The sequence below is a fragment of the Streptomyces kryoterrae genome (assembly GCF_054072135.1).
This window is the reverse complement of sequence record NZ_CM133358.1, coordinates 7,368,042-7,425,712: the sequence shown is the minus strand read 5'-3', so window position 1 is coordinate 7,425,712 and position 57,671 is coordinate 7,368,042. Positions and strand designations below refer to the sequence as shown.

Here is a 57,671-nt window from a genome sequence, read left to right as displayed (position 1 = left end):
GCTGCGGCTCCTCAGCCGTCATCCGACCGTCCTGATCAAGTTCTCATACGTGACGCGCGGCGAGGCGAGCGAGGTGCATCCCAAGGTCCAGGCGAAGGCCAAGATCCTGGAGGCGCAGTTCTCCAACGCCTTCGCCGTCTCCACCGGCGAGGTCGAGTTCCTGGGCCCCTCGGAACTCTGGAAGCGGGCCAGCACCCTCCCCTCGTACACCCTGGAGCTTCCCTACCGGGAGAGCATCACCCACGGAACCAGCCACATCGCACTCGTCTCGCTCGGCGAGTACATCGACTTCCTCAGCGACGAGACCGGGGCGATCAAGTCCCACATCTTCGACTGGAACGTCCGCGACTACCAGGGAAACGTCGAGGTGAACCGGGAGATCACAGCGTCCCTCCAGAACCCCGAGGCACCCGAATTCTGGTGGCTCAACAACGGCATCACCATCGTGTGCTCACAGGCGACCTCGGTCGGGAAGCGCCTCAGCCTCTCCGACGTGCAGATAGTCAACGGTCTCCAGACGTCGTACACGCTCCACGAGACGCTCAACGACCTCTATGCCAGTGATCCCACCGACGCCGTCTTCGACAGGCTGGTGCAGGTGCGCATCCTCGTCACCGTGGACCAGGCGGCCCGTGACTCCGTCATCCGCGCCACCAACCGGCAGACGAGCGTGCCGGTCGCCTCACTCCGGGCCACGGACGACATCCAGCGGCAGATCGAGTCGTACTTCCTCGAACACGACTGGTTCTACGACCGACGCAAGAACTTCTACCGGAACCAGGGCAAGTCGGCCAACCGTATCGTCAGCATCCCCCTGCTCGCACAGTCCGTGATGGCCATGGCTCTGGGACAGCCCGACTACGCGCGCGCCCGCCCCTCGAGCCTGCTGAAATCGGACTCGGACTACCGCCGCGTCTTCTCCGACAAGACGGAACTCCCTGTCTATCTGTGGCTGGCCAGAGTGCAACGCCAGGTCGACGAGTTTCTGCAGTCGACATCGGATCCCGCCGTCCGTTCACTGCAGACCAACCTCCGCTTCCACCTCGCCATGCTCGGTGCCGTAGACCTCGTGGGCCGTGTGTTCAGCAAGCCGGAGGCCCTGAACAACGCCGCCCGGGAGGACGTCTTCCCGACCTCTACGCGTCTCGAATCGCTGTGGACGTCACTCCAGGAGCAGTTCGACGCATTCCAGCGAGAGAGCCGGTCGGGGCCCGACAGGACCGCGAAGAGCAGCGAGTTCGTCACCTACCTCACGACCAACCTCGGATACGGCAGCCTCCGCCGCAAGTGATCTCGGAGCACGATCCGCCGGGCGGTGCGGATGGGACAATGAGCCGGTGACCGGTCCTCGCCCTTCTCCCGTCTCCGCCGCCCGGCGGCGTACCGCCCTCGACGCCCTCCGGCGCGGTGCGGTGCCCGAGAGCGGCCTGGATCTCCTCGCCACCGGCCTCGACCGTTTCGAGTCCGCGCTCGACGCGGAACTCGACGCGGTCGCCTCCGGTGCCTCGGTCTTCAAGGCCGTGCGGGGTGAGTACGGTTCCGGCAAGACGTTCTTCACCCGGTGGCTCGGGGAGCGCGCCAAGCAGCGCAACTTCGCGGTCTCCGAGATCCAGGTCTCGGAGACGGAGACCCCGCTGCACAAGCTGGAGACCGTCTACCGGCGCCTCACCGAGCGGCTGTCCACCACCAGCTTCCCACCGAGCGCTCTCCGCCCCGTGGTGGACGCCTGGTTCTACGCACTGGAGGAGGACGCCCTCGCCGCGGGAGCGGATGAGGACGATCTGAGCGGCGCGGTGGAGGAGTTGCTGGCCGCCCGGCTGACCGAGGTGTCGCGGCACGCCCCGTCCTTCGCTGCCGCACTGCGCGGATACCGGTCCGCGCTGGCCGAGGGCGACGAAGCGACGGCGGCCTCCGTCCTCGCCTGGCTCGGCGGCCAGCCCCACGTGGCGGCGGCGGCCCGGCGATCCGCGGGGGTACGCGGCGACCTGGACCACTTCGGCGCCCTGGGCTTCCTGCAAGGGCTGCTCACCGTCCTGCGGGACTCCGGTCACCGGGGGCTGTTCGTCGTACTGGACGAGGTGGAGACCCTGCAGCGCGTGCGGTCGGACGCCCGCGACAAGGCGCTCAACGCACTGCGGCAACTGATCGACGAAGTCCACTCCGGGCGGTTCCCCGGCCTGTACCTGGTCATCACCGGCACGCCTGCCTTCTACGACGGTCAGCAGGGTGTGCAGCGGCTTCCGCCGCTCGCCCAGCGGATCGCCACCGACTTCACGACCGATCCTCGGTTCGACAACCCCCGGGCGGTCCAGCTGCGTCTGTCCGGGTTCACCCTGGAGTCGCTGACCGGACTCGGGATCACCATCCGCGATCTCTACGCGTCCGGGGCTGACTCCCCCGACCGGATCAAAGCGCTGGCGGACGACGCCTACATCGCCGATCTCGCCCGTGCGGTGGGCGGAGCCCTCGGCGGGAAGGTGGGCGTCGCGCCCCGGCTCTTCCTCAAGAAGCTGGTGGGCGACGTCCTCGACCGTATCGACCAGTTCCCGGACTTCGACCCGCGGCAGCACTACCGGCTCACGGTGGGCAGCAGTGAACTCACCGACGTCGAGCGGAACCTCGCCGCATCGTCGTCGGCAGACGACATCGACCTGGAGCTGTGATGGCGTCGGCCGCGGACCCCGTCGACCGGCTCGATCCCGTCATCCTGCATCACGTGGTCAACACGCTGGGCTGGCCTGACCTGCGGCCTCTGCAACGGGCCTCGATCGATCCGGTGATGGACGGTGAGGACGCCGTGCTGCTCGCGCCCACGGCCGGCGGCAAGACCGAGGCCGCCTGCCTGCCGGTCCTCTCGGCCATGTCCGCCCAGGGCTGGACCGGTACTTCGGTCCTCTACCTGTGCCCGCTCAAGGCTCTCCTCAACAACCTGGTCACCCGCGTCGACGGATACGCGCAGTGGCTCGGACGCAGCGCGGCCCTGTGGCACGGGGACACGAAGGAGTCCCAGCGCCAGCGCATCCGTACCGAGAGACCCGACATCCTTCTGACGACACCCGAGTCGCTGGAGGCGATGCTGATCGGGGTGAAGACGGACCACGCACACCTGCTGGGCGGGATCCGAGCCGTCGTCGTCGACGAGGTCCACGCGTTCGCCGGCGACGACCGGGGCTGGCATCTGCTGGCGGTGCTGGAGCGACTGCAACGGGTCGCGGGGCGCCCGATTCAGCGGATCGGGCTGTCGGCGACGGTCGGGAATCCGAAGGAACTACTCACCTGGCTGCAGGGATCGGGCGCCGGCCGACGCCCGGGACGGGTCGTCGCCACGGACAACACGAGCCACTCGCCCGGCGGGGGCACCGCGAGTGGCGCGACCGGGCCGCCACCAGGAGACGTCGAACTCGACTACGTGGGCTCCCTTTCCAATGCGGCCAAGGTTCTCTCAGTCCTGCACAAGGGCGAGAAGCGACTGGTGTTCTGCGACTCCCGACGGCAGGTTGAGGAACTGGGTGCCGCGCTCCGGGCGCGTGATGTCACGGTGTTCCTGTCCCACGCCTCGCTCTCGGCCGACGAACGGGCCCGGTCCGAGGAGGCCTTCGCCGAGGCACGGGACTGCGTCATCGTCGCCACCTCCACCCTGGAACTGGGCATCGACGTCGGCGACCTGGACCGCGTCATCCAGATCGATTCTCCTGGCACCGTCGCCTCGTTCCTCCAACGGATCGGCCGCACCGGGCGCCGCACAGGGAGCACCCGCAACTGTCTGTTCCTGGCCACAGACAAGGACTCCCTGCTGCAGGCTGCCGGTCTCCTTCTCCTCTGGAGCCGCGGGTGGGTCGAACCGGTCGTCCCACCGCCCGAGCCGCGCCACCTCGTCGCCCAGCAGTTGCTCGCCGCCACCCTCCAGGAACACAGGCTGGGCGATCAGCTCTGGCCCGAACAGTGGAACGGCCTCGCACCCTTCGATCTTTCGGCCGCTCCCATCCTGCGTCACCTGACGGAGCAGGGCTTCCTGGACACCGACGGCGGCATGCTGTTCATCGGTCCTGAGGCCGAACACCGCTTCGGACGACGGCACTTCATCGAGCTGACCGCCTCTTTCACCGCGCCACCGCAGTTCACCGTGCTGTCCGGGCGCACCGAGATCGGCCGGATGGATCCCTCAGTACTCACCGAGGAACGCCCAGGCCCACGACGGCTGCTACTGGCCGGCCGCAGCTGGCAGGTGACGTTCATCGACTGGGGACGGAAACGGGTCTTCGTCGAGCCGGTCGAGAGCGGCGGGGTCGCCAAGTGGTCGGGTGGCACCCTCGTCGGACTGTCGTACGCGCTGACGCGCGCCATGCGGGATGTCCTCCTGGGCGCGGACCCACCTGTCTCCCTCACCCGGCGAGCCGAGGTCTGCCTCCAGGAATGGCGCGACGAGGATGCGCCGCACTTGGTCCACCCCGGTGGGACGCTGGTGGCTCGGCAGGGCAACGACGTCCGCTGGTGGACATGGGCGGGGTACCGAGCGAATGCGACACTCGGCGCAACGCTGTCGTCGATCGCCGACCCGGTCCAGCGCCCGACTGACTGCTACCTGCGTCTTCGGGAGGATCTGAGCCCGGCGATGTGGCGCGCGGCACTTGATGCCGCGCAGGCCAGCCCCGCATTGGTCCTCCCCGATGTCGACCAGAAGGCCGTACGCGGTCTGAAGTTTTCGGCAGCGCTCCCCCAGCGACTGGCCGTGGCCACTTTGTCTGCAAGGCTCGCCGACTTCGACGGTGCACGGGCTGTGCTGTCGAAACCTACGCGCTTCGCCACGAGATAGGCGTGGCTCCCAGCAAGCCTCTGTCACTCTCCGCGTTCAAAGGCCTGGCGCATGATGCAGACGCTGCAAGCACCGCACCTTTCTACGAACCAAGTCGAGCGGTGGTTCGTACTGCTGACTGGCAAACAGATTCGCCGATCCCCTCGGCGCCGCTGAAGGAGGCACGAGGTCGGTCACCGTCCGCGCGTTCCGTCCAAGTCGGCCCATGCCGACTGCACGTGACGAGCGGTAGGGTGAGTGATCGGTCATGGGGCGTTTGATCGGCGCACGAACGACGCCAAGCGGGAGGGATACGGGGGGCTGACATGGCTCAAGAGCCGGGCGAGCCCGAGAGCCTGCTCGCAGACCTGGCAGACACCTCTGCCAACTTCGGTTTCCTCCTCCCCCACGAACCGTTGCTGATGTTCCATGGCGCCTCGGCCGAGGCCCGCATGTTCGACGCCCCGGCCCAGTCGACGTCGGCGGCGCGCCTGTTCGGCGAGGTTCTTGCCTCCGAGCTCTGCGGTCTCGCCGGTGTACGGCCGCCGTCCACTGGCCAACTGGAGCGCCTGCGAGTCCTGACCCGTACCGGACTGCTCCCCACCCCAGTGCTCGCCGCGTTCAATGATCTACGCCAGATCCCAGACGGCGGGGCCGGTCGGCCCGACGAGTCGGTGGCAACGCATCTCGTCGAGCGATGCTTCGCCTTGGCCGTCTGGTTCTTCCGGCTCCGCACCGGCGACCGCGAGCCGATGCCGTTCGTCCGAACCGACGCCCGCGTGCTCCGAGCCCTGGCGGAACGAGTGGCTTCGGTGGAGCCGGAACTTCCCTTGGTGCAACGGGAGTTCGCGCAGCGAACCCGGCCCACGCAGGTGTCGGCCTCGGAGCGTGAGCGGCTGATCGTCGCCGCTCGCCAGGCGGCGCTCGAGCCGCTGGCGGAAACCAGAATCGCGCCCCAGGTCGAACGCGGTCTCGCCAGAGCGGGATGGACCGTTCTGGAGTCGGGTCATGACGAGGACGTGAACGGTTCACTGGGTTGTGCGGTGCGGAACCCGTACCTCACCGGTGACCGACGCGTCGACTACCTCCTCCTGGTCGGTGGGCAGGTGGTGGGGCTCGTCGAGTGGAAGAGCGCCGTCACGGATCTCGCGGCGGCAATGGACCAGGTGACGACACTGGCGGAAGCAGTCGCGGATGCGTCGCCGTGGCCGGTCTGGCGAGCCCCGCTGCCCTATCGGTATGTCACCGACGGGCAGCGTCTACTCTTCCTCGACGACCACGATCCCGAGCCACGGCCCCGGCTCGTCAGCGGCTTCCACCAGCCGGCCACCGTGGCCCGTTGGCGGCGCGAGGCGGAGGCGGACACCGGGGCGCCGACCTACCGAGCCAGGTTGGCCGCCCGCGTGCCCGACCTCACCACACCGTCGCCGACTGCGGGAGAGCCCCGTCCCGCACAGCTCAGGGCAGTGCGGGCCATCGAGCAAGCGCTCCGGTCCGGGCAGCGGCGAGCCCTGGTGCAGATGGCCACCGGCACGGGCAAGACATTCACCGGGGTCCTCACGGCCTACCGTCAGCTCAAGTACGCCAAGGCCCATCGCATCCTGTTCGTGGCCGATCGAGCAGCACCGGCACAGCAGGCGATCGCACAGTTCCAGCAGTTCGCCGCCCCTGACGGAGGACGGCGTTTCACCGACCTGTACAACGTCGACGAACTGCCCCCGGCAGGACCGGCGCAGTCGACGAAGGTTGCCGTGACGACCGTGCAGAGGCTCTCGGCCATGCTGGCGGGTGTACCCGGCCCGGACGCGGGATCCGATCGCGTCTCGGCGTTCGAGACCGCCGAGCGCGTCCCTCCCTCCGACATCACGCCGATTGACGTCACTTACAGTGCGACCCTTCCTCCCGATGCGTTTGATCTCGTCGTCGTCAACGAATGTCACCAATGGATCTACGGCGAGGGCCGCGCCCTCCTCGAGTACTTCGACGCCCCCGTTCTGGGTTTCACCGCTACTCCGGTCGCGCCGGTCTACGGCTTCTTCCAGGGCAACCTGGTCAGCGCATACCCCTACGAACAGGCCATTGCCGACGGCCTGGTCGTGGACCACTCCGTCTACCAGGCACGGATCGAGTCACCCGGGCGAGCGGTACTCGTCCCGCTGAACGAGCACACCGACCTCAAGGACAAACTCCCTCTGCGCACCCGGTACGAGCTACTGGACGAGGACCTGGCCTATGCCGGGCCGGTCGGGGCGCCACAGATCCTCGAGTCCGACGCCCTGTCAGTCGTTCTGACAGCTCTCCGGGACAGTCTCCCTAGGCTGTTTCCGGGCAGGGGAGCCGGCGCGGGGGCGATTCCCAAGACGGTGGTCTTCGCCCGCGACGACCACCATGCCGAAGAAATCGTGGACAGAGTCCGCACCGTTTTCGGAGCGGGCGCCGCGTTCTGCCAGAAGATCACCCTCCGGAGCGGCGATCCGGACCAGCTCCTGAGGGACTTCAGGACGACGCCGGAGTTCCGGATCGCCGTCGTGGTGGACCTGATCTCCGGCTCGACGGACATGCGGGCGGTCGAATGCTTCCTGCTCCTCCGTGACGTGCGATCCAGCGCCTACTACGAACAGTTGCTGGGGCGAGGAGCTCAGCGCATCGCGTCCGCAGACCTCCGCGCCGTCACTCCAGAGGCGTTCGCCAAGACACAGTTCGTGGTCATCGATGCGGTCGGAGCCACCCGTCACCACCGTCGGCAACTCGTCAACGTGACCGACACGGCCGGCTCCGCCGGCCGGGCCGCCCTGGCCCGCCTGTTCGACCGTACGGCGGAGGGCGCTACGAGCCCGGACGAGACGGCCGAGCTCGGTCTGCGACTTGCCCGGCTCATCCCCGTCCTGACCGAGCCCGACAGCGCCGCAGTCACGACGCTGGCCGGCATGTCCTTGGAAGAGCTCGTGAGCGGGCTCCTCGCCACGGTCGACGCCGATCACTTGGCGCATGTCCGCGCGACAGGTGGCGAGCATGCGGTGGACGCGGCCGCCCGGGAGGCGACAGCCCCACTCGCCGAACTGCCGGAGCTGCGGGGCCTGCTGCTGCGCCTCTATCACGGCCCGACCCCGTCGGGGTCAAAGGCAGTAGGTCGGCACACGCCCGCCGCCGAGGCCGTGTATCGCCGTCTCGACACGTTCAAGAAACACCAGGCCGGACATTTCACTGCGACCCAGTTGTGGTGGATCGAGAACATCGCCGAGTTCGCCGCCACCGGTGCCCGGTTCGATCCAGCGGACCTCGACGGCATGCCCTTCTCCGGACGCGGCGGCACGGACGGCTTTCTCCGCGAGTTCGGGACGGACCGCGCCGTCGGCCTGTTGCACGAACTGGATCGGGAACTCGCTTGAACCGTGAGCTTCCCGCAGGCTGGACGATGGCCCGGCTGGCGGACATTCTGAGCAACCGGCTGGTCAACGGCCGCTCCGTGCGCGCCCGTGAAGGTGGCTTCCCGGTGCTACGGCAGACCGCACTGCGCCCACTGACCGTGGACTTCACCGAGTCGAAGAGCGGTGACTGGACCGCTGAGGAAGCCGCTCACCATCTGGTCGAGCCCGGTGACCTGCTGGTCAGCCGGGCCAGCGGCTCACGTGCACTCGTCGGCGAAGGCGCCCTGGTGGACGATCCCCCGACCCCAACTGCCTTCCCGGACACCATGATCCGGGTCCGCGCGCAACCCTCCGTGGTCGATGCCCGCTACCTCGCCCACCTGTGGAACTCACCTGTCATGCGGCGCCAGATCGACGCCTCCGCCCGCCGGGTCGGCGGAGGAATGTACCGGCTCAATCAGCGCGAGCTGGCGGACTTCGTGCTTCCGCTGCCGGGGATGGCCGAGCAGCTTCGGATCGTAGGGCTACTGGAGGACCGCCTCACTCTGATCGACACCGCAACGGCCCGGACCCGCAAGGCCGTCGACCGGGCTGCCGAGCTGAATCTCCTCATTACGGCCCGGGGCGGCCTCGGCGGCCTCGGCGGCGACACGGTCCTTGCGTCGGCGGAGCTGCCTCCCGCCAGGACATTCGACGGTGCTCTGCCGCCTCTCCCCGCCGGATGGCGCTGGACTCGGCTCGAGGCCGTCGCCGATGTCGCGCGGGGGGCCGCCATGGACAACAGGAAGCAGTGGGATCCGCTGGCCGTGGAGGTGCCCTTCCTACGCGTCTCCAACGTGCAACGCGGCCGCTTGGCACTGGACGAAGTGACCACGGTGCGGTTGCCAGCCGATCGGGCCCAGGCGCTCCAGCTGCAGCAGGGTGACGTGCTGCTCACCGGCGGCGGGGACCTCGACAAGTTGGGCCGGGGCTGGATCTGGGAGGGGCAACTGTCCGACTGTGTGCACCAGAACCACGTCTTCCGAGTCCGGGTCAGGGACCAGTTGCTGCACCCGAAACTGCTCGCCTGGCACGCAAACGGCTTCGGCCGTCAGTGGTGCGAGCGCAACGGGACGCGGAGCACGGGGCTGGCATCCATCGGCCTGGGCGTGATCCGGCTGATGCCGGTCCCCCTTCCCCCGCCTGCCGAGCAACGGGAGTTGGTGACGCTGGTCGAGGACCGCACGGCGGAGCTCGAGAGCGCCGTTGCCTCGGCCGAGCGAGCCCTGGTGCTGGCCGACCGACTTCGGCTCACTGTCCAGGAGCACGCCTTCACCGGTCGGCTGACGCACGCCGACGGACCGCTCAGGCCTCAGGAGTCCCCGCTGTGAACCAACGCGCTTCCTCCTCTCCCGCCGTGCAGGAGCGGGACGATGTCAAGATTTTCTGGGCCTTCTCCAACGTCCTGCGCGACGACGGGGTTTCGGCGCTGGAGTACGTCGAACAGCTCGCGTTCGTGCTCTTCCTCAAACTGGCACACGATCAGCGTCGGCGCCCGCTCAACCCAGTGGACGTGATCGGCTTCGACGCGTGGGAAGAACTCCGCGACGCCAGTGGCCAGGAACAGCTGGGGCGTTATGACCAGATCCTCGACCGCCTCGGGACCCTGCAGGGCACCGTCGGTCTGGTCTTCCGGAAAGCGCAGAACCGGGTACGGGACCCTGCCAAGCTCAGTCGGCTGATCGAGCTGGTCGATGACCACGACTGGTCGGCGGAGGGCGCCCTGGACCGGGGCGCGGTCTTCGAAGCACTACTGACCCGCATGGTGGACGACGTGCGGACAGGAGCCGGGCAGTACTTCAGCCCCCGGCCGTTGATCGACATGATCGTCCAGTGCGTCCGGCCCACTATCGACGACACGATCATCGATCCTGCCTGCGGCACGGGCGGCTTCCTGATCAAGTCGTTCCAGTACCTGATCGACCACTTCCCACGCGGTGTAACAGCGGCGCAGCGTGCGCGGCTCAACGAGGGCACGATCTTCGGCAACGAGCTGGTCGACGCCACCGCACGGCTCGCGACGATGAATCTGGTCCTGCACGGCGTGACCCGGACGGACGGCGCCCACGACCGTATCGCGGTCGGTGACTCGCTGGCCCGCACACCGGCCCGGCGCGCATCGCTGGTGCTGACTACTCCGCCGTTCAACAGAGCGTCCCTGATCACTGTCGTCGATACAGTCGACGCCAAGTCCGTCGGCGACTTCGCGCACTCCCGGCCCGACTTCTGGGCGACAACCTCCAGCAGACAGCTGAACTTCCTCCAGCACGTCCACACTCTGATGGAGACCGACGGCCGGGCAGCCGTCGTGGTCCCCGACAACGTCCTGTTCGAAGGCGGAGCCGGGACGACGATCCGGCGACGGCTGCTGACCTCCTGCGATCTGCACACCCTGCTCAGGCTTCCCACGGGCGTCTTCCCCGCCAGAGGGGTCAAGACCAACGTCCTGTTCTTCGACAAGCCCGCTCCCCGGTCGGACGGCAGCCCTTCGTCCCACCGGCTCTGGGTATACGACATGCGCTCCGGGCACCCGCTCCCCTCGACCGCGCCGTCGATCGACGCAGGCTTCGCCGACTTCGTGGCCGCCTACCTGCCGGGGCGGCCCCGGCATGAGCGGGTCGAGACGAGCGTCTTCCGGTCCTTCGGGGTGGCGGAACTGCTCGGCCGGAACGGCGTCAACCTGGACCTCTTGATCGGTCCTCGGGAGGAGACCGTCGCAGCCGCCGAACCGGAGGTCGACCTGCACACCCTGGCCGAGGAGATCACAAGAGAACTCCGCTCGGCGCTCGCGGACTTCAGCGCTCTCGCCGAGGCGTTGCAGCCGTCCGGCCTGCGCGACGACCGCGCAGGCCGGGACTCTGCGCGATGAACACGTCCACGACTCTTGTGACCGGGGGAATGTCGTGCAGCTGCTGGAACTGAAGCTCTCCTCCTACCGAGGTCTGCGCGATTTCCATCTGGACCTCTCGGACGCGGTAGACGGCGGCCATGCCATCGCCACGCTGATCGGACCCAACGGTGGCGGCAAGTCACGGATCCTGCACGCCCTCGCCGAGATATTCGGTGTCCTCCATCGGCCCGGCCGACGCGCGGCCTTCGCCTTCGAGGTGAGTTACGTGCTGCGTGGCAGGGCAGTCCGCGTCCAGCAGGCCTCCCCCGAGGCATCGCCCGAGCTGACGCTGTTGGAGGCCGGGCGGACGCCGACGACGGTGCGCCAGGGCGACTGGCCGCGTCATCTCCCCGATCATGTCTTCGGCTATCAGGCGCATCCGCGCGCACTCTGGACCTCGGAGTTCGACCGGCACAGGAGCCTGGCCACGCGGCAACTCGGGGACTGGCGGCGGGAATGGCGGGGAGGGCTGGAGGAGTGGCGGGCCGGCCGCGCTCCACACGATCCCTGGCCGGAGCAACTCACCCTACCGATCAGCTGCCGTCTCTACGCCCCCGCCTTCCTCTGCACTCCTGCCCATCTGCCCCTGCTCCTCCTCTCCCAGACCGCTCACTGGTCCGACGCCTTCGGCACCTATCTGCGCGAGCACTCCCACCTCCAGGGCGTGGCCTCTGCAGTCCTTCGCATCAGGGCGCCTCGTGCTGCACGGGAGACCTGGTCCGAGCTGCCGTACTGGGGCCTGGGCGGGCCGGCGCGCACGCTCTTCGCGGCGGCGGCCGAGTCCGGTCGCTTCGGACCGGTGCCCGACGCCGATCCAGATGGGGCCGGAAGCCCTGCCGACGGGTTCGGCTTCGTGCTCGGCAACTCCGAGGACATCAAGGCCTTCCGCAATCTCTTCGACAGCGACCTGTCGATGTTCGCGCTGCTCGCGACTCTGCTCGACGCCGGATACCTCGCCCTCGACGTCCGGCTGCGTTCGACGAACGAGGTGACGCTGGGTCTTGACGACCTGAGTTCGGGAGAGCAGCAGCTTCTCACCATTCTGGGACTGCTCAGGCTGCAGCGGGCCCAGGAGTCGCTCTTCCTGCTCGACGAACCCGACGCGCACTTCCACCCCGAGTGGAGCCGACGCTGGTACAACTCCGTGCGCACCGTCCTGGGAGCCCACCCCGACTCCCAGTTCATCGCGGCGACCCACGAGCCTCTCCTCGTTGCAAATATGACCCGCCGTCAAATTCGGCTCATCGGCACTGATACTGACGGCCGGACTACCGCGGTGACGCCCAGCACCAACCCACGCGGGCAGGGCGCCGGCGGCTTGCTGACGACCGACCTCTTCGGGTTGCGGAGCCAGTTGGACGAGTACACCCAGGGCCTGATCGACCAGCAGTACGAGCTACTCCCCGCCGCGGCGGACGATCCCGCCAAGAGGGCGGAGCTACGAGACGTCACGGCGAAACTCGATGCGCTCGGGTTTTCCACTGCTAACCGTGATCCCCTGGTGTCCGCCTTCCTCGCAGAGTTGCATCGCAGACGCCGTGCCCTCGTCGAGGTGGCCGGCAGCGTCGACCCGCCGTCCCCCGAGCAGTTGGAGGCCCTCGTCGCCCAGCTCTTCGACGAGCGCTTCTCGACGGTGCTCTGACGCCCATGAGACACATCGACATGAGCGGCCTCAGCGCCCCGCAGGAGTGGACCGACAAAACCGCGGCCACCCTCAGCGCGATACGGGCCGCGATGTCCCGCGACGAGGAGCACGAGTTCACGCCGCACTGGACCGATGACGCCGTACGCGAGCCCCTGCTCGGGCTCGTCGGCAGGAAGTGCTGGTACTGCGAGTCCCCCATCCTGCGCGCAGACGTGCACGTCGACCACTTCCGGCCCAAGTCCGAGGTCTCCGGTGAAGCCCACCCCGGTTACTGGTGGCTCGCCTACGACCTCTCGAACTACCGCATCGCGTGCAAGTACTGCAACAGCGGCGGAGCCAGGTTCAACGGCATGCCGGAGGGCCGCGCCAAGAGCAGCCGGTTCCCGCTCCTGGCCGGTACGCGTGCCCGTCGGCCTCAAGACGATCTCGGACTCGAGCACCCCGTGCTCCTGGACCCGGCCACGCCCGGCGACTGCGACTTGATCGGCTTCGACATCCAGGGTTTCGCCCGGCGCAGCAGCGCCGCGTATTCGGATGCCGAGGAACTGAGCGAACTGTGCCGCGCGGAGGAGACCATCCGGATCCTGGCGCTCAATTCCAGTGAGCTCATCGAACAACGACAGGAGGTGATGCGAGGGGTCCGGACACTAGCCGACATAGCGGGCCTGCCCGCTATCGAAATGCTGATAGCGAAGAGTGTCGGCCCCAAGTCGCGATGGAGCACAGCGGCCTCGACCGCTCTCGCGCTACAGCGTGCCTGTGCACCGTCGGCGGCCGACGCCTCCCGGCCTTCAGCGGCACCTTCCGTCCAGCCGGTCACCGCCCCTGCCCGGTCGAAGGTGGACCTGCTCGACCTGCTCAAGTACCTGGACCCAGATGAACTCGCGGCGGGCATTCCACTGACTGGCCGACACAAGAACAAAGTGCGCCGGGGGCTCTTGAAGCGTGAGGGCCAGATCGAGGTGTGGGGCCGGGCATGGAGCACACCGACCTCCGCCGCCCGCAAGGCCACGGGCAGCGACGACGTCAACGGATGGGACTTCTGGCGACTGACCACAGGCGGAGTGGAGCAGTCGCTCGCCGAGTTCCGGGCCGCGCACACGCGCTAACGCCTAACCCTGCGCCCCTACCCCTCCTTCAACCGACGCTCTCTCGAGATACCCAGAAGTTCACCGAGTCGCTATGCACCTAAAACTGCCCGGTCCCCAGATAGCGCCTGGCTGTTCCTCGCTTCCCATCCGCCGAAGTAACCATCGAGCCGCAGGAAAATAGAGACCATGAAGCACGAGCACGAGGCCAAGTTCCTCAACATCTACGTCGACGCGCTCCAAGCCAAGCTCACCGGCCTGGGCGCCACGCAGACCTTCCCCGTACCCGTCTCACCCGGAGGATCTTCGAGAACGACGCCCTCGACGCCGGCCAGTGGATCCGGCTGCATGACGAGGGCACCCGCTCCACGCTCACCCTCAAGCACGTCACCGACGCCACGAGCATCGACGGCACCACCGAGATCGAGACCGAGGTCTCCGACCTGGACGCCATGGCCGGCATTCTGCGTGGCCTCGGGCTGCGAGAGGTCCGCTACCAGGAGAACTACCGTGAGGAATGGCATCTGGGCGAGGTCGCCTTCGACTTCGACACCTGGCCGGACCTGCCCACCTTCGTCGAGATCGAAGGCCCTGACGAAGCGTCGGTCCGTCAAGCGGCCGTCCTGCTCGACCTCGACCACACCGCTGCGCGCTTCGGCAGCGTCGACGAGATCTACAAGAGCGAAGCCGGTCGCGACATCCTGGCCGAAGCCACTCTTCTCTTCGCCGACGCCGACAAGCCCGACGGCTCAGAGGCCTTCGGCGCTGTCTGAGAGGCTTCCGAGGGACTTTCCGCCGCCTGTCGCGGCAAGCCTGCGAAACATCAGAAAGGGCCTCCGGCACAGAGCAGAGCGTCACTGCTCTTCGACATCAGCCGAGACGATCGCGCCATCCCGAACCGTGTACGTGCCGACGAACAGCTGATGCGTCCCGTCCGTCTGCAGCGCGTCGAGCTGCATCGTCACGGTGTCCCCCGAGACGGAGTCGACCGTGACCGTATCCGAGACGGTGTCGGAGAGGCCCTTGACGAAGGAGTCGTAGGTTCCGCCCAGGTTCTTCGCCCCGAGGTCCCAAGCGCGTGCGTAGTCCCCGGCGTTGATGGCGGCGAAGTACTTCTCGACGACCTGTTGGGCAGGCGCGACGGCGGCCGTGGTCGGAGGGGCTGACGTCGGTGTGAGGGTGGGCGTGGGGGTGGGTTGTGCCGGTGCCGGGGGCTCCTCGGCCTTGGTGGAGGGCGGGATTTGTGTGGCCGTCCGGGTGACCGTGGCCCGCGAAGTGACCGTGCTCTGCGAGGTAGCGGGTGCGGACGAGGCAGCGGGTGTGGACGACGTAGCAGGTTGGGACGACGTAGCGACTGCGGACTGCGGGGTGTCTCCCGAGTGGCTGGTCATCACCACCGCTGCGGCGCCGCCGCCCACCAGTGCCACCGCCAGTGCCGCCCCGGCGATCAGCAGCGACCTGCGGCGCCCGGGCCGGCCTCCGCCCGCGCCGTCCGGATGGGCGTCGGCGGAGGCTGCCCGTACCGTCGGCGGAGTAGGCGCGCGGTGCTCGTCGTAGGGCGTCGCGGCAGGCCCGGACGGGTTGGCCGAGCCGTATGCCGGCACCGGTGTGGGCGGTGTCGTCCGGGTCGGTTCCCTGGCGAAGAGCTCCTTGCCGGTGCTGGGGGTCGGCGACGCCAGTTGCGTGGGCGGGTGCTCCGCTGCCCCCGGCGCGGGTGCGCTCACCGGTAGCCCGGCCGCCACATCGGCCAGCATTCGCTGGGCCTGCTCGGCCGTTGCCCGCTCGTTCGGGTCCTTGCGGAGCAGCGCTTCGATGACGGGGGCGAGTGGGCCCGCGTGTCGGGGTTCCGGAAGCTCCTCGGCGACCACCGCCTGCAGGGTGCTCATGGTCGTAGTGCGGCGGAACGGGGACTGGCCCTCCACGGCGGCGTACAGCGTCACGCCGAGTGACCACAGGTCGGACTCCGGGCCCGGGCGGTGGCCCGTGGCGCGCTCGGGGGCGAGGTAGTCGGGCGAACCGACGACGTCGCCGGTGCGGGTCAGGCCGGTGGAGCCGCCCATGACGGCGATGCCGAAATCGGTGAGCACCACCCGGCCGCCGCGCTCAAGCAGCACGTTCGCGGGTTTGACGTCCCGGTGGAGAACCCCGAGCTGGTGGGCCCGGTCCAGTGCCGCCAGCAACTGCGCTCCGAGTCGGGCCGCGTCTCGTGGGAGCAGTGTGCCCTCCGTGGCGATGACGTCGGCGAGTGACTGGCCGTCGATCAGCTCCATCACGATCCACGGTCGGCCGTCCTCTTCCAGCACGTCGAACACGGTGACGACCCCCGGGTGCTTGACCCGCGCCGCGGCCCGCGCCTCCTGCTCCATACGGGCGTGCAGCACCGTGAGTTCTTCGCGCGGCAGGCCGCTGACCGTCAGCTCCTTCACCGCCACCTCACGGCTGAGCACCTGGTCCTGGGCTCGCCACACGGTGCCCATCCCGCCGTGACCGAGCTGCTCGACGAGGAGATACCGGCCGGCCAGCAGCCGTTCTTCGGGGCCGCTCATGATGTTCCGGAGCCCGAGCCGTGATCGGGCAGGTGTGGGCACCGTGCGGAAGGTGTACGCATCGTCATAGCTCCTCACTTCCGCCGTCATGCGGTCGAGGATCCCGCCTCTTTCCATGCTGTGCCGACTGCTCGGTGTTGTCGCGCCGAACCGCGTGGCGTCACCCCACCCCGGGAGCGAGCCAAGCCCCTTTGTGGTGTCGAGGCGGACAGTGGTCGTCCTCCGGTTCCCGCCCTTACTCGTTCGAGTTCGATGGGGTCGGTGGGTTCTGTGGGTTCGGTGCTTCCAGTCCCAGCCAGCCTCGTTCGGCTGCCCGGAGGGCGATCTGGAAGCGTGTTCTGGCGCCCAGTGCGGCGCCTGCCTCGCTCACGTGCTTCTGCACGGTGCGGCGGCTGATGTCGAGTACCCGGGCGATGGCGTCGTCCTTCATCCCGGTCGCCATGAGGTCGAGGATCGCCTGGGTTCGTTCGTCGATCCGCGTCGTCTCCCGGGTCTGGCGGGGGGCGGGCCAGTCCGCCCGACTCTCCAGCGACACCGGCAGCGCCTGCTTCCAGATGGCCTCGAACAGCGCGGCGAGTGCGTCGATGAGGGCGGGCGAGCGGACCTCGAGGGATCCTGCCGAGGGGCGGTCGTCGTGCAGGGGCAAGAGAGCGGCGGTCCGGTCGAACAGGACCAGTTTGACGGGGAGTCGGGAGCTGAGCCGGAACTCGCCGCCGCCGGCGCTGCCCCGCAGCGCCGTCTCCAGTGACACCGTGTCCGTGAAGCCCTCGGTGTCGTAGACCGACCGCAGCCGTAATCCCTCGCGGAACTCCGGCTGTGCGGCGTCCCCGTGACCGGAGTCATCCGCGGGCCCGGTCACATAGGGCGGCTTGGCCAGGTGCAGTACTTCCTGGGTGCTGCCCTTGAGGAGATGCGCATAGCGTGCGGCGACCTCCTCGTTGTCGTCCAGGACCTCCACCAGGTACGGAGCCTGCGGGCGGGCCGCCAGGTCGTAGATCTCGTGAAGCTGCTCCATGTACCGCTCGGCCTGGGCCAGTTCGGCGCGCCTGCGGGCCAACAGGGAGCCCAGGGAAGAACGTGGCGGGCCGGCCTTCCATCGCCGGGGCCGGCCGGCGATGGGGATGACCAGGAGGGCGTCTTCCAGAGACCGCAGTGCCGTCTCGACCTCTTCGAGCGGCGCACCGACCGCGGCCGCCACGGTGCGGGAACCGGCGGCGGCGTGACCCACCAGGTACTCCAGGACCCGGCCGCTGAGCGCGTCCAGGCCGGTGCCGGCCCAGGGGTTGTCCGACGTCACGTCCATGCGGCCTGACACTCCTGCCTGTAGTGCGCATCGGTGTCGAACGTGTCTCTGCCGTGTCGCTGCCGTATCTCTGCGCCGCCATCCGCGGGACACAAGCGCATGTGGGCAGTTGCGCGAATCCGCGACGGCCGGATCTTGTCGCACGTGACGCGGCACCGTCAAGGTGGGAACGCTCCCACCAGTCCCGACGGCGCGACTGGCCCTGCGCGTTCATCCGCCAGTACGCCCATTCAAGTCGAGTCAAGTCGAGTCAAGTCGAGGGAATCCTTTGACACACCACCCGTCCGGAAGACGGCGCCGCCTGTTCGTGGTCCCGGCCGCCCTCCTGGTCATCGCGGCGACCCCGCACGTGGCCTCCTCCGCAGACACCTCGCCGGCCAACAGCCCGGTCGGCACCACCCGCACCGCTGACAACGTTGCCTCACCTGTCGTCACCCTCATCACCGGCGACAAGGTGACCGTGGGCCCCGGAGTGGGCGACCGCCCCGGCACGCTCACCGTTCAGGGTCCCGACGGCGAGCCCACCGGCGCCCGTGTGCTGACCGTGGGCGGCGACACCTACGTCTATCCCGACTCCGCCCGCGTCTACCTGGCGTCCGGCGCCCTGGACGACCAGCTCTTCAACGTCTCCCGTCTCGTGGCCGACGGCTACGACGACGCGGCGCTGGGGCACCTGCCCCTCATCGTCACGTACGGCGGCAAGGAGGCGTCCGCCTCCACCTTGCGGGGGCGTGCCGTCGGCATGCCGGGCGACGTCACGGACGTACGCCCCCTCACCAGCGTCAACGGGGTGGCCCTCGCCGCGGACCGCGAGCACACCGACGACCTGTGGAGCGCGCTCACCGGCACCGAGTCCGGATCCGAGTCCGGAGTCGGATCCAACTCCGCGAAGGCGCCGGACGCCGACGCCGCCTTCCACGGCGGCGTCGCAAAGGTCTGGCTCGACGGCAAGGCCGAGGCCACCCTCAGCGACTCGGTCGCCCAGATCGGCGCCCCCGAGGTCTGGGCGGGCGGCAACACCGGCGACGGCGTCGACGTGGCCGTCCTCGACACCGGCTACGACCCGGGCCACCCCGACCTGAAGGACGCGGTCGAGGACAGCGCCAGCTTCGTCCCCGGTCAGGACGTCACCGACCGCCACGGCCACGGTACGCACGTCGCCTCCACCATCGCCGGCAGCGGCGCCGCCTCCGACGGCAAGGAGAAGGGCGTCGCACCCGGCGTCGACCTGCACGTCGGCAAGGTCCTCTCCAACGAGGGCTACGGCTACGACTCCTGGATCCTGGCGGGCATGGAGTGGGCCGCCCGCGACGTCCACGCCCGGGTCATCAGCATGAGCCTGGGCAGCGGCGAGAACGCCGACGGCGAGACCGTGCTCGCCCGGGCCGTGAACGAGCTGAGCGCCGAGACCGGCGCCCTGTTCACCATCGCCGCCGGCAACGACGGTCCCGGCGCCCAGACGGTCCGGTCGCCCGGCACCGCCGACGCGGCCCTGACCGTCGGCGCGGTCGACTCCTCCGACGCCATCGCCGACTTCTCCAGCCGCGGCCCCCGCTACGGCGACGACGCCCTCAAGCCCGAGATCACCGCCCCCGGCGTCGGCATCCTGGCCGCCCGGTCGCAGTACGCCGGCAACGGCTCCGGCTACTACATGAGCGCCAGCGGTACGTCCATGGCGACCCCGCACGTGGCGGGCGTGGCCGCGCTGGTCGCCGCCGCGCACCCCGACTGGACCGGCAGCCGCATCAAGGACGCCCTGGTCAGCACCGCCAAGCCCACCCCCGGCATCAGCGCGGACGACGGCGGCAACGGCCGGGCGGACGCCGCCACGGCGGCCACGGCGACACTCACCGCCACCGGCAAGATCGACGCCGGCATCCACTCGCCCGGCACGGACAAGGGCCCGGTCCACTCCACCGCGACCTGGACCAACACCGGCGACCGTGCCGTCACCGTGGACCTCGCTGTGGACGCCCCCGGCGTTCCCGACGGCGTCTTCACCGTCTCCCCCGGCCGCGTCGAGGTCCCCGCGCACGGCACCGCGACCGCCACGGTCACCACCGACCTGGACAAGGCGGGCGACCTCCAGCGCTGGACCGGACGGCTGACGGCGTCCGCCGAGGGCACCACGCTGACCCGCACCCTGCTCGGCGTCAGCACCCGCCAGCAGCTGTTCCACGTCCGTACCAAGGTCACCGGCCGCTCCGGCGAGGCCACGGACGGCGTCCTCACCTTCTATCGCAAGGGCGACGAGTACGCGGGCACCTACCTCTACAACGGCGGTCAGTCCGACGAACTGCTGCCGCCGGGCCTCTACACCGTCTACGCCGACTTCCGGGTGGAGGGCACGCACGGCGCCGCCTCGGCCGGATACGCCCGCATGGTCATCCCGCAGGTGCGGGTGACCGGCGCCACCGACCTCGTACTGGACGGCACGAAGCTCAATGAGGTCAGGACCGTCACGCCGAAGAAGACCGAGACCTTCTCCCGGCACCTGGACTACTACCGCGAGTTCAAGGGCGGCTCCTCGGTCGCCGACACCTCGCTGATCGGCGACGGCTACGACAGCATCTGGACGGCGCCCACGCGCGCGCCCAGTGACGGCGAGCAGTACCTCACCGCCCGCTGGCGCAACCAGGAGCCGCTGCTGTCGGTGACCGCCGGCGGGCAGGAGTTCGACGATCTGTGGATCATGCCCGGCTCGACGAAGCTGCCCGAGGACGACTACACCCTCGACGTGATCCACCCGGGCGACGGTCTCAAGGAGGACTACAAGGGCATCGACGCCGCCGGCAAGGCCGCCGTGGTGCGCTGGGACTCCGACGACGAGGACACGGCGGACGACCAGATCAGGGCCGCGCAGGCCGCGGGCGTGAAGCTGCTGCTGTTCGTCAACGACCTCGACGGTCGACTGCGCGAGCCCATCATCAGGTCCTCCATCGAGGTGGTGGGCCTGTCCCGCACGAACGGCGACAGGCTCATGGCGCGCGTGGACGCGAGCACGACCGGCAGCGTGCCGCTTCGGGCCGTCTCCCGCCCCGACACGGACTACCTGTACGACCTGGTCCGCACCTGGAAGGGCCGCGTCCCCGCCAACACCGTCTACGCGCCCACGACCGGGCAACTGGCCCGGGTCGAGACCTCCTTCCGCAACCCCACCGGCCGTGAGGTGTACGAGAACCGCTACGACGTCCATCCCTGGACCACGTACCAGGTCGGCACCAACCGGCTGAGCACGGCCGGCGCGCACCGCACCGACTACGTCAGCACCGACAGCACGTTCTCGTGGACCGAGGAGGGCGAGCTTCAGTCCCTGTCCTACAGCGCGTCCGGAGCCGTCACCTATCCGGCGGGCAGCACCACGGACGTGGAGTGGTTCGGACCCGTGGTGCGGCCCCGCATCAACGACAGCATCCAGCCGCCCGTGCGTACGGGTGACCAGGTGGACGTCATCATCCCGTCCTGGGGCGACTCCGGCGGCGGCCACGCCAACTACGCCGCCTTCGGCAGCTCCGACACCACCCAGGAGACCTCGCTGTACCGGGGCGACACCCTGGTCGGCGAGGGCGGCGCCGGGGTGAGCGCGACCGTGCCGGCGAAGAGGGGCACCTACCGTCTGGTGCACACGGCGACCCGTACCGCCACGGCCGCCTTCCCCTACTCGACCGCCACGCGCACCGAGTGGACGTTCACCTCCGCGGCGCCCAGGAACGACGACGCCAGCGAGCAACTCCCGCTCGTCCAGGTGGACTACACCCTGCCGACGTCCGACGAAGGGAAGGCGGCCGCCGACGCCTCCCTGCTCGTCACTCCGCTGCATCTGCCGGGCGGCTCCAACGCGGCGCTCAACACCCGCAAGGTCGAGGTGTCCTACGACGACGGCGCCACCTGGACGACGGCACGCCTCAGCGGCAGGGGCAACGGCAAGGTCAGCCTGGGTCTGCACGCGCCCGCCCCGGCGCGGTACCTCACGCTGCGCGTCCAGGCCGGTGACAGCCGCGGCAACACCGTGACGCAGACCGTCGTACGCGCCGCGGGAATCGCCGGATGACCTCGACGTGATGCGAAGCCGCCCGGCGGTCCCCGCACGACCGCCGGGCGGCACCCGTCCGCGTCCACCCCTCCGACGTACCCCTGGCCGACGATCTCGCACAGGGGTGCTCGTGAAAGAGAGAGAAGAATGTCGGTGCACATACCACCCCTCGGACGTTTCGGCCCGAGCGGCCCGCGCCTCGGGAATCGGATCGCGGCGGTCGCCCTGAGCGCCGCGATCGTGGCCATGTCCGGTGCGGCGGACGCCTCCGCCGGTGATCGAACAGCGCTCCCCGTTTCGGCCTCCTCCGTCCCTGCCTCCTCCGTCTCTGCCTCCTCGCCGAAGGCCGACGGCACCGAGTCGCTGTGCGGCACGCCCTCGCCCGGAGAGGCCACCTGCTTCGCCATCCGGCGCACCGGCCCGCCCGCGAAGCGGTCCGGCGCCGTGGCCGCCCAGGCGCCCCCCGGCTTCGGCCCGGCCGACCTGCGGGCCGCCTACACGTTGCCCGACGACGGCGGGGAGGGCCTGACCGTCGCCGTGGTCGTCGCCCAGGACGCCCCCACCGCGGAAGCGGACCTGGCCGTCTACCGCGCCCAGTTCGGCCTTCCGGCCTGCACGAGCGCGGACGGCTGCTTCACCAAGGCCGACCAGCGCGGCGGTACCGGCTATCCGGAGCCCGAGGCAGGCTGGGCCGGCGAGGCCGCGCTCGACCTCGACATGGTGTCGGCCGCCGCCCCGAACGCCCGCCTGTTGCTGGTGGAGGCGGACGACGCCACCATCGAGAACCTCGGCGCGGCCGTGCAGCAGGCCGTCACCCTGGGCGCCGACGTCGTCTCCAACTCCTACGGCACCCGCTACGACCTCTTCGACGAGGACCCGGCCGAGACCGCCTGGGACGCCTACTACGACCACCCGGGGGTCGCGATCGTCGCCTCGTCCGGCGACAACGACGCCGGCGTGTCCTTCCCGGCCGCCTCACCTCACGTCACCGCGGTCGGCGGCACCAGTCTGCGCCGGGACACCGGCACGGCACGCGGCTGGTCGGAGTCGGTGTGGTCGCACGACGGCTACGGCACCGGTTCGGGCTGCTCCCGCTACCTGCCCAAGCCGGCGTTCCAGCACAACTCGGGCTGCGACCAGCGCACCGTGGCCGACGTGTCGGCCGTGGCGGACCCGGACACCGGTGTGGCCGTGTACGACAGCTACGGCTCGGCGGGCTGGGGCGTCTACGGCGGCACCAGCGCCTCGGCGCCCCTCGTCGCGGGCGTCTACGCCGCCGCCGGTCGGGCCGCCGAGGACACCGAGCCCAACACCTACCCCTACTCCGCGGCCGACGAAGCGCTCAACGACGTCACGGACGGCTCCAACGGCACCTGCGATCCCGTCTACCTGTGCACCGCGACCACCGGGTACGACGGCCCCACCGGGCTCGGCACGCCGAACGGGCTCACCGCCTTCCGCATGGGCCCGCACGGCCGGATCACCGGCACGGTCACCGACGCCCGCACCGGCGAACCGGTGCCGGGCGCCGCGGTCTCCGCCGGCGACGACCACCGCACCAGCACCGACGCCCAGGGCCACTACGCCCTGACGCTGCCCACAGGAACGTACGACCTGACCGTCGACGCATACGGCTACGCCACCGCCACACCCGGCGAAGTCCGCGTCGACGACGGCTCAGACCTCGCCCGCGACCTGACCGTCACTCCGGTGCCCAGCCGGACCGTCTCCGGAACCGTCACCGACGGATCGGGACACGGCTGGCCGCTCTACGCGGCGATCACGGTGGACGGCACGCCCCTGGACCCGGTGTGGACCGATCCCGCCACCGGCCGGTACTCGGTGTCCCTGCCCACCGGTCACACCTACCCGCTGCACATCACGGCGGCCTACCAGGGATACCGGGCGGCGACCCGGGAAGTGAGGGTCGCGGGGCGCGCGGTGAAGGCCGACGTCGCCATACCCGTGAACGAGGAAGCGGCGCTCGCCCCCGGCTACGAGGTGCACCGTTCGGGCCCGACCGAGCCGTTCACCGAGACCACAGCGGCACCGGACGGCTGGCGGGTGGCCGACGCCGGCTCGTCCACGGGCGGCTGGGCGTTCGACGACCCCGGGGCGCGCGGCAACACCACCGGCGGCAAGGGCGCGTTCGCCGTCGTGGACAGCGACCACTACGGCAGCGGCGTCTCCCAGGACAGCCAACTCATCAGCCCCGTCTACGACTTCACCGACCGCAGCGCCCCCCAGGTCGCGTTCGACACCACCTACCGGGGCTACGACGGGCAGAGCGCGACCGTCGACGTCAGCACCGACCACGGCACCACCTGGACCACCGTCTGGCAGCACACCACGGACTCGGTGGACGGCCCGGCCCACGTCGAGATCCCCCTGTCCGGCTACGCGGGCCGCTCCGCGGTCCAGCTGCGTTTCCACTTCACCGGCGGCTACGGCTGGTGGTGGGCCGTGGACGACGTCTTCGTCGGCGACCGCACCTACGACACGGTCCCGGGCGGACTGGTCGTCGGCCACACCCGGGACGCCAACACCAAGGAGCCGGTCAACGGCGCCGAGGTCACCGGCGGCACCACGGGTACCTCGCCGGCCGTGTCCGTCGCGACGCCCACCGACCCGGCGACCGCGAACGGCCTGTACTGGCTGTTCGCGCCGACCGGTGACCACGGGCGCCCCGGCACCGTGAAGCTGACGGCGGCCAAGTCCCTTTACGCGAACCGCACCTTGACCGCGAGCGTCGTACGCGACGGCGTCCGGACCACGGGCCTCGCGCTGCCGGCCGGCCGGGTCACCGTCACCCCGTCCGCCGTCGCCGCCTCGGTACGGCAGGACACCGTGTCCCGCGCCACGGTCACCGTCCGCAACACCGGCGGCGCCGCCGCCACCGTCCGGATCCAGGAGTCCGCCGACGCGTCCCCGACACCGCCGCAGACAGGAGAGTGGCAGCACGCTCCCGGCATCGCCTACGGAGTCATCGACAACGCGGCGGACACCTACCGGGGAACGGTGTACACCGGATTCGGAATGGAGGGCGACGACGTCGTCGAGAAGGGCCTCTGGGCCTACGACACGACGGACGACACCGCCGCCTGGGTCCGGCGCGCCGACGCCCCGGAAGCACGGCGTGGTCCCGTCCACGGCTTCGTCGACGGGAGGTGGTACGTCGCCGGCGGCAAGGACGAAGCCGGCCTGGCCGTCACCCCGGTCGCCGTCTACGACCCGGCGACCGACACCTGGTCCGCCGGTGCCGCCGCTCCCGAGGCGTACTCCGTGGCCGGCAGCGCCGTCCTCGGCGGCCGGCTGTACATGGTCGGTGGCTGCGGCGCCAGTTGTGGCGTCACGGCCGTCCAGGCCTACGACCCGGCGACCGACAGCTGGCGGAGCCTGGCACCGTACCCGCTGCCGATCGCCTATCCCGCCTGCGGCGGACTGGACGGTCACGTCGTGTGCGCCGGCGGGACCTCCCCCGGCACGGGCGTCGTCGACGACGTCTACTCCTACGACCCGGCCGACGACACCTGGTCACCGGTCGCCTCGCTGCCCACCAGCGTGTATGGCGCGGCCTACACCACCGCCAACGGCCGACTGCTGCTGACCGGCGGCTCCGTCGCCACCCAGGCCACGGCGGACATCACCGCGGCCACCTGGGCCTACGACCCGGGCGCCGACGCCTGGCAGCGGCTCCCGGACAACTCCACCCCCACCTACCGCGGCGCCGCGGCGGCCGGCCTGTACAAGATCGGCGGCAGCACCGGCTGGGGCAACGGCAACGCCGTCACCACCACCGAACTCCTGCCCGGCTACGGACAGACGGAGGCCGACGACATCACCTGGCTGAGCGAGGAGGCCACCACGCTCACCGTCCCGGCGCACTCCGCCGTCACCCTGCGGCTCACGCTCGACGCGAGGCTGCCCGAGACCCGGACTCCTGGCCGCTACACGGCCGCACTCGGTCTTGTCCACGACACGCCTTACACCGTTCCACCGGTGCCGGTCACGATGAAGGTCACCGCGGTCCGACCACGGTCCTGACCGGGCGGGAGCCGGGGCCGGCACACGACGTCCGTGCCGGCCCCGGCTCCCCGTCTGCCAGGCAGTCCCGTCGGTTCCCTCCGGCAGACCGGTCTTCGTCACCGAGCCTCCGGCGCCACCGTACGGTGGCGCCGGAGGCTCACCCTGACTCCCGAAGGCCGATCACCTCACCCGAACGCCAGCTTGTCGTTCCACCCGGACCCGATAACCGTCTTCACCGGCGAGTTGGCCCAGTTGGTCGCCGGGTGCCAGACGGACATATGACCGTCCGACGCGAACCGGCCCCAGATGTCCGGGATCCCGTCCTCGTTGATGTCCGGGATCCCGATCGCCGCGCTGACGTTGGCCTCCGTCCAGGTGGTACCGAAGGACTCGTCGCCGTTGACGGCGTTCGAGCCCAGCATCAGGGAGTTGAGGTCGACGTTGCCCGTCACCGCACCCGGCTTCCCCCGCCGGAGGTACAGGTTGCCGTTGTCGAGGTTGCGCCAGAGCAGGTCGGCCACGCCGTCCTTGTTCATGTCTGCGAGGTTGACGATGTCGCGGCGGGACCAGGCGTCGGGGTTCATCATCGTCGCCGTCTGGATGCTGCCGCCGGTGTAGCCGGAGAGCACCCAGAAGCCTGCGGCGGTGCGCAGGACCAGGTCGGGCAACTCGTCGCCGGTGATGTCGCCGAGGGCCTTCAGCTAGGTCCAGGTGGACGGGGCGGGGGCGTTCGACGGGAGGCGGATCTTCATCCGCTGGGCGACGTCGAAGGAGCCGTAGCCGTCGCCCGGGTAGAGCCAGAAGCCGCCGTCCGGGGTGCGGGCGAACAGGTCCGTGGTGCCGTCGCCCGGGTAGGCGTCCTGGTAGTGGGCTATCAGCGCGGCCTTGTTGCCGAGCGTCGAGGCGGCGTCGTACCAGTGGCCGGGCGGGTTGAGGGTCGTCTTGCCGGCGGCCCTGGCGTACGACGAGATCAGTGAGCCGTACAGTTCGCCCTCCGGCTGGCCCGCGTATGTCCGCAGGACGCCGCCCGCGTCGATGACGAGCAGGTCGGGGATGCCGTCGCCGCCTGTGTCGCCGGGGGCGTCGGCGTTCTCCTTCGGCGGGACGTATGTCGTGTGGTCCGTGCGCGCGCTCGGGTTGCCGAGGCTGTCGTAGGCGTAGACCTGGAGGGTGTTGGGGCCGGCGTTCGGCGGTGCCAGGTCGGGGACGGTGGCGTTGCCGTCGGCGTCGGCGTTGACCGTGATCGGGGCGACGCCGCCCCAGGCCCACGTGAACTTCTTCGCACCCGGCGACGAGAAGGTGATCGGGCCGGTCTGGCCGAAGCTCGCCTTCGCCCAGGTGGCGCCGTCGTTTGGACTCCAACCTGTGCCTGGCGGCCCAGGGCGGGGCCACCGCGAACAGCACACCGATCGTGCTCGCGACCTGCGACGCCTCTTCCACGGCTCAGCAGTGGCTGCCGCAGAACGACACCCGTCACATCTACGGTCCCGGCGGTGAGCGTCTGCTCACCATCAAGGGCAAGCAGGCCACGCTGCACCTGGGCGAGGCCGAGGTCACCGTCCAGCAGGGCGGTGTTCTCGTCAGCACCCAGCGCACCTACGTCGCCCCCGGCGGCGCGGTCATGCGCTATGCCTCCGGCACCGGCTCGGAGACCCTGGTTGCCCAGACCTCGGACCACCAGGGCAGCGCGTACACGGAGGTCGCCCTCAACGGCGGCATGTCGGTGCGCATCCGCAAGCAGGATCCGTTCGGCAACGAGCGGGGCACGGCCGGCGCCAACCTGCAGAACCACAAGGGATTCCTCGGCAAGACCAGGGACGACGCCTCCGGCTACCAGCCGCTCGGCGCCCGTTTGTACGACCCGGTGGTCGGACGCTTCCTGTCCGTCGACCCGGTGCTCGATGTGAACGACCCGTTGCAGGCCAACGGGTACGCCTACGCGAGAACAACCCGGTGACGTACTCCGACCCGACCGGTCTGGCGATCAGCCTGAGCGCCTCGGAGAAGGCGGCTGCCCTCGTCGGCGCGGGTCTGTCCGCGGCGCAGGTCGCGCAGGCACAGTCCATGATGGGCAAGTCTCTGACCTCGGTGATCCTGGCGATCGCCTGGGAGACGCTAAAGGACTTCATCGGCATCAACGACGCGATGGCCTGCTTCGGCGGTGACATGTGGTCGTGCGGCAGCATCATCCTGGACGCCATTCCGTGGACGAAGCTGGGCAAGATCCCGTCGGTCCTGAAGGCGATCAACCGCACCATCGACGCCATCCAGGCCTTCAAGGCCGCCAAGAGGGCCGCGGAGGCCGTCCTCAAGGCGGCCAAGGCCGCCGAGGCCGCCGCACTGCGGGCCAAGAAGGCGGCCATCGAGAAGGCGAAGAGGGAGGCCGCGCAAAGGGCCAAGAAGAAGGCGGCCGAAGCCGCCAGGAGAAGAGCCGATGCGGCGGCCGCCGCGAAGCGGAAGACGGGTAACGCGGCACAGAAGCAGGCGCAGGCCAAGGCGGCTCCGAAGGCTTCCTCCCACTCCGGAAAGGGCGGCGGAGGCGGCTCCGGCAAGGGCGGTGGTGGCGGACCGGGCAAGGCCGACGGCTCCTCCCGCAGCAAGGGCGGCACCAGCGGCGGAGGCGGCTCCGGCAAGGCCGAGGGCGGAGGCTCCGGGGGCGGTTCCGGGGGCGGCTGCAACAGCTTCGTGCCCGGCACGAAGGTGCTGATGGCCGACGGCTCCACCAAGGCAATCGAGAAGGTGAAGGTCGGCGACAAGGTCGTCGCCACCGACCCGAAGACCGGGGAAACCCGGATCGAGACGGTCTCCGCGGAGATCACGGGCAAGGGTCTCAAGCACCTGGTCAAGGTCACGATCGATGTCGACGGCAAGGCCGGCTCGAAGACGGCTGAGGTCACCGCGACCGACGGCCACCCCTTCTGGGTCGAGGAACTCGGCAAGTGGATCAAGGCCGCCGATCTCGAGACCGGTGAGTGGCTGCGAGCCAGCACGGGCACCTACGTCCAGATCGCCTCGATCCAACGCTGGACCACTCGGAACGCCACGGTTCACAACCTGACCGTCTCCGACGTCCACACGTACTACGCGCTCGCTGGTGCAACGCCCGTCCTGGTTCACAACGACGGTGGCAGTGATCCGCACGTCTGCGAGATCGCAGGCGAGCCGTCCGACGCCCTGCTCGACCGGGCCGACGAAAGTGCCGGTACGACCAACGTCGCTTCGGAAGTGTTCACGGCCGACGGGCAGCACAGCGGTCTCGGCATCAGCATGAACAGGTCGCTCGACGACCTCACCCCGAATGTGCGGACGGCGGTTCAGCTGACCGGCCACCACGGCGGGTGCGGGGAGATCGGCGCACTGTGCGATCTTGAGAGTCGTGGTCTGCCGATCGGAGGAGCCAGGACGCAGTCCGTTGACGTCCGAGGCGGGTCCCAGGGCTATGGGTGGGACCGTCATGGCGTGCCTCGGGAGATGTGCCCCAACTGCAGGGATCTCTTCACCTACCTGCTGAACGTCGGCCACTGATCCGTCACCCTGAAAGGAGCGTCCCGGTGAGACTGACAGCCGAGTCCGTCCGATTCCTGAACGAGGAAGTACGTGCCCCTCGTGGGCTTCCTGAGGTCGACCCGATCGAATTCCCGTCAGAGGCGGAAGACCTGGTCGAGCTGCTCATGGAGCACTGGGAGGGAAGCACCCTTCCCTGCTACGGAGGGAACTACTACGGGTGGACCCGGCTCTCGGTCTCCCGAAGTGGCTGGACGTCGTCCCCTGATGGGGACGAGTTCATCCGCATCGCGGAGAACCAGTACGCCCCCTGCGCGATCGTCCTGCGTCGCGACGGGAGGGTCGGAGTCTCGTGGAACGGCGAATATCTGGACATGTTCGCCGACTTCGCGGAATTCGTGGAGACGGTGACGCTCTGGTCGACGATGCGGGGACGGACGGCCATGGAGAGTGCCGGACTCCGGTTCTCCGATGCCGTGGAGGTCATCTCCCGAGGGAGACACCACCCGGTGACAGGCGGGAGCATCACCCGATGGGTGCGCTTCGACGACGCGGCCGTCCTGGAGGAGCCGTATCTGACCGGCACCTCCGGCCGCCCGCCACGGGTTCATGTCGTGGTGGCGGACCCCGAGCTGCCGGCCCGGTCCGGATTCGTCGAATCCGATCCGTACGCCAAGTTCTCGACGATCGGCCGGGGGTTCCCCGAACTCCCGGCCCGCTGGGTCTGAGACCTGCTCCTGAACGCACGACCCGACGGGCCGGTCCCGAAGGATGAAGGGGAAGCCCTGCCGTATCACTTTCGGCAGGGCTTCCCGCGTCGCCGGTGGCGGTCGGGCGACACCCAGAACCCAAGGAGACGTTCGGCGGGGCCTTGCGGCATAGCCGTTCAACCTACGAAAACGGCCTCTGACCTGCTATTTAGCTGGTCGAGGGCCCTGGGGGCAGACGAGTCGGGCTGTACGCCGGGGAGAATCACTTCAACGCTATGACCTGCACAAACGTGCAGGGAGGGCGTTTCCGTGGCTACCTTGATGGCTACGTAAGGAGGCGCCCGCGCCGGAGCGGTCCGGACGAGGGCTTTGTCGTTCTCGGAGAGGCCGGTTCTGGTGACCACCGAGGCGGACGACATCACCGCCGACATGGGGATCACCGAACTCAACCGGCGCGATATGCCGGTGGGCCGGTTCAATCCCGCCGACATCGGCGAGAACCTCGCGGTCTCGGCTCGGTTCGCGCCCGCCCGCCCCCCTGTGGCGCCACCGGCCCGTTGTCCAGCTCCGCTTCCAGGACGGCGAACCCGCCCGGGACGGGACACTCACCGGAATCCGTACTAGAATCTGTACAGAATCAAGCCTCTATATGGGTACGGTGACAGCATGGAGATCCCTGAGGTCGTGACCGTCAGCGACGCGCGCGCGGGACTGTCGCGAATCCTGGCTGACCTGTCGGAGTCCGGCGCGGATGCCGACCCGGTCCTGATCGGCGCCCACCGCAAGCCCCAGGGCGTCCTCCTGTCCGTCGAGGCCTTCGAGGCGCTGAGCGGCCGAGCGGCACGACGTGCGGCCGTCGCCTCGGCCACCGGTTCCATCGAGGCCGAGGGGCTCCAGGCCTCCAAGGCCTCCGACCGCGACACCGAGGCGTACGTGAAGGGCGACCTCGACGTGGACACCCTGGTCGCCCGCGCGATCGCCCGCCACCGACAGACTTCGGAGCGGCAGGCCGGGTGAACGATCCGTACGCCATGCCCAACGGCGTGCTGCGCAACACGCTCGGCATCACCGACCAACAGCAGCTCGCGGCAGCGGAGGCGGACATCACCCGGGCACGCCTCGTCATGCTCGCCGAACGCCCCCTACCCGGCGCGTACGACCTCGGCCATCTCCAAGCGTTCCATGCCGCGATCTTCGGTGACGTCTATCCGTGGGCAGGCGAGTTACGCACCGTGAACATCGCCAAGCGCACCCCCTTCTGCCCTGCGAGGAACCTGGTGCCCTACGCCGGAGAGGTCTTCGGCCGTCTTGTCTCCTCCGGTCATCTGCGGAGTCTCCCCCGGCAGGAATTCGTCGTCCGACTGGCCGAGCTGTACGGCGACATGAACGTCCTCCACCCGTTCCGCGAGGGCAACGGCCGTGCCCAACGGGCGTTCCTGACCCAACTCAGCGCCGACGCGGGATACGCCCTGAACTGGTCGGGCACAGACCCGCAGCGCAACGAGGACGCCTCGGTGAAGAGCTTCCTCGGCGACAACAGCCTGTTGGAGCAGCTGCTCGACGAGCTGGTCGCCACGAGCTGACTCCCTGCCCGCCGAGTCGCGACGAACGTGCCGACGAGCGCGCCCTTCGGAGGCGAAGCCGCCGGTGGCGGCAGACCAGTCGGGCTGTACGCACCGTCATCCCCCACCCCCGTCCAGTTCCGCCATCAGCTGCCCCCTGGCGGTCAGGCGCTGGTGCATGCCCTGCGGCCGTTCACACAGGGGAGCATCCGGCGAGGCTTAGGCACAGGAGGGTGCTGGACGGGTCCCGACGTCCTGACGCCGTGAAACCCGGGGTCAGACCGGCAGGTGGAACTGCTGATTGGTGGTGCCGGTGCAGGACCAGATCTGCAGCCGGGCGTTGTTGGCGGTGGACATCTCGGTGACGTCCAGGCACTTGCCCGAGGCCGGGTTGACCAGGGTGTCCCCGTTGCCGCGCTGCCAGACCTGGGCGGCGGTGCCCTTGCAGTCATACAACTGCACCTTGGTACCGTCCGCCGTGCCGGCGGCGGTGACGTCCATGCACTTGCCGAGCGCTCGGAGGGTACCGTCGCCGCCCACGGTCCACTGCTGGGCGGCGGTGCCGTTGCAGTCGTACATCTGGACGGCGGTGCTGTTGGTGCTGTTGGCTGCGGCGATGTCCACGCACTTGCCTCCGAGGCCGGTGATCGGTCCGGTGGGCAGCTGCGTGTTGGGCATCACCGGGTTGTTCGCGTTGGTCAGCGTCTCCCAGGCCACGAACAGGTAGTTCGTGCCGGCGGGGCGGCTGCCTTCGGTCAGGGCCTGGGTGTTGGCCATGGCGATTCCCTGCCTCGTGTGCAGGGCGTTGAACCCGGTCTCGGTGACCGGGCCGAGACCGCGCTCGAGCGGCCCTTTGCCGCACAGGTTCGCCGGTTCCGGAGCCGCGCGGAGTTCCTGGGTGGCCTGCCAGCCGAGAGCCTGCCGGAGTCGCTCTCCCACCTGCGGATACAGATCCGTGCCCTGCATGAGTGCCGTTTCGGCGATGTGGGACATCGAGGCGATGCTGTAGCCGGTGTGTACGAAGTCCCGGCAGGTCTCCTGCGTCATCCCGGTGATGTACCGGGTCGCCGTCTCCCAGTTGAAGCCGCCGTCCGGGCTCGGGTGCGGCGTCGGCCCGTCGGATGCGAGGTAGACGAAGGCGGGAACGCGTGCCAGGTACTGGCTGACGGCCTTGTCGAAGGTGACTCCGTCGTTGGTGAAGACGGCGATCCCGATCGAGGCCTCGGCCTCGGTGAGGTCCCAGTTGCTGGTCCTGTCGTCGCCGTTCACCACGACGGGCAGGTAGACCGACCTCAGCATGTTCGCGAAGCGACCCGCGTTCGGCCAGTTCTGGTACTGGTACTTGATGAGTTCGGCTGCCTTGACCCACGAGGCGGCCGACCACGCCGTCTGGATGCCCGTGTTGGCGCCCGTGTGGCTCGTGATCGTGGCCGACCAGGCGTCCATGATCTGGATCGACTTCTGGGCATACCGTTCGTCACCACTAATGGCCCACGCCAGCGCGTCGGTGTACGCGGCGATGGCGTCCTGCCGTTCGTCGGTGCAGCCGTTGTTCGGATTGCTGCTCTGGCCGCAGTTGACGACAGGCCGGGGCGCCGGCACCCGCGAGAGCGAGGCCAGCGGATCGCCGACCATGTCGTCGTAGGCGGCCTTCCAGGGAGCGGCACCCTGCTGGACCTTGGTCCGCACGAACTCCAGTTGCGTCGAGGTGATGTTGACCCCTGGGTGCGCGAAAGTCTGCGGAGCCGAAGCTTGAGTCGAAGTCTGAGTCGAGTGCGGCGCGGCGGCTGCCGCGACGGCACTCGTTGACGCCCCTGAGAGCATCAGGAATCCAAACGCTGTCGCGAACGCGAAGCGCTTCTGCATCGAATTCATGAGAGTTTTCCTGTTCCTGGACAAGATCGAAGTGGTGACTGTGCGGTGCCCCTGGGCACCGCACAGTCACGAGAACGCTGAGTGGTCCGCCCAGTGCGGGGCTCGGGTGCCGTGCGATCCCGGCCGCTCCGGCGACGCATGGGTGGGGTTCAGCAGTAGAGATTGCCGCCCGGGACGACCCCGAGGATCGCGGTGAACTTCTGGTACGCGCTCACCCTGCTCTGCACCTGCCCGGGGTTCTTCCCATCGCACTCGAGAGAGCCGTTGATGGCACGGATGGTCTGGCCGAAGCCCGCCTGGTTCACCATCGCGTTGTGCGGGGTCATCGTGCCGGCGCCGGTCGACGTGTTCCAGAACCACAGACCGGTGCGCCAGGCCACGGCGGCGTCGGTCTCGACCAGCCGGGGGTTGTGGAGCAGGTCGATCCCGAGCGCGTCGCCCGCCGCCTTGTAGTTGAAGTTCCAGCTGAGCTGGATGGGACCGCGCCCGTAGTAGGCGGACTGACCGGCCGGGCAGCCGTACGACTGGCTGAGGTCGCAGTAGTGCGGGTAGTTGGCGGTGTTCTGCTCCACCACATAAACCAGGCCGCCGGTCTCGTGATTGACGTTGGCGAGGAAGGCGGCGGCCTCCTGCTTCCTGACCGTGTCACTGCCGGTCTTCGCGAACCCCGGGTAGGAGCTCAGCGCCTGCACCAGCCCGCTGTACGTGTAGAAGCTGTTCCGGTTCGGGAACATCTGGTTGAACTGGGCCTCGCTGACCACGAAGCCGGAAGGGGTCGTACCGCCCCCGCTCGCGGGCGCCGTCCACTTCTGGTTGGGGTTGCCGGTGCAGGTCCAGATCTGCAGCCGGGTGGCGTTGGCGGGGTCGTTCCCGCGGACGTCCAGGCACTTGTCGGCCGCGGGGTTGACTATGTCGCGTGCCGCGGTGACCACCCACTGCTGGTTGGCGCCGCCCGAGCACTCCCACAGTTGGACGGACGCGCCGTCGGCCGTGCTGTGATCGACGACGTCGAGGCACTTGCCGAGGGAGCGGAGGGTGCCGTCGCCCGGGTTGGACCAGATCTGGGCGTTGGTCCCGTTGCAGTCGTAGATCTGGACGGCGGTTCCGTTGGCATTGCTCGCCCCGGCGACGTCGACACACTTGCCGGCCAGCCCGGTGATCCGTCCGTCGGCCGCCGAAGTGGTCGGAGCGGCCACGAACAGAGCGACGATCAGCGCGGTGAGCACCGTGAGAGCTGTAAGCACCGTGGAGGTGCCAGAAGAAGCGCGTCTTTCCGGTAGCTGATGGATGAGGGATGTGGGCATGCGAATACCACTCCTTGGTCGGCTCAAGGCCGCGAATGTGTGAGAAACGGGGGATCTTCCCCGTAGGTGCCGGTGTTCCCTGGCGTGAGTCCGTGCCACTCCGGGTGAGACGGCGCGAACCGCCGCCTGACCAAGACAACTGCCAGGGTGTCTATAGCTTGTTGACGTTCGCTCCACGGACCGTTGACGTCCGCTCGCCGGGTCTCGCGCGCCACGTGTAGGACGTTCCTCGCGCCGAACTGATGGTCAGTGGAGGGGCGCCTTCGCCGGGAGGCTGTCGGCTGAGGCGTTCGGTGTCGACGGCGATGGCGGTGGCGACGGCGATGGCGGTGAGTACGTGCTGCGGGTGGGCCTTGGTCTGCCCGCAGTATCGGCAGCGACGTATGCCGTGGCCGTGGGCGAACTCTCAGACGGCGCCCTCAATGCCGGACCGGACCGCGTAGCGCTTGTGCCAGGCCGGGTCCCACTGGTCGGCTCGGGCGGGTAACGGGAGTTCGAAGAGTTCGCGGGGGAAAAGCCTGCGGTGCGAGCGGTGTCGCGGGAGGTGGTGCATTTGTCCCGGACCGGGCAGGGCCGGCGCCCGCGCGCACGGCCTCCGTGACAGGTTCGAGGCGGGGCAGATCGCGGACGACGGCCAGGACATGGGTGGAGTCGGTGCGTTGGGTGGCGCGCTCGCGGACCAGGCGGGCTTTCTTCCAGCGGGCCAGGACGAGATCGAGGAGGCGGTCTGGCCTGCCGCCCTGCAGCAGGCGGTCGCGGAAGTCGCTGAGCACGATGTGCTGGAATCCGGGGTCGCCGAGATCGAAGCCGAGCGCGTACTTGAAGTCGATGCGGCAGCGCACGGCCTCGGCGGCATCGCGTTCGGAAAGGTCCAGCGGGAACTCTGCAGCACGCTCACTGTGGCCAACTGCCGGGCGAGAGTCCCGGGCCCCGGTCGCGCGGGTACCAGTCGGCAAAATCCTCGTCCCGCCACAGGCCATCGAGACGGCCACGCACCCACATCACCGTCGTACCGGAGGGGCTGTCGGCCCGCGCCATCCGCGACGTCAACACCGGGACCTCGACACCCGGACTGGGACGGAACCGGAATATCGCACTCCGCGGGAATCTCGCGGGCACCACGTACCCGTGAGACTGGCGCACCACCATGATCGCCGGTATCCGAACACCAAGATCCCAGACAGGGCCAAGGTTAGACTTCGGGCGTGATCCGCGCGGTTGCCCCGGAAGCCTGGCCTCGCCTGCCGGCTTCGGACGTGCATCCCTGAAGGAGGGCGCTGGTTGAAAGAGCGATTACGGTTCTCGCTGCTGGGACCGGTCAGGGCGTGGCGGGGCCGGGACGAGATCGCGCTCGGCCCACCCCAGCAGCGGGCGGTGCTGGCCGTGCTGTTGCTGGCCGAAGGCTCGCAGGTGTCGGTGGGCAGGCTCGTCGACGCGGTGTGGGGGACCGAAGCACCGGCCTCCGCACGTGGCATTCTGCGTACCTACGTTCATCGGCTTCGTAAGGTATTGGAGCCCGCCGGGGACACCGCGTCGTCCGTGATCCGTGCCGTGGGGGACGGCTATCAACTCACCTCGCCGGGCGAGCTGGACCTGAGCGTCTTCCGGGAACTGTTCGCACAGGCCGAGCGGTTGCGAGGTGCGGGAGACGCCCAAGGCGCGGCGAAGTGCCTGGGTGATGCGCTCGGTCTGTGGCGGGGAACGGCGTTGGCCGGTGTCCGAGGCGAGTACGCAGACAGCCAGCGGCAGCGGCTGGACGAATTGCGTCTGTCGGCGGAGGCGGCCCGGCGGGCGGTCGAACTCGAACTGGGGGGCCATGAGCAGGCGGCCTCGGAGCTGACCCGTCTGGTCGCCGAGCATCCGCTGGACGAGCGGTTCCGGGAGATGCTGATGCTCGCCCTGTACCGCTCGGGGCGGCAGGCGGCGGCCCTCGCCACCTACCGCGAGGTGCAGACGCTGCTCCGGGGCGAGCTGGGCGTCGATCCCGGGCCGGCGCTTCAGGCGACGTACCGGCGGGTTTTGCAGGCCGACGCCGGGCTCCTCGCTCCGCCGGTGCCGGCCGAACCCACCCCGGTACCCGCCTCGGTCCCGGCCGAGCCCGCCCCCGTGCCCGCCTCGGTCCCGGCCGTTCCGGCTCAACTGCCCGCCGGTCCGGTGGTGTTGGTTGACCGGGACGCCTCAGGAGAGGAGACCGGAGGTCCGGATACCCGTACCCGCCGGCTCCGCTGGATGCTGGCCGGCTCCGGCCTGGCGATGGCCCTGCTCGCGTGTATCCCCTACCTCGTAGCGGGCTCGGTCTCCGACGAGGGCGGTTCGACGGCGGGTGCTTCGACAGCGAGGCCTTCGACAACGGGCCCTTCCCCCGCCAAGCCTGCTTCAGGCGTGGCAATACAAAGTCACGCCTCCGACAGGTGCATTGACGGCGGCCCCCTCGGGGACACGCCGCTGCAGATCAGGGACTGCTCGAGCAGCGACAGACAGTGGTGGCAGATCGTGTCGGAGGACAGGACTATCCGGATCTCGGGCAAGTGCCTGGACGTCGCGGGTGGTTCGACAGAGAACGGCGCGGCCATCCAATTGGCCGACTGCAACGGCAGTGGCTCCCAGAGGTTCCGGCTCAACCCCGCCCACGACCTGGTCAACCTTCAGGCTCACAAATGTGTGGAGGCCACGGACCCGCGCGGGAGCAACCGCACACCGCTCCGGCTCTGGACCTGCACAGGCGCCCAGAACCAGAAGTGGACGGCGGTCATCTGATCCATCGGTCGTTCAGATCACGCGTACCGGGTCGCGTACTGCCATGCCGGCTGCCCTCGTGCCGCCCCGAGAAACATGTACCGCAGCCCCGGTGAACTCCGCGAGCACGCGACGAGGCGGCTTTGAAGGAACTGCGCGAACCCTGCCGCTCGTGACGGTGCGATCAGGCGTATCGCCGGTCCTGACGCCGCGGCCACGGACCGGCCCCGCCCACAACTCGGGGCCTGCCGCCGTCAATGGTGTTGAGGGCGGCCGGGTGAATCGGGGCCGAGGACCAACGCGTGTGGCGCGCGGAGGTCGTGTCCCGCTTCGTGGTGTAAGCGACCTTGCTCGATGCGTTCCGGTAAACCGCGCGTCGGCCACCTCATGGGACACAGCGCCCGGGTCGGGCAGCATCTGACCTGCCGTCAGTGCCATGCGCGGCCCCGAGCCGCATCGTTGCGGCGATGACCTGCGGATTCCGGCACCCTGATCCGCTACACCACCTGGCGGGACGCCACCGAACCCGCATGGTGCCCCCCGTCAACGTGTATCAGCTCATGTATGAGCCAACCGAGCTTCGACGCCGCTAACGAGTTGGCACAGGCGTGGAACATCCGAGACGAGTACGGCTACCGGGACGGGTCCCGAACGATCTCGCTGCAGGAGAGCTACACCCGATGGGTTTTCGTACAAGCCGCCACCAGGGCGCCCGGACTTCTAGAGTGTGGAGATCAGCGGGCTGAGGGGGCGTAATGGCGCGGGTCGTCGGTGTGCACGGGATCGGGCAGCAACAGTCCGGCGGGCGCCAGTTGGCCAAGGACTGGGGGCCGGCCGTGCAAGACGGGCTGACGGCGGCCGGGGCGCCAGGGATGCTGGCCGACGGGGACATGACGGTGGCGTTCTACGGTGACCTGTTCCTGCCGCCCGGACAGCAGTTGTCGGGCGGGGAGGCGTACCTGACGGCGGCCGATGTGGAGTCTGGCTTGGAGCAGGAGTTGCTGGCGCTGTGGTGGGCTGCGGCGGCGGAGGAGCCACAGGTGGTGGGGCCGGATGCGGCCGACACGTTGGGCGGGGTTCCGGGGTCGGTGCAGGCGGGGTTGCGGGCGTTGTCGCAGTCGCGGTTTTTTGCCCGGGTCGCGGAGCGGATGCTGGTGGCTGATCTGCGGCAGGTGCGCCGTTACCTGTCCGACCCGGTGCTGAGGGCGGCCGCCCGGGGACGGGTGACGGAGGCGATCGGGCCGGACACCGTCGTGGTGGTGGGCCATTCGCTCGGGTCGGTGGTGGCCTACGAGGCGTTATGCGCGTTGGACAGTCACCGGGTACGTGCGCTGGTGACCCTGGGGTCGCCGCTGGGGATCCCCCGTCTCATCTTCGACCGGCTGGATCCGGCCCCGCAGACCGGTGTGGGCCGCTGGCCCGGAAACGGCCAGATGCGGTGGACGAACGTCGCCGACCGGCGGGACGTGGTGGCGCTGGTGAAGGACCTACGGCCGATATTCGGGCCGGGCGTGGACTGCCATCTGGTGCCCAACGGGTCGCACGCCCACGACGCGACGTTCTACCTGGGCAAGCAGGCCACCGGTGCGGCGATCGCGCAGGGCCTGCGGTGACGCTCCCGGTGCCCGGGGACGGGCCGCGCCGGTTCCTGATCGCCACCGCGGTCTCCTCGATGCCCCGCTCCCCGCACGGCAACCGGCCCGCCCTGACCGGCGCGCGCCGCAAGATCATCGACTTGTTCACCCGGCAACTTGGCTACACCCACATCGACGACCTCGGCATGAACCCGAGCAAGGAGGCGCTGCTGGATCACTTGGGGCAGTTCGCCGATGATCCGGACCGGCGTCCGGACGACATCGTCACGGTCTACCTGGCCGGGCACGGCCAACTGCTGGGGTCCGCTCCGCGGCGCCACATGTTCTTCCCCGCCGACGCCGACCTCGACAAACCCAAACAGGGCCTGCCCACCGGCCAGATCGCCTCGGTCCTGCTGGACGACACGAAGATCACACAGCTGCTGCTGATCCTCGACACCTGCCACGCCGGCCAAGGCGGCCAGGACGCCCTGGCGGCGGGAGGGGAGAGCCTGTACCGGTCACTGGACGGCGACCCGTCCGGCATCGCGGTCATCGCCGCCGCCCAACCCGCCCAGACGGCCACCGCCGACGCTTTCCCCGACCTGCTGACCGCCGCCGTGGAATCGCTGTCGACGGCCGGAGAACGGCCCGCGTACCTCGACCTCGACGCGCTGCTCGCGCACATCAACAGCAACCCGGCCCGCCCGGCCACCCAGCGTTGCGAAGCCGCGCTGGCCCGCCTGGACGGCACTATCCCGCCGTTCTTCCCCAATCCCCGTCACCGCACCCCGCCCAACGCGGTGGACCTGGCCATCCAGCAGGCCGCACAGTGGCAGGAACACGACGCCCGGCGCGACACCGAACTCCACAGCCGCCTGCTCGTGCACGCCATGGCCTCCTTCGGACAGCAGCGCGGCTGGTGGTTCAGCGGCCGCCGCCGCGCCCTGACCGACCTCACCACCTGGCTCCACACTCCCGATCCCGCGCAGCCCGCCCGCATAGTGGCTGCCGGGCCCGGATCAGGCAAGACCGCCGTTCTCGGCCTCATCGCCGCCCTCAGCCACCCCGACCGGCGCCGTACCGTCCCCGTCAGCAGCCTTGACCTGCCCGCGAATGCCATCCCCGGCGCCGGGGTCGTCGATATCGCCCTGTACGCCCAGGCCCTGACCGACGACGACGTCCTGCAGGGCATCGCTGCGGCTGCCCGCATCACCGCCACCACCCCCGGCCAGCTCCTGGAAGCGCTCTCCGAGCGCCCTGCTGGCGCGGCTCCGTTCACCGTGCTCATCGACGCTCTCGACGAAGCCACCACCCCCGACACCCTGTGCAGCCGCGTCCTGGCCCCGCTCATCGCCCACAGCAACGGCCGCCTGCGTCTTCTCCTGGGAACCCGCCCCTACCTCCTGGAGCGCCTTCCCGACATCCCCGTCATCGACCTGGACACCCCCCGCTACGCCGACCGCGACGCCATCGGCGCCTACACCGTCCAAGGCCTCGTCCACGGACACCCCGACAGCCCTTACCCCCATGCCCAGCACCTGATCCCCGAGGTCGCCCGCGCCGTCGCCGACGCCGCCTTCCCCTCCTTCCTCGTCGCCCGCTTCGCCGCCGAACACCTCGCCACCACCCCTCACCTCCCCGACCCGCACGACCCCCAATGGCGCGCCGGCCTCCCCCGCACCGCCGACACCGCCATGGCCAACCACCTCGACCGTCTGGGCCCCCACGACGCGACCCGGGCGCGCGACCTGCTCCGCCCCCTGGCCTACGCCCAAGGCCAGGGCCTGCCCTGGGAAGACCTCTGGGCCCCCCTCGCCACCCGCATCTCCGGCCGCGCATACACCGACGAGGACCTGCTGTGGCTACGCCACACCGCCGGCAGCTACGTCGTCGAAGCCACCGAAGCAGGCCGCTCCGCCTACCGCCTGTATCACCTGGCCATGGCCGAACACCTCCAGCGCGACACCGACCCAGCCGCTGTCCATGCCGCGTTCGTCCGCACCCTCACCGACCACGTCCCGCTCCACCCCGACGGGACCCGCGCCTGGAACCGCGCCCACCCCTACGCCCTGCGCCACCTCGCCACCCACGCCAATGACGCAGGCCTCCTCGACGAAGTCCTCGACGACCCCGAATACCTCGTCCACGCCGTCCCGGAAAGCCTCACCCCCCACCTGCACACTGCTGGTTCGCCCCCCGCCCGTCTCGCGGCAGCGGTCTACCGCAGCTCCATCGGCACCCACCGCCACGCCGACCCCGCCACCCGCCGCCAGATCCTCGCCCTCGACGCCGCGCGCTACAACGTCCCAACCCTTCGCGACGCGCTCAACCACCACGCCCCCAACGGGACGTGGAAGCCGCTGTACGCCACCGGGACCACCGTCTCCCCAGCCCTCAGCAACATGCTCATGGCCGACCACACCGCTATTGTGAGGGCGGTCGCCTGCACTGTCCTGGACGGACGCCCCATCGCCCTCGCCGCCTCCGGCGGCGCCTCGGTGGGCGTGTGGGATCTGGCCACCGGGGAGCCCGTCGGCCAGCCCCTCACCGGCCACACCGGCAATGTCAACGCGGTGGCCTGCACTGTCCTGGACGGACGCCCCATCGCCGTCACCGGCTCCGGTAACGACTTCGGCGACGCCTTCCGCGACGGCTTGGTGCAGGTGTGGGATCTGGCCACCGGTGAACCCGTCGGCCAGCCCCTCACCGGCCACACCAGCCAGGTCAACGCGGTGGCCTGCAGCGCCCTGGACGGACGCCCCATCGCCGTCACCGGCTCCGCCGACCACTCGGTGCGGGTGTGGGATCTGGCCACTGGGGAGCCCGTCGGCCAGCCCCTCACCGGCCGCACCAACTGGGTCAACGCGGTGGCCTGCACTGTCCTGGACGGACGCCCCATCGCCGTCACCGGCTCTGGCCACATCCTCGGCGGCGGCTCGGTGGGGGTGTGGGATCTGGCCACTGGGGAGCCCGTCGGCCAGCCCCTCACCGGCCACACCAACCGGGTCAACGCGGTGGCCTGCACTGTCCTGGACGGACGCCCCATCGCCGTCACCGGCTCCGACGACGACTCGGTGCGGGTGTGGGATCTGGCCACCGGCGAGCCCGTCGGCCAGCCCCTCACCGGCCACACCAGCTCGGTGTACGCGGTGGCCTGCAGCGTTCTGGACGGACGCCCCATCGCCGTCATCGGCTCTGGCGACGACTCGGTGCGGGTGTGGGATCTGGCCACCGGTGAGCCCGTCGGCCAGCCCTTCACCGGCCACACCGCCACGGTGTACGCGGTGGCCTGCAGCGTCCTGGACGGACGCCCCATCGCCGTCACCGGCTCCGTCGACGGCTCGGTGCGGGTGTGGAACCTGACCACCGGGGAGTTCGTCGGCCAGCCCCGCACCGGCCACACCAACCGGGTCAACGCGGTGGCCTGCAGCGCCCTGGACGGATACCCCGTCGCCATCACCGGCTCCGACGGCGGCTCGCTGCAGGTGTGGGATCTGGCCACCGGGGAGCCCGTCGGCCAGCCCCGCACCAACCACACCAATCTTGTGAAGGCGGTGGCCTGCACTGTCCTGGACGGACGCCCCGTCGCCGTCGCCGACTCCGGTTCCTTCCGTGACGCCTCGGTGCGGGTGTGCGATCTGGCCACCGGGGAGCTCCTCGGGCGGCCTCTCACCGGCCACAGCGGCCCGGTGCTCGCGGTGGCCTGCGGTGTCCTGGACGGACGTCCCATCGCCGTCACCGCCTCCACGGACAAGACGGTGCGGGTGTGGGATCTGGCTACCGGTGAGCCCGTCGGCCATCCCGGCACCGGCCACACCAGCCATGTCAACGCGGTGGCCTGCAGCGCCCTGGACGGACACCCCATCGCCGTCACCGGCTCCAGCGACCACTCGGTGCGGGTGTGGGATCTGGCCACCGGTGAGCCCGTCGGCCAGCCCCTCACCGGCCACACCAGCCATGTCAACGCGGTGGCCTGCAGCGCCCTGGACGGACACCCCATCGCCGTCACCGGCTCCAACGACGCCTCGGTGCGGGTGTGGGATCTGGCCACCGGGGAGGCCGCCGGCCAGCCCGTCACCGGCCACACCGGCACGGTGCGCGCGGTGGCCTGCAGCGTCCTGGACGGACGCCCCATCGCCGTCACCGGCTCCGGCAGCGGCTCGGTGCGAGTGTGGAATTTGGAGGACGGCCTTGTCCGGCAAGAGCTTCGTCTCCCAGGTGCTGTTTCGGCAGTCGCTGTTTCGGAGGCCGGCGTCCTCGTCTGTACTTTCGGCCAAGACATTGCGATCTTCCAACGAACGCCCCTGACGTAGAGGCGTTGCTTGACGTCGTAGGCGGACTGTGACCACCGCATCCCGAGCCCGTCCAGCGCCTCGACCCGTTCGGGCGCGAGAGCGTTCCGCCTCGCCCGGGCGCTGGCGATCGCCACCCCCAGCCTGACGACTTGTTCTCCGACGGTCTCGACGTCGAGGTGATCGTCAACCTGCCAGCCGCGCCAGCCCCCCGGGTTGTCGCGATACTGCAGGCCGAACGAAGAGATGAGTGGGCGTCACTATGGAGACCCTACAAAGCAATTCACCGGGCGGTCCCGCTGTTGACTGTTCCCGGCAATACCGCATCGCGGGTGCCGTTTGCGTTTCTGCCCCGGATCCGGAATACGCCATGCCGAGGATACTGTCGTGCAGGCCGCCCGGGGTCTCAGTGTTTCCTGGTCTGTGGTGCCTACCCTGGGGGTGACCGGCCAGCGTCGCACAAGGCGGCCGGTCAGTCAGCGAGGTAATCGGGCAGATCCAGCTGCCCCGCATTTCGTACGACCCAGCGATGACGGCCCAGGTGCGTGGAGGACTCGATGCCGCGTCGGGCCAGACGGTGCGTGATGCCCCGCCCGCGGAGCCATTGCCGCAGGTGGCGATAGTCGTAGCCCTTGTCGCCGTGCAGCTTGCCGGGCTTACGGCGGCGCGGCCCGCGTCGCGAGCGGATCGGCGGGATACCCCGCACGAGCGGCTCCAGGCCCTGACTGTCGTGCAGGTTCGCACCCGAGATACCGACTGACAGTGGCAGACCGGTGCGCTCGGTGATCAAGTGGATCTTCGACCCGCACTTGCCGCGATCCACAGGATTCGGACCTGTCAGATCCCCCTTTTCATCGCCCTCATGTTCACCGAGTCGATCGCGCACCGCGACCAGTCCAGCTCGCCACGGGACCCGAGTTCATCGAGCACCAGGCGGTGGAGCTTGGCCCACACCCTGGCCTTCGTCCACTCGGCGAAGCGTCGGTGGGCCGTCGCGCCGGACGGCCCGAACGACACACTGGGCAACTGCTGCCACGTGCAGCCCGAGGTGCCTTGCGTTCGGGTAAGCCGGGCTGTAATGCGCGGAGAATCACCGCAGCCCATTGACCAGCACGAGTGCCCGCAGGGCCGCGTGCGTGGCTACCTTCATGGCTACCTTGGTGGCTACGTTCACAGCCGCGTGTACCGGTTTGAACCGGTACGGACCGGGGTCTGGCGAAGCCTCTCGACCTGCGAAAAAGGGCCCCTGACCAGCATGTTCGCTGGTCAGAGGACCTTGATGACAGACGAGTCGGGCTGTACGCCGGGTTCTGTCGCCCGGCTGCCTCGCGGCGGCCGGGGAGACGGCCATCCATCTAGGGCCGGCGTTGCCGCCGGCCTCGTGCGGTCTACCCGAGGACTCGGGCGGGCAGCCCTCGAACGTCCTCGCAGAGCGCGCTTTTTACGGCGGCTCCTTTTGACCTTGCTCCGGGTGGGGTTTACCTAGCTGCCCAGGTCGCCCTGGGCACTGGTGGTCTCTTACACCACCGTTTCACCCTTACCGGGGAGCGCCCTCTTTCAAGAGCACAGCCCCGGCGGTCTGTTTTCTGTGGCACTGTCCCGCGGGTCACCCCGGGTGGCCGTTAGCCATCACCCTGCCCTGTGGAGCCCGGACGTTCCTCGGGGAGCGCCCCCGAGGGGGAGTCCACGCGGCCGTCCGCCCGGCTCGTCTGCCGTGTCGACCATGCTACCGGGCGTCCGCCCCGACGCGGTCCAGTGGCCGTCGCCAGGACAGACCCCGCCAGGATCAGCGCGAACGCGGCGAGGATGCCGGCCGTCAGCGGTTCGTCCAGGAACACGGCGCCCGCCGCCACCGCGACCGCCGGATTGACGTACGTGAAGACCGTGGCCCGGGTCGGGCCGACCTCCTTGATCAGCTCCAGGAACGCCACGAAGGCGAGGGCCGTGCAGACCACGCCCAGGACAGCCAGGGCCAGCAACACGTGCGTGGACGGAAGTGTCGCCGGACGGGTGATCACAGCCGCCGGGGCGTACACGAGCGCCGCCAGCGCCAGGCACGGTGCCGTGAGGTGGAGCGACGGGACGTCCTTCAGATGGCGCGCCACCACGAGCGGGGCCGTGGCATAGCCGATCACCGTCAGCAGGACCTCCGCGAGTGAGCGGGCGTCGCCGCCCGTCAGGTGCGGGACGGTCAGGACCGCGACGCCCGCCAGGCCCAGGGTCAGGCCCGTGAGCCGCCGGACCCCCAGCCTCTCCGTACTGCCGAAGAAACGGGCCAGCGCGATCCCGGCTATCGGCACCCCCGCGATCAGGAGGCCCGCCGTGGAGCTGGAGAGGTGGCGTTCCGCGTCCGTCAGGGTCCACCACGGGCCGATGATCTCGATGACCGCGAAGGCCAGCATCGGGCGCCAGTGCATTCGTATCGTTCGGACGAGACCCCCCTGGCGGATCGCGAAGGGGAGGAGGAGTGCCGCGCCCAGCAGGCATCGCGTGAACACCACCGTCGACGGTGACAGGTCCGCCTCCACCGCCACCTTGATCAGCAGATACGGGATGCCCCAGACCACTCCCATCAGGGAGAACAACAACCAGCCGCGTGCAGTCATACGGGCAAGTGTCGGCTGCCTCCCCGGCCGCCGTCTTGAACGCTGTTGCGGTACGCCGCCGGGGTCACCCCCAGTACCCGCCGGAACCAGCGGGTCAGGTGCGCCTGGTCGGCGAAGCCTACGAGCGACGCGACTTCGGCGGGGCGCAGTCCGGTCTCCAGCAGGGCCCGGGCCCGGATCACCCGGTGCTGGGCCAGCCAGGCGTACGGGGGTATCCCGACCGTCGTACGGAAGGCGCGGAGGAGTTGGTAGCGGGACAGGCCCAGGTCGGTGGCGAGGTCGGCGAGAGAGGGTGGGGTGGTCAGTTCGTCGGCCAGGCGGGTTCGTACGGCGTGGGCTATCCGGTCGGCGCCGGGGATCCGATCGTCTACCGGGCGGGCCGTGGAGTGGCGGCGGGTCAGTGCCGTGAGCAGCCAGGGGAGGCGGGACTCGGCCTCCAGGGGGTCCGGGCAGGTGCTCAGGTCGGTGTGTGCGGAGCGGAAGGCGGCGGCCAGTTCGGGGTCGTCGAGGAGAGGCTCGCGGAAGTACGGGAAGTCGCCGGTGGTGCCGTCCGTGAGGAGGGAGGTGTCGGCGTACAGGGCTCGGTAGGCGTAGCCGTCGGCCGTGTCCGGGCCGCCGGTGTGCATCTCGCCGGGGTCCAGTACGACGATGGAACCGGGCCTGGGGCGGAGGCGGCCACCCCGGTAGTCGATGACCTCGGAGCCGCCGACGCAGAGCCCGACCGTGAACTCGTCGTGGGCGTGCGGGGCGTAGACGTGCCGGTCGAAGCGGGCGGTGAGCAGGTCCAGAGCGGGGCCGCAGCGACCGAGTCTCGCTCTGGTCCACAGCGCCTGTTCCCGTGTGCCCCCACCTGCGTTCACCGTCCTACGGTACTTCGCGGACGTCAGAGGAACTCTGTCGTGTCCAGGTCGAAGGCGAAGGGTTCCGGGAGGACGAGCGGTTTGCCGAGCGGGAGGGTGCAGTGCTGGCGGTAGTCGCCCTTCTCCGGGTCGCTGAACAGCGTGATCGAGGAGGCCTCACGGTCGATGAGCAGGTAGAGGGGGATGCCGCCGCGGGCGTAGCAGCGGCGTTTGGCCTCGCGGTCGGTCTGGGGTTTCGACGAGGTCACTTCGAGCACCATGGCCACGCCGTCGCAGGGCATCCAGGAGCCCTTGCCCCGGTAGAGCCGTAGCTCCTTGGGAGCAAAGGTACCGTCCGGAATGACGTGGTTTCTCGGACTGTCTCCTCCACTCGGCACCTGCAAGCCCTTGGTGCCGGAGAACTGCATCCTGGTCCGGGAATTTCCGTACACCTGATCCAGGACCAGCTCGATGTAGTCCTCGTGGTCCCCGTCCGGCGGCGGCGTCACGACGATCTCCCCCTCGATCAGTTCTGCCCGGAAGCCCTCCGGGGTGTCGAGGGCCAGGAAGATCTCCAGCAGGCCCTCAGCCACAGTGGTGGGCTCATGAGCCACGGCAGTCATGTCACGCGCCTCCTTCGGTTGCTCGCCACACTGGGACATCGGCTGATCACCTGTCCATGAGATCGGGATCCGTTCCCTCGATCGTGGCACACAGTCACGCCTGACGTCCGGCTCACGCGGGAGCGAACCGCACCCCCGCCACCCCCAGCTCGGCCCGCACGAGCCGTACCCGCAGCCGCTCCCCCAGTGGCAGCGGGGCCCCGTCGGCCTCGATTCGCGCGACCACCGCCGGAGAGTCCAACTGCACCGTCCCGACCGTCGGTTCGTGTTCCTCCACGTCCACCACGCACCCCTCGAAGACCTCTCCCACCCGGTCCTTGAGCAGTGCGGCCTCGACGATGTCCACGCAGCCTCGCTCCACTGCCCCCGCGCGTCTGCCGCCCTCGGCCATCTCCTTGGGGAGCGCGTCCAGTGCCGCCAACACCCAGTCGGGCGGGGGCTGTTCGGCGACGGCGGCCAGGCAGATCTCCGAGGCGTACCGGTCGACCAGGCGGCGTAGCGGGGCCGTGCAGTGGGCGTAGGGGGCGGCTACGGCGGCGTGGGTGGTGAGCGGGGGGAGGTTGCCGTCGCGGAAGATCGTGTAGCCGGCGCCTCGTAGCAGTGTCGTGCACTCCTGGAGGAAGGCCGCGTGGTGGGGGCGGTGTGGGTCCAGGGAGCGGATCAGGGCCGCGTACGAGACGTGGTGCGGCCAGTCGATGTGCAGGGCTTGCGCGGTGCGGCGCAGGCGGCCGACTGCGCCGTCCGGGGCGGCGGGGAGGGTACGGAGCACTCCCGTGCCGTGCGTCAGCATCAGCTCCGCGGCCGCCATACCCGTGAGCAACGAGATCTGGGCGTTCCAGCCCTCTGCGGGCAGTGGTGCGCGGTAGGTGAGTGAGTACGTGCGAGCGCTCCCGCCCCCGTCCTCGAACTCGTCCTCGACTATCTCCTGCTCCGGGACGTTCAGGGAGATTCCGCCGCGGTCGGCTTCCAGGCGTTCCCTCGCCTCGCCTATGTCCTTGAGCAGGGCCAGGGGCTCTTCCGCCGTCCCTGCGTCGAGTTGTCGTTGCACGCCCTCGTAGTCGAGTTTCGACCGGCTGCGGACCAGGGCCCGGTGGACGTCCACGGCGACCGTACGGCCGTCCGCGTCCAGGTCGATCGTCCAGAGGGCGGCCGGGCGGGTCCGGTCGGGGAGGAGGCTCGCGGCGTTCTCGCTGAGTACCGGCGGGTGCAGCGGGGTCTTCTCGTCCGGGAAGTAGAGGGTGGTGACCCGGCGGTGTGTCTCCGCGTCCAACGCCCCGCCCGGTACGACGAATGCCGCCACGTCCGCGATGGCGTACCGGACGCGGAAGCCGCCGCCGGGGCGGCGGGACAGGTGCATCGCCTGGTCCAGGTCCGTCGACGTGGGCGGGTCGATGGTGAGGAACGGGATGTCCGTGGCGTCCGTCTCCGGGCGCTTTTCAGGGTTCTTCGCCGCCCGGTCCGCCTCCGCCAGTACCGCGGGCGGGAAGCTGTCGGGGACGCCCAGTTCGGTGCGCAGCGCGGTGAGGGCGGCCCGGAGAGGGGCTTCGGGGGCGCCGGTCACGCGTATGTGGCGGCGGGGCATGGAACGAGCGTAGACACAATCCGGACGACCTGCCCGACCACGTAATCTGACGCGGGTCGACCCCGTGTACCCGCGTACCTGTTTGGAGTGCTCACCGTGCTTGTCCTGCTGCCCCCCTCCGAAGGCAAGGCCGCTTCGGGTCGTGGCGCCCCGTTGAAGCTGGAGTCGCTGTCCCTGCCGGGGCTCACGGGCGCCCGTGAGGCCGTGCTCGGGGAGCTCGTCGAGCTGTGCGTCGGGGACGAGGACAAGGCGCGCGAGGTGCTGGGGCTGAGTGAGGGTCTGCGGGGTGAGGTCGCCAAGAACGTCGGCCTGCTCACCGCCGGAGCGCGGCCTGCCGGGCAGATCTACACGGGGGTCCTGTACGACGCCCTCGACCTCGCCTCGCTCGACGCGGCGGCGAAGAAGCGGGCCGCGCGTTCACTGCTGGTCTTCTCGGGGCTCTGGGGCGCCGTACGGGTCACGGACCGTATCCCCTCGTACCGTTGCTCGATGGGCGTGAAGCTGCCCGGGCTCGGTGCGCTGGGCGCGCACTGGCGTGCTCCCATGGCCGCCGTCCTTCCCGAGGTGGCCGGTGACGGGCTCGTTCTCGATCTGCGGTCCTCCGCGTATGCCTCCGCCTGGAAGCCGAAGGGGGAGGTTGCCGGGCGGACGGCGACCGTGCGGGTGTTGCATGCGCCGACCCGGAAGGTGGTCAGCCACTTCAACAAGGCGACGAAGGGGCGGATCGTGCGGAGTCTGGTGAGCGCGGGGGCGGCGCCCTCCGGGCCGGGGGAGCTGGTGGAGGCGTTGCGGGATCTCGGGTACGTGGTGGAGGTCGAGGCGCCGAGGAGGCCTGGGGCGGCTTGGGAGCTTGATGTGCTGGTGGACGAGATCCACTGAGCCATGGGTTGTCGGTCGTCCGCTGCGCCGTTGTGGCTTGTCGCGCGGTTCCCGCGCCCCTCTGATCGCGCCCTATTGCAGCATGCGCAACGTTCATTGCGCGTGCTGTAGACCGGAGGCAGGATGAGGCGCGTGCCCAGCTTCCCCGCGCCCTTCCCCTCCGTCCTCGGCCTCGCGCCCGTCGTGCCCGTGGTCGTCGTCGAGGATCTGGCTGACGCCGTGCCGCTTGCCCGGGCGCTCGTCGCCGGGGGGCTGCCTGCCATCGAGGTCACCCTGCGTACGCCCGTCGCGCTCGACGCCATCCGGGCCATCGCCGGCGGAGTCCCCGGCGCGGTGGTCGGCGCCGGCACCGTCATCTCACCGGCTCAGGTGTCCGACGTGCTCGCCGCCGGGGCGCGTTTTCTCGTCAGCCCGGGCTGGACGGACGTACTGCTGGAGTCCATGCGGGCGTCCGGGCTGCCGTTCCTGCCGGGGGTGTCGACCGCGTCCGAGGTCGTCGCGCTGCTGGAGCGTGGGGTGCGGGAGATGAAGTTCTTCCCGGCGGAGGCGGCGGGCGGCACCGCCTACCTGAAGTCCCTGTCCGGGCCGCTCCCCCAGGCCCGGTTCTGCCCGACCGGGGGGATCGGTCCCGCGAACGCGCCCGAGTATCTCGCACTGCCCAACGTCGGTTGCGTGGGCGGGAGTTGGATGCTTCCGGCCGATGCCGTCGCCGCGCGCGACTGGCACCGGGTCGAGACACTCGCCCGTCAGGCCGCAGGGCTCAGCGCAGGTGGGACGTGTCGTTGAAGAGTCGTACGCTCGCGTTGCCGTCCGCGTAGTACGCCACCGCCGAGAGTGAGGCCGCCGAGAGTTCCATGCGGAACAGGGACTCGGGTGGGGCGCCCAGGGCCAGGCGGATGAGGGTCTTGATCGGGGTCACGTGGGTGACCAGCAGGACCGTACGGCCGGCGTGGGCCGCGATCAGCTTGTCGCGGGTGACGGCCATCCGGCGCGCTGTCGCCGCGAAGCTCTCGCCGCCGCCCGTCGGTTCGGCCTTCGGGGAGGCCAGCCAGGCGTTCATGTCGTCCGGGTAGCGCTCGCGCACCTCGCCGAAGGTCAGCCCCTCCCACGCGCCGAAGTCCGTCTCGCGCAGACCGTCGTCGATGGTCACGTCGAGGCCGAGGCGGGTAGCCACAGCGGCGGCGGTCTGGCGCGTGCGGGTCAGGGGGGACGCGATGATCGCCTCGATCGTGCCGCGCTCGGCCAGGGACGCCGCCGCCCGCTCGGCCTGGTCCAGGCCCACGTCCGAGAGGGACGGGTCGGTGCCGCCGCTGCCCGAGAAGCGCTTCTGGGGGGTCAACAGGGTCTCGCCGTGGCGCAGGAGTACGAACGTCGCCGGCGGGCCGAGATCCGCGGGCGCCGACCAGCCGGCGGCCACCTTCGTGGCGGCACCGGTGTCGGCGTCAGCGGCAGCGGGGGTGAGGCCCGCGTCCAGCTCCGCCGTCGACGTGGACGCCGACCACTGTTCGCCGCGCTTGCCCGCGTCCATCGCCTCGTTCGCCAAGCGGTCCGCGTGCTTGTTCCGCTCGCGCGGGATCCACTCGTACGTCACCTGCCCGGCGTCCGGGAACACCCGGGCCGCCTCCGCCGCCAGTGGCTTCATGTCCGGGTGCTTGATCTTCCAGCGGCCCGACATCTGCTCGACGACCAGCTTGGAGTCCATCCGGACGTGGACGGTGGCGGTCGGGTCCAGTTCGCGTGCCGCGCGCAGGCCGGCGACCAGGCCCCGGTACTCGGCGACGTTGTTCGTGGCGACGCCGATGTACTCGGCCGCCTCCGCCAGCGTCTCGCCCGTGGCCGCGTCGATGACGACGCAGCCGTAGCCCGCGGGCCCCGGGTTGCCCCGGGAACCGCCGTCGGCCTCGACGATGAACTCCCGCACGCCGTACGCCCCTTACTGAGACTCGCAGACCTATTGCCTTGCCGGCTTACAGACCCGACTCCGACGTGCGTACCAGGATGCGGCGGCAGTTCTCGCAGCGCAGTACGGCGTTGCGGGGGGCGGCCTTCACCTCGTTGACCTCGGTGATGTTCAGCTCCAGGCGGCAGCCCTCGCAGCGGCGCTGGAAGAGACGGGCGGCGCCGACTCCGCCCTGCTGCTGGCGCAGCTTGTCGTACAGCTTGAGGAGGTCGTCGGGCACCGAACCCGAGATGACCTCGCGCTCCTTCGTCGCCGTGCCGACCTCGCCGTCGAGCGACTCGTACGCCGCCTCGCGCCGCGCGGTCGCGTCGTCGATCTTGCCCTGGACGGCGCCGACCCGCTCGGTCAGCTCGGCGACGCGCTCCTGCGCTGACTCGCGGCGCTCCATGACCTCCAGGACGATGTCCTCCAGGTCGCCCTGCCGCTTGGCGAGGGAGACGATCTCACGCTGGAGGTTCTCCAGGTCCTTGGACGAGCTGACGGAGCCGGAGTCCAGGCGCTGCTGGTCGCGGGTGGCACGCTGACGCACCTGGTCCACGTCCTGCTCGGCCTTGGTCTGCTCGCGGCCGCAGTCGCTCTCCTCGGTCGTCGCGGCCACCAGCAGGTCGCGCAGCTGCGTGAGGTCCTTGGTCAGCGACTCGATCTCGGCGTGCTCGGGCAGCGACTTGCGCTTGTGCGCGAGCTGCTGGAGGCGGGCATCGAGGGCCTGGACGTCGAGAAGTCGGATCTGGTCGGCGGGCTCGGCGTTCAGTTGGGGGCTCCCAGTGCTTCAGAGGTGGTGGTGGACGCCGCGTGGGCGGTCCAGGGGTCGGTGACCGTGGCGGAGACGTGGACCCGAAGGCCCCATCCGTGCCGGTCGGAGATCTCGTCGAGCTGGGCGGCGGCCAGCTCGCACCAGGGCCACTCGGTGGCCCAGTGCGCCGCGTCGAGCAGCGCGAGGGGGTTGTGGGTGCCAGTGCCCTTGCTCGTGCCATGGGTGGCACTGTGGGCGCGGTCCGCGATGAACTCCGACGCCGGGTGGTGGCGCAGGTCCGCGGTGAGGAAGGCGTCGACACCGGCCGCGCGTACGTCGTCGAAGAGGCTGTCGCCGGAGCCGCCGCTGACGGCGACCGTGCGGACGAGGGCCTCGGGGTCGCCGGCGACCCGGATGCCCTGCGCGGTCGCGGGCAGGCGTTCGGCGACCCGGGCGGCGAACTCGCGGACGGTCAGCGGGTGGTCCAGCTCGCAGACCCGGCCGAGGCCGCGCCGGCCGGCGGGGTCGGTGGGGTCCGGGACGAGCGGTCGCACGACCCGCAGGTCGAGGGCGCCGGCGAGGGCGTCGCTGACTCCCGGGTCGGCGACGTCGGCGTTGGTGTGGGCGACGTGGAGGGCGATGTCGTGCTTGATGAGGGTGTGCACGACCCGGCCCTTGAAGGTGTTCGCCGCGACCGTGGTCGTACCGCGCAGATAGAGCGGGTGGTGGGTGACCAGCAGGTCGGCGCCCAGCTTCACGGCCTCGTCGACGATGTCCTGGACGGGGTCCACGGCGAACAGGACCCGGGAGACCTCCTGATCGGGGTCGCCCACGACCGTGCCGACCGCGTCCCAGGACTCGGCCCGTTCGGCGGGCCACAGGGTCTCCAGCGCGGTGATGACTTCAGACAGACGAGGCACGAGCGCAAGGCTACCTGGCTGTTCCGTACGGCTGAACCGGTGTGTCCGCCCCACTGTCGCCCCACCACTGTCCCCACCGCCGTCCCCGCTGACGCCCCCGGTCCCGGTCAGCACATGCACCACCGTTTCCTCAGGCGAATCGTTACTGGGCCACCCTTATGTGTGAAATGCCGCCGCCCGGTCCCACGTCTGTGCGTACGAAAACTAGTTTCGTCGCTGGAGGTGACCGATCGATGACGGCCCGTGCGATCGAAGCGATCGAGCCCATGATCGAACCCATGGCGATCGGACCCATGGCGGAGGACGGATTTCCCCCCGGGGCGGAGCTGGCGATCACGGCGGACGGCGCCTACGCCGCCCGGCTCGTGCGGAGTGGCGGCTCATGGAGTGGCGACTCCTGGTTTCCGGAGCGCTGGACGCTCGACGGGCCCGAGCCGTACGCCGTGCCGCTGCCGGGCAACCAGCCGGAGGAGCCCGGCACCCAGGTACTGCCGATGGGCGACGGACGGGTCCTCATCCACCGTCCGATCGACGGCCGGCACACCTTCGCGCTGCTCTATCCGACCGGTCCCGGCACCGGCGAACTCCCCCTCGGCGCGGTCGAGTGCCCCGACGCCGGCACCCCACTGCGGCTGCTGCCCCCGGCTCCGGGCGGCGACCGCGCGTACGCCCTCGCCCTGGGCCGGCGTTCGACGACGGTGTGGCTGGTGGCGGGCGGCGCCTTCGGACCCGAGTACGTCACGGAGGTTCCCGGCCGTTGCTCGGGCGGCGTCTGGCTGGACCGCACGGGGCGGCTGCTCGCCCTTGACCGGGAGGTCGGGGGGCGTACGAAGGCGATCGTGGTCGATCTGGAGCGCGGCGGCGAGGTGTCGCCGCTGCTCCAGATCTCGGCGGAGAGCAACGACCGGCTGCTGCTCGCGGACGCGGACAGCGGACTGCTGCTGATCGGCTCGGACGCGCCCTCGCCCGGCGGGCAGGAACGGTTGGGCTGGGGAGTGCTCGGCAGCACCCTGCCGGTGCGTTTCCCGGAGTGCCTGCGCGTCGACGGGTGCGCCCTCACGCCGTTCGCGATCCAGCCGGGGCAGGTGCTGACGCCGGAGAGCTGCGGGGTGGCGTTGCGCGTGGACGGTTCGGCGGGGAGCTGGGTGGGGGTCTGGCGGCCCTCGGAGCGACAGGTGCGGCATCTTCCGGCGCCGGAGGGGTGGTTGGCGGGAGCGGGGCTGTGGAGCAGGGACGGGGAGCTTCAACTGCCGTACGTGACAGGAGAGATGCCGTGCGGGGTGGCTCGGGTGCGGGCCGAGAGGCTCGAAGGGGCCGAGCAGGCCGAGGGGTCCTCGGAGGGCGTGACGTTGGCGGGCGTGACGCTGGAGTCGGGGGCGGCGGGCACGGAAACGGCCGTTCCCGTGCCCGTCGCGGTGGTTCGGCCGGTGCCGTTGCAACAGGCTCCGCTGGGGCGGCTGGTGGCGAAGGCCGGGAAGCCGGGTAACGAAGTGGCGAAGCTTGTAACGAACTAGTCCCGGTCGGTGTGTGCGGCTCGTGTCACCCCGAGTCGCGCTGGTTAAGATCACCCGGCTGTAGAAGGATCATGTTGACGGGGTGACACTTTCCGATGAACGACGCAAGCACCATGCAGCCGCTGTCCGCCGACGCCCACGAGGCCACGGGCCACAGCAACGGCTATGGCAGGCACCGGGGGCCGGTCTCGGTCCACAACGACGAGACGGCCCCGCACGGCCGTCATCGCAAGCCGTCCGAGCAGGCCGAGAACCGGGCCTGACGATACGTCAGGCAATGTGCGACCCCGCCCGGTTGGCCACGGCCACGGGCGGGGCTGCTTTTTGCCGTGCCAGGCGCTGTCCGCATCAGCCGCCGGGTCAGGCGCGCTTGAGTCCGAGCACCTCCGCCGCCGCGAACGTCTCCCCGGCGGGCCGCTCCGCGTAGTGCGGGGTGAGGAGCGCGTCCAGTTCGTCGTAGGTGAAGGTGTCCTGCTTGCTGTCGAACTTGGCGGCCACCCGTGGGCGTTCGACGACGGCGACCATCCCGCCGTGGACGACGAGCAGCTGTCCGTTGACGTGTTCGGCGGCCGGGGAGGCCAGGTAGCCGACGAGCGGGGCGACATGCTCGGGGGCGAGCGGGTCGAGGCCGCCGTGGCCTTCCTCCGACCGCTCGATGCCCTGGAAGACGTCCTCGGTCATACGGGTCCGGGCGCGTGGGCAGATGGCGTTCGCCGTGACGCCGTACTTGGTGAGGGCGAGGGCCGTGGAGGTGGTCAGCCCGACGATTCCGCCTTTCGCGGCGGCGTAGTTGGGCTGCCCCGCCGAACCGGCGAGAAACGCCTCCGAGGACGTGTTCACGATCCGCCCGTACACCGGTGCGCCGGTCGCCTTGGCGCGCTCCCGCCAGTGCGCGGCGGCGAAGTGGGTCGTGTTGAAGTGTCCCTTGAGGTGGACCCGTATGACGGCGTCCCACTCCCCCTCCGTCATGGAGAAGACCATGCGGTCGCGCAGGATGCCCGCGTTGTTCACGAGGACGTCCAGCTTGCCGAACTCGGCGATCGCCAACTCGACCAGTTCACGCGCCTGTTCGTGGTCGGCTACGTCCCCGGTGTGGGCGATCGCCGTGCCGCCCGCCGCGCGGATCTCGGCGGCGACCTCCTCGGCGGGGGTGGCGGACGCCTCGCCGGAGCCGTCCCGGCCGGGCTGCCCGTAGTCGTTGACGACGACGGCCGCGCCGAGCCGGGCCAGTTCCAGTGCCTCGACCCGGCCCAGACCGCGCCCCGCGCCCGTGACGATCGCGGCGAGTCCCTCAAGTGGCGATGACGGTGAAAGTGGTGACATCGGCGTCCCTCAGATCTCGATGCACGTACGCAGCGCGGTTCCGGTGCGCATCTGGTCGAGGGCCTCGTTGATGCCGGCGAGCGGTACGCGGTGGGTGATGAGGCCCGCGAGGTCGACGCGTCCGGCGCGCCAGAGGGCGATCGTGCGCTCGTAGGACCGCAGGACGTCGCCGCCGCCGTACATGGACGGCAGGATGCGCTTCTCGTCGAAGAACAGCTCGAACATGTTGAGTTGGAGGTTGTCGTCCATGGCGCCCGCGCCGACGACGACCATGGTTCCGCCGCGCCGGGTGGTGTCGTAGGCGGTGCGGGCGGTGGTGGAGCGGCCGACGACCTCGAAGACGTAGTCGAACCCCTCGCCGCCGGTGAGCTGTTGCTTGGCGTCGGCCAGCTCGTCCGGCGAAACAGCCTTCGTGGCACCGAACTTGAGCGCGGCCTCCCGGCGTGAGAGGACCGGGTCGACGGCGACGATCTCGGCGGCGCCCTGGAGCCGCGCGCCCTGTATCGCGGAGATGCCGACGCCTCCGCAGCCGATGACGGCGACCGACGAACCGGCCTGTACGTCAGCGGTGTTGAGGGCGGCGCCGAGTCCGGTGGTCACCCCGCAGCCGATGAGGGCGGCGATGTCGAAGGGCACGTCGTCGGGGATGGGCACGGCGCATCCCGCGTCGACGACGACCTCCTCGGCGAAGGTGCCGGTGCCGGCCATGCCGAAGATGTCGCCGCCGGGGCGCCGGAAGTTGGGGGTGCCCGCGTTCATGAACCCGGCGAGGCACAGTTCGGTCTGCCCGCGCTTGCAGGCGGGACACGCGCCGCAGGCGGGCAGCCAGCAGACGACGACCCGGTCACCGGCCTTCACGTGGCCTACGCCCTCGCCGACTTCGAGGATCTCCCCGGCGCCTTCGTGGCCGGGGACGAAGGGAGCCGGCTGCGGCAGTACGCCGCTCATCGCGGAGAGGTCCGAGTGGCACAGCCCGGTGGCCCGGACCCGGATCCTCACCTTGCCGGGGCCGAAGCCCACGGCCTCGACGTCGTCCAGGACGTCCAGCTTGTCCTGCCCGATCTCGTGCAGTACGGCTGCGCGCATTGGTGCGGCTCCCTTCGGGGACCTACAGCGATATACGGGGATGTGCAGGGAGTACGGAGATGTACGAGACGGAGATGTGCGGGTGCGAGTGCGTGTGCGGGTGCGGGTGCACGGTCGTGATCACGAGTGTTCGACGACCGTGTCGACCAGTACGGGCGCGTCGTCCCGCTCGCCGGCGGTGACCGACACCTGGACGCGGTCCGGTTCGTGCGTCCACATCCGGATGCGGAGGGTCTCCCCGGGGAACACGACCCCGGCGAAGCGGGTGCGGTACGCGCGGACCCGGCCGACGTCCCCGCCGAGCACCGTGTCGACG

General features: G+C 69.9%; 36 protein-coding genes, 1 other RNA gene and 4 pseudogenes (2 of these 41 cut by a window edge). 22 read left to right on the top strand and 19 right to left on the bottom strand.

Annotated features, from left to right (window positions below; genetic code table 11):
• The 9 genes and pseudogenes from ACW4TU_RS32920 to ACW4TU_RS32880 form a co-directional block, all read left to right on the top strand.
• On the top strand, positions 1 to 1,291 hold the 3' portion of the coding sequence (locus ACW4TU_RS32920) for an AIPR family protein (protein ID WP_457419141.1). The gene continues 458 nt to the left of window position 1, outside the view; the window shows 1,291 of its 1,749 coding nt (coding positions 459–1,749); the start codon falls outside the window, past its left edge; its stop codon occupies positions 1,289 to 1,291.
• A gap of 46 nt (positions 1,292 to 1,337) precedes the next feature.
• Positions 1,338 to 2,663, top strand: a complete 1,326-nt coding sequence (gene brxD / locus ACW4TU_RS32915; protein WP_457419139.1) for a BREX system ATP-binding protein BrxD — start codon at positions 1,338 to 1,340, stop codon at positions 2,661 to 2,663.
• A complete protein-coding gene (locus ACW4TU_RS32910; protein WP_457419137.1) occupies positions 2,663 to 4,813 on the top strand; it encodes a DEAD/DEAH box helicase in 2,151 nt (716 codons plus the stop codon). Before brxD ends, ACW4TU_RS32910 begins: the two co-directional genes overlap by 1 nt.
• A 305-nt stretch (positions 4,814 to 5,118) precedes the next feature.
• A complete protein-coding gene (locus ACW4TU_RS32905; RefSeq protein WP_457419135.1) occupies positions 5,119 to 8,181 on the top strand; it encodes a DEAD/DEAH box helicase family protein in 3,063 nt (1,020 codons plus the stop codon).
• Positions 8,178 to 9,530, top strand: a complete 1,353-nt coding sequence (locus tag ACW4TU_RS32900; protein ID WP_457419133.1) for a restriction endonuclease subunit S — start codon at positions 8,178 to 8,180, stop codon at positions 9,528 to 9,530. Before ACW4TU_RS32905 ends, ACW4TU_RS32900 begins: the two co-directional genes overlap by 4 nt.
• Positions 9,527 to 11,068, top strand: coding sequence for an HsdM family class I SAM-dependent methyltransferase (locus ACW4TU_RS32895; protein WP_457419131.1), 1,542 nt, complete (start codon positions 9,527 to 9,529; stop codon positions 11,066 to 11,068). The genes ACW4TU_RS32900 and ACW4TU_RS32895 overlap by 4 nt, the downstream gene beginning before the upstream one ends.
• 34 nt (positions 11,069 to 11,102) lie before the next feature.
• Positions 11,103 to 12,731 (top strand): AAA family ATPase, encoded by a 1,629-nt coding sequence (locus ACW4TU_RS32890; RefSeq protein ID WP_457419129.1) that lies wholly within the window; start codon positions 11,103 to 11,105, stop codon positions 12,729 to 12,731.
• A gap of 5 nt (positions 12,732 to 12,736) precedes the next feature.
• Positions 12,737 to 13,843, top strand: a complete 1,107-nt coding sequence (locus ACW4TU_RS32885; protein WP_457419127.1) for an HNH endonuclease — start codon at positions 12,737 to 12,739, stop codon at positions 13,841 to 13,843.
• Between the two features lie 168 nt (positions 13,844 to 14,011).
• A pseudogene (locus tag ACW4TU_RS32880) lies at positions 14,012 to 14,595 on the top strand (class IV adenylate cyclase).
• A gap of 81 nt (positions 14,596 to 14,676) precedes the next feature.
• Here ACW4TU_RS32880 and ACW4TU_RS32875 read toward each other — a convergent pair.
• Positions 14,677 to 16,368, bottom strand: coding sequence for a serine/threonine-protein kinase (locus tag ACW4TU_RS32875; RefSeq protein WP_457419125.1), 1,692 nt, complete (start codon positions 16,366 to 16,368; stop codon positions 14,677 to 14,679).
• Between the two features lie 235 nt (positions 16,369 to 16,603).
• Entirely contained in the window at positions 16,604 to 17,671 is a 1,068-nt protein-coding gene (locus tag ACW4TU_RS32870; protein WP_457419123.1) for a helix-turn-helix transcriptional regulator, read from the bottom strand.
• Between the two features lie 268 nt (positions 17,672 to 17,939).
• Here ACW4TU_RS32870 and ACW4TU_RS32865 point away from each other — a divergent pair, with 268 nt between their 5' ends.
• Both ACW4TU_RS32865 and ACW4TU_RS32860 read left to right on the top strand, forming a co-directional pair.
• Positions 17,940 to 21,722: a S8 family serine peptidase gene (locus ACW4TU_RS32865; protein ID WP_457419121.1), complete on the top strand. Its 3,783-nt coding sequence runs from the start codon at positions 17,940 to 17,942 to the stop codon at positions 21,720 to 21,722.
• A gap of 135 nt (positions 21,723 to 21,857) precedes the next feature.
• Positions 21,858 to 25,748 (top strand): carboxypeptidase regulatory-like domain-containing protein, encoded by a 3,891-nt coding sequence (locus ACW4TU_RS32860; protein WP_457419119.1) that lies wholly within the window; start codon positions 21,858 to 21,860, stop codon positions 25,746 to 25,748.
• Positions 25,749 to 25,915: 167 nt separating this feature from the next.
• Here ACW4TU_RS32860 and ACW4TU_RS32855 read toward each other — a convergent pair whose 3' ends face one another.
• Positions 25,916 to 26,398: a hypothetical protein gene (locus tag ACW4TU_RS32855; RefSeq protein WP_457419117.1), complete on the bottom strand. Its 483-nt coding sequence runs from the start codon at positions 26,396 to 26,398 to the stop codon at positions 25,916 to 25,918.
• Positions 26,399 to 26,431: 33 nt separating this feature from the next.
• Positions 26,432 to 27,136 (bottom strand): hypothetical protein, encoded by a 705-nt coding sequence (locus ACW4TU_RS32850; RefSeq protein WP_457419115.1) that lies wholly within the window; start codon positions 27,134 to 27,136, stop codon positions 26,432 to 26,434.
• Here ACW4TU_RS32850 and ACW4TU_RS32845 point away from each other — a divergent pair.
• The 4 genes and pseudogenes from ACW4TU_RS32845 to ACW4TU_RS32830 all read left to right on the top strand — a co-directional run.
• Positions 27,088 to 29,255: pseudogene (locus ACW4TU_RS32845) on the top strand (polymorphic toxin-type HINT domain-containing protein); the annotation flags it as partial. The gene ACW4TU_RS32850 and the pseudogene ACW4TU_RS32845 sit on opposite strands and share 49 nt — an antisense overlap.
• 26 nt (positions 29,256 to 29,281) lie before the next feature.
• Complete coding sequence (locus ACW4TU_RS32840) at positions 29,282 to 29,962, top strand: hypothetical protein (protein ID WP_457419113.1); 681 nt, start codon at positions 29,282 to 29,284, stop codon at positions 29,960 to 29,962.
• Between the two features lie 648 nt (positions 29,963 to 30,610).
• A complete protein-coding gene (locus tag ACW4TU_RS32835; RefSeq protein ID WP_457419111.1) occupies positions 30,611 to 30,961 on the top strand; it encodes an antitoxin VbhA family protein in 351 nt (116 codons plus the stop codon).
• On the top strand, positions 30,958 to 31,527 hold the full coding sequence (locus tag ACW4TU_RS32830) for a Fic/DOC family protein (protein ID WP_457419109.1): 570 nt from the start codon (positions 30,958 to 30,960) through the stop codon (positions 31,525 to 31,527). The genes ACW4TU_RS32835 and ACW4TU_RS32830 overlap by 4 nt, the downstream gene beginning before the upstream one ends.
• Positions 31,528 to 31,782: 255 nt before the next feature.
• Here the strand turns inward: ACW4TU_RS32830 and ACW4TU_RS32825 are convergent, their stop codons facing one another.
• The 3 genes from ACW4TU_RS32825 to ACW4TU_RS32815 form a co-directional block, all read right to left on the bottom strand.
• Positions 31,783 to 33,195: an RICIN domain-containing protein gene (locus ACW4TU_RS32825; protein ID WP_457419107.1), complete on the bottom strand. Its 1,413-nt coding sequence runs from the start codon at positions 33,193 to 33,195 to the stop codon at positions 31,783 to 31,785.
• Between the two features lie 335 nt (positions 33,196 to 33,530).
• Positions 33,531 to 34,625 (bottom strand): glycoside hydrolase family 19 protein, encoded by a 1,095-nt coding sequence (locus ACW4TU_RS32820; protein ID WP_457419105.1) that lies wholly within the window; start codon positions 34,623 to 34,625, stop codon positions 33,531 to 33,533.
• A gap of 479 nt (positions 34,626 to 35,104) precedes the next feature.
• A complete protein-coding gene (locus ACW4TU_RS32815) occupies positions 35,105 to 35,527 on the bottom strand; it encodes a transposase (RefSeq protein ID WP_457419103.1) in 423 nt (140 codons plus the stop codon).
• Positions 35,528 to 35,966: 439 nt separating this feature from the next.
• Between ACW4TU_RS32815 and ACW4TU_RS32810 the strand changes: the two genes are divergently transcribed.
• The 3 genes from ACW4TU_RS32810 to ACW4TU_RS32800 all read left to right on the top strand — a co-directional run bounded on the left by ACW4TU_RS32810 (position 35,967) and on the right by ACW4TU_RS32800 (position 43,311).
• The gene (locus tag ACW4TU_RS32810; protein ID WP_457419101.1) at positions 35,967 to 37,442 is read left to right on the top strand and encodes a BTAD domain-containing putative transcriptional regulator; all 1,476 of its coding nucleotides are present in this window, start codon (positions 35,967 to 35,969) and stop codon (positions 37,440 to 37,442) included.
• Between the two features lie 734 nt (positions 37,443 to 38,176).
• Positions 38,177 to 39,034 (top strand): alpha/beta fold hydrolase, encoded by an 858-nt coding sequence (locus tag ACW4TU_RS32805; RefSeq protein ID WP_457419099.1) that lies wholly within the window; start codon positions 38,177 to 38,179, stop codon positions 39,032 to 39,034.
• Positions 39,031 to 43,311: a caspase family protein gene (locus ACW4TU_RS32800; RefSeq protein WP_457419097.1), complete on the top strand. Its 4,281-nt coding sequence runs from the start codon at positions 39,031 to 39,033 to the stop codon at positions 43,309 to 43,311. Before ACW4TU_RS32805 ends, ACW4TU_RS32800 begins: the two co-directional genes overlap by 4 nt.
• 496 nt (positions 43,312 to 43,807) lie before the next feature.
• On the opposite strand, the pseudogene ACW4TU_RS32795 reads toward ACW4TU_RS32800, so the two are convergent.
• The 6 genes and pseudogenes from ACW4TU_RS32795 to ACW4TU_RS32770 all read right to left on the bottom strand — a co-directional run.
• Positions 43,808 to 44,340, bottom strand: a pseudogene (locus ACW4TU_RS32795) (IS5 family transposase); the annotation flags it as partial.
• A 233-nt stretch (positions 44,341 to 44,573) separates the two neighbouring features.
• An RNA gene (gene rnpB, locus ACW4TU_RS32790) (RNase P RNA component class A) lies at positions 44,574 to 44,998 on the bottom strand.
• Positions 44,999 to 45,113: 115 nt separating this feature from the next.
• A pseudogene (locus tag ACW4TU_RS32785) lies at positions 45,114 to 45,863 on the bottom strand (DMT family transporter); the annotation flags it as partial.
• Between the two features lie 29 nt (positions 45,864 to 45,892).
• The gene (locus tag ACW4TU_RS32780) at positions 45,893 to 46,756 is read right to left on the bottom strand and encodes an AraC family transcriptional regulator (RefSeq protein ID WP_457419095.1); all 864 of its coding nucleotides are present in this window, start codon (positions 46,754 to 46,756) and stop codon (positions 45,893 to 45,895) included.
• Between the two features lie 23 nt (positions 46,757 to 46,779).
• The gene (locus ACW4TU_RS32775; RefSeq protein ID WP_457419093.1) at positions 46,780 to 47,358 is read right to left on the bottom strand and encodes a Uma2 family endonuclease; all 579 of its coding nucleotides are present in this window, start codon (positions 47,356 to 47,358) and stop codon (positions 46,780 to 46,782) included.
• A gap of 112 nt (positions 47,359 to 47,470) precedes the next feature.
• Positions 47,471 to 48,940 (bottom strand): RNB domain-containing ribonuclease, encoded by a 1,470-nt coding sequence (locus ACW4TU_RS32770; RefSeq protein ID WP_457419091.1) that lies wholly within the window; start codon positions 48,938 to 48,940, stop codon positions 47,471 to 47,473.
• Between the two features lie 96 nt (positions 48,941 to 49,036).
• On the opposite strand from ACW4TU_RS32770, the gene yaaA reads away from it, so the two are divergent.
• Both yaaA and eda read left to right on the top strand, forming a co-directional pair.
• The gene (yaaA, locus tag ACW4TU_RS32765; RefSeq protein ID WP_457430444.1) at positions 49,037 to 49,819 is read left to right on the top strand and encodes a peroxide stress protein YaaA; all 783 of its coding nucleotides are present in this window, start codon (positions 49,037 to 49,039) and stop codon (positions 49,817 to 49,819) included.
• Positions 49,820 to 49,951: 132 nt separating this feature from the next.
• Complete coding sequence (eda, locus tag ACW4TU_RS32760) at positions 49,952 to 50,605, top strand: bifunctional 4-hydroxy-2-oxoglutarate aldolase/2-dehydro-3-deoxy-phosphogluconate aldolase (protein WP_457419089.1); 654 nt, start codon at positions 49,952 to 49,954, stop codon at positions 50,603 to 50,605.
• On the opposite strand, the gene ACW4TU_RS32755 is transcribed toward eda, so the two are convergent.
• From ACW4TU_RS32755 to ACW4TU_RS32745, 3 genes are read right to left on the bottom strand one after another with little or no spacing between them, the layout of a single operon-like run.
• Entirely contained in the window at positions 50,580 to 51,740 is a 1,161-nt protein-coding gene (locus ACW4TU_RS32755; RefSeq protein WP_457419087.1) for a bifunctional RNase H/acid phosphatase, read from the bottom strand. The two genes, eda and ACW4TU_RS32755, sit on opposite strands and share 26 nt — an antisense overlap.
• Positions 51,741 to 51,786: 46 nt before the next feature.
• Complete coding sequence (locus ACW4TU_RS32750; protein ID WP_457430442.1) at positions 51,787 to 52,530, bottom strand: zinc ribbon domain-containing protein; 744 nt, start codon at positions 52,528 to 52,530, stop codon at positions 51,787 to 51,789.
• Positions 52,527 to 53,432 carry a Nif3-like dinuclear metal center hexameric protein gene (locus ACW4TU_RS32745; protein ID WP_457419085.1) on the bottom strand — a complete coding sequence of 302 codons (906 nt, stop codon included), beginning with the start codon at positions 53,430 to 53,432 and terminating at the stop codon, positions 52,527 to 52,529. Before ACW4TU_RS32745 ends, ACW4TU_RS32750 begins: the two co-directional genes overlap by 4 nt.
• 233 nt (positions 53,433 to 53,665) lie before the next feature.
• Here ACW4TU_RS32745 and ACW4TU_RS32740 point away from each other — a divergent pair, with 233 nt between their 5' ends.
• Both ACW4TU_RS32740 and ACW4TU_RS32735 read left to right on the top strand, forming a co-directional pair.
• Positions 53,666 to 54,946 (top strand): hypothetical protein, encoded by a 1,281-nt coding sequence (locus tag ACW4TU_RS32740; protein WP_457419083.1) that lies wholly within the window; start codon positions 53,666 to 53,668, stop codon positions 54,944 to 54,946.
• 95 nt (positions 54,947 to 55,041) lie between these two features.
• Positions 55,042 to 55,209: a hypothetical protein gene (locus ACW4TU_RS32735; RefSeq protein ID WP_457419081.1), complete on the top strand. Its 168-nt coding sequence runs from the start codon at positions 55,042 to 55,044 to the stop codon at positions 55,207 to 55,209.
• A 97-nt stretch (positions 55,210 to 55,306) separates the two neighbouring features.
• Here ACW4TU_RS32735 and ACW4TU_RS32730 read toward each other — a convergent pair whose 3' ends face one another.
• From ACW4TU_RS32730 to ACW4TU_RS32720, 3 genes are all read right to left on the bottom strand, one after another.
• Complete coding sequence (locus ACW4TU_RS32730; protein WP_457419079.1) at positions 55,307 to 56,269, bottom strand: 3-oxoacyl-ACP reductase; 963 nt, start codon at positions 56,267 to 56,269, stop codon at positions 55,307 to 55,309.
• A gap of 9 nt (positions 56,270 to 56,278) precedes the next feature.
• Positions 56,279 to 57,355 carry a Zn-dependent alcohol dehydrogenase gene (locus ACW4TU_RS32725; RefSeq protein WP_457419077.1) on the bottom strand — a complete coding sequence of 359 codons (1,077 nt, stop codon included), beginning with the start codon at positions 57,353 to 57,355 and terminating at the stop codon, positions 56,279 to 56,281.
• A gap of 120 nt (positions 57,356 to 57,475) precedes the next feature.
• A protein-coding gene (locus ACW4TU_RS32720; protein ID WP_457419075.1) for a MaoC/PaaZ C-terminal domain-containing protein crosses the window boundary here: on the bottom strand, positions 57,476 to 57,671 show its 3' portion. It continues 665 nt past the right edge of the window; 196 of the gene's 861 nt are visible here — the last part of the coding sequence; its start codon lies off the right edge, out of view; its stop codon occupies positions 57,476 to 57,478.

Bases quoted from the DNA above. Each gene is read 5' to 3' on its own strand.
- ACW4TU_RS32910 (WP_457419137.1), top strand. From the start codon at position 2,663: ATGGCGTCGGCCGCGGACCCCGTCGACCGGCTCGATCCCGTCATCCTG.
- ACW4TU_RS32905 (WP_457419135.1), top strand. From the start codon at position 5,119: ATGGCTCAAGAGCCGGGCGAGCCCGAGAGCCTGCTCGCAGACCTGGCA.
- ACW4TU_RS32885 (WP_457419127.1), top strand. From the start codon at position 12,737: ATGAGACACATCGACATGAGCGGCCTCAGCGCCCCGCAGGAGTGGACC.
- ACW4TU_RS32875 (WP_457419125.1), bottom strand. From the start codon at position 16,368: ATGAGCGGCCCCGAAGAACGGCTGCTGGCCGGCCGGTATCTCCTCGTC.
- ACW4TU_RS32870 (WP_457419123.1), bottom strand. From the start codon at position 17,671: ATGGACGTGACGTCGGACAACCCCTGGGCCGGCACCGGCCTGGACGCG.
- ACW4TU_RS32835 (WP_457419111.1), top strand. From the start codon at position 30,611: ATGGAGATCCCTGAGGTCGTGACCGTCAGCGACGCGCGCGCGGGACTG.
- ACW4TU_RS32805 (WP_457419099.1), top strand. From the start codon at position 38,177: ATGGCGCGGGTCGTCGGTGTGCACGGGATCGGGCAGCAACAGTCCGGC.
- ACW4TU_RS32775 (WP_457419093.1), bottom strand. From the start codon at position 47,358: ATGACTGCCGTGGCTCATGAGCCCACCACTGTGGCTGAGGGCCTGCTG.
- ACW4TU_RS32770 (WP_457419091.1), bottom strand. From the start codon at position 48,940: ATGCCCCGCCGCCACATACGCGTGACCGGCGCCCCCGAAGCCCCTCTC.
- ACW4TU_RS32740 (WP_457419083.1), top strand. From the start codon at position 53,666: ATGACGGCCCGTGCGATCGAAGCGATCGAGCCCATGATCGAACCCATG.
- ACW4TU_RS32735 (WP_457419081.1), top strand. From the start codon at position 55,042: ATGAACGACGCAAGCACCATGCAGCCGCTGTCCGCCGACGCCCACGAG.
- ACW4TU_RS32730 (WP_457419079.1), bottom strand. From the start codon at position 56,269: ATGTCACCACTTTCACCGTCATCGCCACTTGAGGGACTCGCCGCGATC.
- ACW4TU_RS32725 (WP_457419077.1), bottom strand. From the start codon at position 57,355: ATGCGCGCAGCCGTACTGCACGAGATCGGGCAGGACAAGCTGGACGTC.